Below are 57671 nucleotides of genomic sequence, written 5' to 3' on the forward strand. Positions count from 1 at the left end.
ACAGCGAGCCGCCATTTGCCGGGGACACAGATTTGACCCGTATGCGAAATAGGCATGCCGGCGGACCGGCATTCACTCGGCAACTGTCAGACAAATGAGGGCCATGTTTAGCAGGGTAATCATCACCGCGACCACCCAGCCAATAACAGTTGTAATGCGATCGTTGGTATCGTTCCCCATCACTTCGGGGTCGCTGGTGAGTCGGACCAGCGGGAGGATTGCGAATGGTATGCCGAAGGACAGCACCACCTGAGATAGCACCAGTGTGCGCGTGGGGTCGAGGTCCATCGCCAGCACTGCCACCGCGGGGCACAGTGTGATCAGGCGTCTTACTGCCATGGGGACGGACCAGTGCAGTAACCCCTGCATGATCATTGCGCCGGCGTAGGCGCCCACCGACGTGGACGCTAACCCCGACGCCAGCAATCCGATCGCGAATAGCACTGCGATCGTCGCTCCCAGGGTGTCGTGGACAGCGGCGTAGGCGCCTTCGATCGACGCGGTGCCTCCGTGTCCGCGCATATTGAGCGCGGCAACCAGCAGCATCGCGGCGTTTACGCCTCCGGCCACCACCATCGCCAGTCCGACGTCCCAGCGGGTGACCCGCAGCAGCCGGCGCCGAACCGGTCCCGCTTCTACCTGCCCATGCCGGTCGCGGGCGAGACCAGAATGCAGATACACGGCGTGCGGCATGACGGTGGCGCCCAGGATCGCGGCCGCCAGCAGGACGCTTTCGGTTCCGTGAAAGCGAGGCACCAGGCCGGTGAGGACGGCATCCGGCGGTGGCGTCGCGACGAAAAAGCTTGCCGTGAAGCCAATGGCGATCACCAGCAGCAAGCCAGTGATGACCCGTTCGAACAGGCGCTGGCCGCGACGATCCTGGATAGTCAGCAGCAGCAGCGAGATTACCCCGGTGATGATTCCACCGATCGGCAGGGGCAAGTCGAACATGATGCGTAACGCGATGGCTCCGCCGATTACTTCGGCCACATCGGTTGCCATCGCCACGATTTCGGCCTGGGCCCAGAAGGCCAGCCGGGCCGGGCGACCCATTCGTTTCCCGATCGCTTCGGGCAATGAGCGGCCGGTCACCAGTCCGAGCTTCGCCGATAGGTATTGCACCAGCCCGGCCATCACGTTGGCCGAGACGATTACCCATAGCAGTAGGTAACCGAACTGCGCACCGGAGCTGATGTTAGCCGCTACGTTGCCGGGGTCGACATACGCGATTGCGGCAACGAACGCAGGCCCGAGCAGATACCAGCTGGTTTTGCGCGACGTGTGGGTGTCCTGCGCCAACTCACCGACTTTCAATTCATTGCACCGAATAAAATACGGTGACGCTAGCTGACCGTCATCGGGGGCGGCCACGGTTTGCCCCGCTCCCGGGCAGCACCCTAACCGGATGGGTCATCCGCGAGGTCTTCGGGAACGTACAACCCCCGACCGGTGACCAGGGGCAACTCAAGGGTCGTGCGGATTCCTGGCTCGGCTGCCACCACCGCCGGGATGGCATTGACGATCCGCATCGCGGTGGCCACCAGGCCAGCGTGGTTGTGGTCGCCGCGGCGGCTGCTCAAACAGATATCCATCGCGTAGCTGGGTTCGCCGGTGACCTCAACGCGGTACGAACCTCCAGGTGCGGCAGGCTGCGGCCAATCGGGGCACAGATCCTCGCGTAGCCGAGTGACATGCTCCAAGACGACTGCGGGCCGGCCGTCGACCATTCCCAGCACCTCGAAGCGCAGCGCCGCGGCGCTGCCCTTGGGGATGTGCCCCGCGGAAATGTCGAAGGCCTCCGGTGCTGGTATACGGACGTGGTTCTGGGTGACTTCATCGAGCGAAATGCCTAGGCCCGCAGCCAGTTGTCGGACTACCGAACCCCACGCCAGGCTCAGTACGCCAGGCTGCAACAGCATGGGGACCTCGTCTATAGGCTTGCCGAAACCCATGACGTCGAACATGACGACAGCACTGTCATAGGTGGCGTAGTCGACGATCTCCATGCAGCGCAGCTGCTGGATGCTTTGGCAGGTGCCCGCCAATGCCAGCGGCAGCAGATCATTGGCGAAACCCGGGTCGATGCCGCTCACGTACAGGCTCGAATTGCCTTCGCGTGCTGCGTCTTCCAGCGGTTTGACGAGTTCCTCGGGGATCACCTGCCAGGGGTATTGCAGGAAGACCGGGCCGCTGCCGACCATATTCACGCCGGCAGCGAGGACTTTTCGATAGTCCGCTAGGGCCTCGGGAAGCCGGTTGTCGGCCATCGCGTTGTAAACCGCGCATTTCGGCCCGGTGGCCAGCACGGCGTCCAGGTCGGTGCTGGCTCGCACTCCGGTTGATTCGGTAAGTCCGGCGAGTTCCGCGGCGTCCTTGCCGGCTTTCGCCTCCGATGAAACCCATACGCCGGTGAGTTGTAACTCCGGGTTGGTGATGAGCGCTCGCAGGGAGTGAATGCCCACGTTGCCGGTGCCGAGCTGGACGACAGGTATCGCCATGGTTGGGTCCTCAATCGTTAGTTGTTCACAGATCCGGGATGGGTAGGTCGAGGTTCGGGAAGGTGAGGCCGCCGTCGACCTCAAGAGTTTTGCCGGTCAGGAAGCTGCCGGCCGGCGATGCCAAATACAGTGCGGCTGCCGCGATGTCGACGGGGTCTCCGAGGCGACGCATCGGGGTCGCCTTCTCCATCGGCGCGCGTAGCTCGTCGTTGGAGGCCACCACATCCAGGGCGGAGGTGAGAATCGAACCCGGTGCTATCGCATTGACCCGAATGCGCGGGCACAGGTCCAGTGCGGCCAGCCGAGTGTAGTGCGCCAACGCGGCCTTGGCGGTTCCGTAGGCGGCGAAGCCGCGCGCGGCCAGCCTGCCCATGGTGGAGCTGACGTTGATAACCGCGCCGCCACCGGCGTGCTCGAGCATCAATGGCGCTGCCGCAACGGTCAACGCGTGGGCGGTGCCGACATTGAAGGTAAACGCTTCCTGGAGGTCTTTGGTTGAGGTGGTCAACAGTGTGTTGGGCATGGTGCCACCGACGTTGTTGACGACGATGTCTAGTTTGCCCATGGCCTCAACCGCTTGGGACGCCAGCTGGGCCGACGTTTCCGGGTCGGCCAAGTCGGCGGCGACGGTGTGGGCTCGACGACCGATGGCGCCGACCTGTTCGGCCACCGCGTCGAGTTCGGTTTGTGTCCGCGACGCGATGACCACATCGGCGCCAGCCTCGGCGAACGCCAGGGCAATGGCTGCGCCTAGGCCGCGGCCGCCGCCGGTGATGACAGCGACTTTGTCGTCGAGACGGAACTTATCGAGGATCATTGCGGCCTCGCTTCCGTGTTGGCCGAAGCGGCAAAAATCCTCGCCGTCTCGGGTGGCGGGCTTTCTGTAACAGGTTCTACTTTAGGCACAACGGTATGACGGGCGGAACGCCCGTCGGGTTCATCGCGACCTCCGAAAGAGCAGTCGGAGTTGAAGATCTACCCCGAATACTGGCGCGATGCGAGTGGGTCGATGTCGTCGCACCGGGGCGGTCAAGGCGCCGTTGCTGGGACGTGTTGTTAATGTAGCCTCATTGATGCGAGCAACATGACTGGTTGGCCCGCCGCGGCAAATATCTGCGGCGGTTGTGTTTCATCCCTACCGTCAAAGGAACCGAATTGAAGCTCAACCGATTTGGCGCTTGGCTCAGTGTGCTGGCAACCGGTGCCCTGGTGCTGTCGGCGTGTGGTAGTGACCAGAATGTGAACGGCGAAGATACCGCGACAGGCGCGTCCTCGGGGGATGTGAGTTGCGGTGGCAAAAAGACGCTCAAGGCGAGTGGCTCGACTGCGCAGGCCAACGCGATGACCCGATTCATCAACGCGTTCGAGCAAGCATGTCCTGGTCAGACCCTGAATTACACAGCCAACGGTTCCGGTGCCGGGATTAGCGAATTCAACGGTAAGCAAACCGATTTTGGTGGCTCAGACTCGCCGCTGAGCAACGACGAGTACGAGGCTGCGCAGAATCGCTGCGGCTCCCCGGCGTGGAACCTGCCGGTGGTCTTCGGCCCGATCGCCGTCACCTTCAACATCAACGGAGTGAATTCGCTGAGTCTCGACGGTCCCACGCTGGCCAAGATCTTCAATGGCGCTATTACCAGCTGGAATGATCCTGCGATCCAGGCGCTGAACTCCGGCGAAACGTTGCCCGCGGAGCCGATTCACGTCGTGTTCCGCAGCGACGAGTCCGGAACGACAGACAACTTCCAAAAATACCTCGATGCGGCTTCCGACGGCGCTTGGGGCAAAGGCGCTGGAAAGTCGTTCGCCGGTGGTGTCGGCGAGGGCGCCAAGGGCAACGACGGCACGTCGGCGGCCATCAGCAGCACTGAAGGGTCTGTCACCTACAACGAGTGGTCGTTTGCCCAGGCGCACAACCTGAACATGGCCAAGATCATCACCACCGCCGGTCCGGAGGCGGTTGAGATCAGTCCGGAATCGGTCGGTAAGACGATCGCGGGGGCCACCATTGCGGGGCAGGGCAACGACCTCGTGCTCGACACGGTCTCGTTCTACCGGCCCACCAAGCCTGGCTCGTACCCGATCGTGCTCGCGACGTACGAAATTGTCTGCTCGAAGTATCCTGACTCCCAGGTCGGCACTGCGGTGAAGGCATTTCTGCAGAGCACTATCGGTGCTGGACAGAATGGCCTGGGGGCGAACGGATATGTCCCCATCCCGAAGGAATTCAAGTCGAGGTTGTCGACTGCGGTCAACGACATCGCGTGATTTGACGTCGTGATGGCCCGAGAACCGCTTGTCCGGCGGCCGGACCCCAGCGGGATCAGCTCCGGGCTTGTTGCCAGCGATGCGCGTGCTGCGCGGCGCGGTGACCGGTTGTTCAAGTTGGTCGCGGCCGGCTCCGGTACAACGATTGTGCTCGCGATCCTGTTGATCGCCGTATTTCTGCTCGTTCGAGCAATCCCGTCTCTGTTGGCGAACCAGGCGAACTTTTTTACCAGCGCCGAATTCAATACGGCCGACGATGAGCAGCTGGCGTTCGGTATTCGCGACCTTTTCATGGTCACGGTGTTGAGTTCGATGTGCGCGCTGGTGTTGGCCGTACCGGTCGCGATCGGTATCGCGGTGTTTCTCACCCAATACGCGCCGAAAAGGTTGTCGCGTCCGTTTGGCGGAATGGTCGATCTGCTGGCTGCAGTGCCCTCGATCATTTTCGGGTTGTGGGGGATCTTCGTGCTGGCCCCGAAGCTCGAGCCGGTCGCCACGTTCCTCAACAGCAGTCTGGGCTGGCTGTTTTTGTTCAAGCGAGGCAACGTGTCGTTGGCGGGCGGCGGCACCATTTTCACCGCGGGCATCGTGCTGTCGGTGATGATCCTGCCGATCGTCACGTCGGTATCGCGAGAGGTTTTCCGGCAGACGCCGCCTATGCAGATCGAGGCAGCCCAGGCACTTGGCGCCACCAAGTGGGAAGTGGTGCGGATGACGGTGCTGCCGTTCGGTCGTAGTGGTGTCATCGCGGCGTCAATGCTGGGTTTGGGTCGTGCTCTGGGGGAGACCGTGGCGGTGCTGATCATTTTGCGCTCTGCTGCCCGGCCAGGTAGCTGGTCGCTGTTCGACGGCGGTTACACATTTGCTTCCAAGATCGCGTCGGCCGCTTCTGAATTCAGTGAGCCGTTGCCCACGGGCGCCTACATATCCGCGGGTTTCGCGCTGTTTGTCCTCACTTTTTTGGTCAACGCGGCCGCTCGCGCGATAGCCGGCGGGAAGGTCAACGGGTGAGCTGCCGGTGGTGCCGCCCATGAGCATTGATGCCCTCGATAAGCCGGTCAAGCCGGAGGTGTTTCGTCCGCTGGGGCTCTGGCGGCGAATCAAAAACAACGTCGCGACGACTCTCTTCTTCACCTCGTTCGCGGTCGCCCTGGTCCCGTTGATTTGGCTGCTCGGGGTTGTGATCGCCCGGGGTTGGTATGCAGTCACCCGGCCGGACTGGTGGAGTCATTCGTTGCGAGGCGTGTTGCCGGAGGAATTTGCCGGCGGGGTCTACCACGCGCTATACGGAACGCTGGCGCAAGCCGGTGTGGCTGCCCTGCTGGCTGTGCCCCTCGGCTTGATGACCGCGGTGTATCTGGTGGAATACGGCGCTGGGCGCATGGCGCGCGTGACCACCTTCATGGTCGATGTGCTGGCCGGAGTCCCCTCGATCGTGGCGGCTCTGTTCATTTTCAGCTTGTGGATCGCCACGCTGGGATTTCAGCAGAGCGCTTTCGCGGTGGCGTTGGCGTTGGTGCTGCTGATGCTGCCGGTGGTGGTGCGGTCCACCGAGGAGATGCTCAGGTTGGTGCCCGACGAACTACGGGAAGCCAGCTATGCGTTGGGTGTTGCGAAGTGGAAGACAGTCGTGCGGATCGTCGCGCCCATCGCGATGCCGGGCATCGTATCGGGCATTTTGTTGTCGATCGCACGCGTCATCGGTGAGACCGCACCGGTGCTGGTGCTCGTTGGGTACAGCCGCTCCATCAATTTCGACGTCTTTGAGGGCAATATGGCCTCGCTGCCGCTGCTGATCTACACCGAATTGACCAATCCTGAGCGCGCGGGATTCCTGCGCGTGTGGGGTGCGGCGCTGACCTTGATCATCATTGTGGCCACAATCAACCTGACCGCCGCGGCGATTCGATTCGTGGCAACCCGGCGCCGCTGATTGGCGCCGGTCGCTCGTTCAGTCCTGCGCCAGCTTCAACACCCTGCCATTGCCTCGGTCGGCGACGTACACGTTCCCATCCTTGTCCACCGCTACTGAAAGCGGCGTGTTGAGTCCGGTGAACGGCAGCTTGGTCGAGGCGGTCGCCCCCGACTCCAACTTCATCACAACATTGTTGTCGTGCCCGGTGACATAGATGGTGCCGGAGGTGTCCACGGTGATTCCCCACGGGGCAGTGAGACCGGCGAACGGTAGCACCGTCTGGTTGTGTGTCCCAGCGTCTAGTTTGAGCACTCTGCTGTTGTCGGTGTCAGTGACGTACACATTGCCGTCGTCGTCTACGGCTACCCCGTCGGGGTGCTTGAGGCCATTGAATCCCAGTACCGTCTGTTTGGTCGCCCCGGGCGCGAGCTTCACCACCCGGTTGTTGCCGCGGTCTGCGACATACACGCTGCCTTGCGCGTCCACCGCCAGACCCTCGGGGTAGTCGAGCCCGGTGAACGGCAGCTCAACCTGATTGTTCGAACCGGGAGCCAACGCCACCACTCGGTTGTTGAAATCGGTGACGTAGATCTTGCCGGAAGAGTCCACGGCCACGCCTTGCGGCTCATAGAGCCCGTTGAAGGGCTTCACCGTGGGATTACGGGACCCGGCCGGCAATGTCACCACCCGGCCGTACATGCCCTGGTTGGTCACGAACACGGTGCCTGTGCGGTCGACCGCAACCCCACCCGGTGAGAGCCGGAAGTTGAGCCCGGTGAATGGCAGCACAACTTCACCTGCCGCTTCCGATGAACCCGAGTGGTGTATCACCAGATGCGTCACCAGGTAACCGGTGACACTGATGGCCGCGATGAGAAGGAACACCGCGGCGCCGGCAAGTAACTGAATCTTTCGCTTGTCACGGGGCTGGGTAGACGGTTCAGGCCCCGCTGATTCTCGGACCGCTGCCGGCGCGCCGGAATTGACCTCCTGGCCGACTGGCGACGCGATCCCAGATTGGCTGAGCCAGTTGCTTGCGGTGGGGATGGGGGCCGCTTGAGTCCACTGGTCGGCCGGGTCTAAGTCCGCTGGTTGGCTGCCAGTCGTTGCCGGCACCGGCTGCGCTACGGTCTCGTCGTGGGTGAAATAGTGCGGTGGCCCCACGGCTTGCGCAGTCGACGGTTCGGCGCTCAAGCCTGTGTAGGTGGTCCAGCCCACCGAACCGGTGTCAGCGGCGTTGGCCATCAAACTGGCATTGTCACCGTGTCGTAGGATCGTGGCTTCTTGACGCTGCTCAGGGGCAGTCAGTGCGCTGTGGGCGGCGATGGCAAGATCTCCGGCGCTGACGTAGCGCTCCTCGGGGTTTTTGGCCATGCCCTTGGCGATCACCTGGTCGAGAGCCGCCGGAATCCTGCCGGGGCGAATCTCGCTGGGTCGCGGTGCCGGATCCATGAGGTGCGCGGCGATCAGTCGCTCGACGCTGTCGGCTCGATAGGGCGGCGCCCCCGTCAAACACTCGCCCAGCACACAGGCAAGAGCGTAGATGTCGGCGCGATAGGTCACCTCGTCGCCGGTGAAGCGCTCCGGGGCCATGTAGTTGTAGGTCCCGACGGCCATACCGCTTTGGGTCAGACCAGGGTCGGAGGCGGCGCGGGCGATACCGAAATCCACCAGATAGGCGAAGTCGTTGCTGGCTACCAGGATGTTTTCTGGCTTGACGTCGCGGTGGGTCACGCTGCTCCCGTGCGCCGCATCGAGTGCGGCGGCGATTTGACGCACGATGGCAACTGCCCGTGCGGGGATCAGCGGACCGTATTGGGTAAGCATCGCGCGCAGCGAGATTCCGTCGATCAAGCGCATCTCGACATAGAACTGGCCGTCGATGTCGCCATAGTCATGCAGCGGCACGATGTGTGGTTCGGTCAGCCGTCCGGCGGTGTCGGCCTCGCGTTGCATTCGCGCTAGAAACACCTGGTTATCGGAGAATTGCGTGGAGATCAGCTTCAGTGCCACCACCCGGTGCTTGCGGGTGTCCTCGGCCTCGTAGACCTCGCCCATACCGCCGCGGCCGATCATTCGCAGCAGCTGGTATGGCCCAAAGCGCGACCCCACCCGCGAACCCGGTTCGGTGTCGCTCACCGTCGACGCTCCCTTCGTCTGGCCACTCGATCTCGCCGGCCGCAGACGGCCACCGGAGTGCCTCCGTTCTCGGCGCTGACCATTGGGCCCCGCCGAGATTGGGGGTTAACACACGGTAAATCCTCCGAGGAGCAGGCCACAACCAACTCATACACTTTTCAGTGAATTTTGAATCACGAGCGAGTAACGCAGCTTGCAAACCTCACCGCGCTATTCTGCTGCCGCGTGGGCGCAAGCCAGCAAACCAGGGGCACTCTGAAGTCGCTCGCTCCCTTCGGGATTCGTGGAGCCATTGCCGCAGCGCATGTTGGGTCGTGCCGTTGGTTGACCCGCCCGGGGCGCAACGAGTCTCGTGGCGTTGATGGGTGCCCGCGGCGGCGTGAAATCAGGCGATCGAGTTCACCACCGGGACCAACTTCGATTGGAAAGATTTTGGTAGCGGAATGTATCCGTATTCGTCCAAACCGATTTGGCCGTCACCGATTGTCGCCTGCATAAACGCTCTTACCGCAGTGCCAGTCGGGGCATCGGGGTACTTCGAGCAGACAATTTCATAGGTAACAAGCACGATCGGGTAGGCGCCGGGCTGAGTCGGCCGGTAGAAAGAAGATGTGTCCACTACCAGGTCATTGCCCTGACCACTGAATTTTGCTCCTGCGATCGTCTTACCGACCGATGCGGCAGTGATTGAAACTGGTTCGGGGCCCGCCGATGTGATGATCTGGGCCATGTTCAACTGACGGCCTACCGCGAACGACCATTCGTTGTAGGTGATCGAACCGTCGGTCTTCTTCAATGCCTGTGACGTGCCGTCGTTGCCTCGGGCTCCTTCGCCGACGCCGCCGTGGAAAGTCTGACCGGTGCCCTTGCCCCACGCCCAGTTTGATGCGGCATCGAGGTATTTCTGGAAATTGTCGGTGGTCCCGGATTGGTCGCTGCGGAAGACGACGTGAATAGGCGTAGAAGGCAGGTCGGTTCCCTTGTTGATTGCCTTGAGCGCCGGATCGTCCCACGTTGTGATGGTGCCGTTAAAGATGCTGGCCGCTGTGCGTCCGTCCAGGTGCAGCGTGCTCACGCCCTGGATGTTGAAAGTAATCGCGATCGGGCCGAACACGACTGGCAAGTCCCACGCGGGTGACCCGCAGCGCTCCGCGGCCCGGTCCGGTTCACCTTTCGATGGATTCATCGGAGAATCGGAGCCGGCTAGGTCAATCCGGTTTTCCAGGAATGCCTTCATTCCGGCGCCGGAGCCATTTGCGTTGTAGTCCAGTGTGTGGCCTGGGCACGCATGGATGTAGGCGTAGACGAATTGTTCTATAGCGTGTTTTTGCGCAGTTGAGCCGGCCGCCAAGATCTTCTTCTTGCCCCCGCAGTCCACCGGCACAATGGGGGCGGGAGATCCCGTCGACGGCGTGCTGTCGGAATTGCCGCCGCATGCTGAAAAAACCAGCATGGCGGTAGCGAGCACGCTCAAGGCAGCGACAGATCGAGTGAATCTCACAGGGCTCCTCCGAAGAATCGGGTTCGGCAGCCTGAGCTTACGTCACTTTTCGAATGAGGTGGGTGTCGAATCAGGATGGACACCGGCTGCTTCTTCGGTGGTCAGCACCGGTAGCTGGCCCGGCCCGGCGCGTGCCGGGCGCCGGATACGGCGCGCGGAGAGCGACTGGGTAGGCAATTCGGCTCAATAACGTGCTTGTCGGTCACGTGTTGCCGCGCGAATGGCCCCCGGCGCGGCCGGAACGGGCCTTCACGCTGGCCTCCAGCTTAGCGAGCAGATCGGAAACATCTTCGGTCTCGTCCAGCTCGGCTGGCTGGTTTTCGGCGGTAAACGCTTCTCCACCTTTGAGCTTCGCATCGATCAACTCCTGCAGCTGATCCTGGTAGGTGTCTCGATAACGGTCCGGATTGAACTCATCAGCCATTGATTCCACCACCTGGCCGGCCATTTTGAGCTCGGCTGGTTTGATCTCTACCTGCTTGTCTAGCACGGGAAAGTCCGCGTCGCGGATCTCGTCCGGCCATAGCAAGGTGTGCAGTACCAGCACCTCTCGTTTGCCGATTTCCTTGACGAGCAAGGCGGCTAGCCGGGTCTTGTTGCGGAGCGTGAAATGCGCAATCGCCAACCGATCCGTCTTGGCGAGCGTTGTGGCCAGCAGCACATACGATTTAGATGATTTCGCATCCGGCTCCAAAAAGTAGCTGCGATTGAACATCATCGAGTCGATTTGGTCGGCCGGTACGAATTCTAGTACCTCGATCTCGCGGCTTCGTTCCTCGGGCAAGGCCGCGATGTCGTCGTCGTTGACTACCACCAGCTGGCCTGCGTCGGATTCGTAAGCGCGAGCGAGGTCACCGTATTCGACGACCTCGCCACATGCTTCGCATACGCGCTTGTATCGGATGCGGCCGTTGTCCTTGGCGTGTACCTGATGGAACTTGATGTCGTGGTCCGCGGTGGCGCTATATACCTTGACCGGCACGTTTACCAGCCCGAAGGCGATTGAGCCTTTCCAGATGGAGCGCATGGAGTCAGTATGCCCACAACCGGGGTGGGTTGATAGCGATACGCGTCCTGTGCTTAGCCAGAAGTGGGTTTTGGCTCCGAGATGCGCAGGATGAAGGCCACTAGTGTTGTTGTGTCCGATTGGCTACGCGGCATCCATAGGGTCGTCGGGGACCGGTGGGGTCGCTCGAGTGAGCAGGTCTGGGCCGGTGTAGGCGGCTGTCGACCGGTGTTGCTTCCCGGAACAAGTTCTACGCCAAACTCTTTGCCATAGCCGCAGACCTTGCGCACCCGGCTACCAGCCCGCGTTCCATATCGACAGGTACGTTGACAGAGTGGGTGTGGCGCAGGTCTGGCCTCCGGGCGAGGTCGACGGTCCGCGGGTGAAGCTGACCAGGGCCGACAAAGTGCTGTATCCGGCGACTGGGACCACCAAAGCCGACGTCTTCGACTATTACACCCGCATCGCCGAGGTGATGGTCCCGCACGTTGCGGGTCGTCCGGCTACACGCAAGCGCTGGCCCAACGGCGTCGACCAAGCGTCATTCTTCGAAAAGCAGCTGGCTTCGTCAGCGCCGGCCTGGCTGCCGCGGGCAGGTCTTGAGCACCGGTCCGGCCGGATTGTCTATCCGATCATCGACAGCGCGACCGCACTGGCCTGGATCGCGCAACAGGCAGCACTGGAAGTGCATGTGCCGCAGTGGCGTTTGGTCGCTGACCCCCAAACCGGTGTTCTAAGAACGGGGCAGGCTACGCGGTTGGTGTTCGACTTGGACCCAGGTGACGGCGTGACGATGGTCCAGCTGGTCGAGGTAGCGCGCGCTGTGCGGGATCTGATCGTCGACATCGGGTTGACCGTTTATCCGGTGACCAGTGGTAGCAAGGGGCTGCATCTCTATTCACCGCTGGAGGAACCAGTGAGTCCGGAGGGCGCCGCACTGCTGGCTCGACGCGTCGCACAGCAACTGGAAAAGACGATGCCCGCGTTGGTCACGTCGACTATGGCCAAGAGGCTACGGGCTGGGAAGGTGTTATTGGACTGGAGCCAGAACACCAGATCGAAGACCACCGTTGCGCCATATTCGCTGCGGGGACGCGAGCATCCGACGGTCGCAGCGCCACGTACCTGGGAGGAGCTCGACGACCCTACGCTCGACCAGCTCAGCTACGGCGAGGTGCTGGCCCGAGTCGCCCGCGATGGCGATCTGCTCGCGCCGCTCGATGCCGTGGACGCCGGTGTGCCGGACCGGCTGACCAAGTATCGCAGCATGCGCGACAGGTCCAAGACGCCCGAGCCGGTACCTTCGGCTAGACCAGCAACACCAGCTGGTGGCCATGACGCTACGTTTGTCATTCAAGAGCACCATGCGCGCCGGCTGCATTACGACTTCCGGCTAGAACGCGACGGTGTGCTTGTTTCGTGGGCGGTGCCGAAGAACTTGCCGGGCACCGCATCGGTGAACCATCTGGCGGTACGCACCGAGGACCATCCACTGGAATACGCCACTTTCGAGGGCGAGATCCCCCGCGGGGAATACGGTGCCGGCACCGTGACGGTTTGGGACTCCGGAACCTACGACACCGAGAAGTTCCGCGACGACGAAATCATCGTCTACCTGCGCGGCACCCGCGTTTCCGGGCGCTATGCGTTGATTCGAACCAACCACGATCAGTGGCTGGTGCACCGCATGAAGGACCAAAAGGTCTTCGAGTTCGACACGCTGGCCCCCATGCTCGCGACACATGGTTCGGTGGCGGTTCTGAAAGCGGACAAATGGGCGTTCGAGGGCAAGTGGGACGGCTTTCGGCTGCTGGTCGAAGCAAACCGAGGGACTATGAGGCTCCGGTCGCGCAGCGGACGCGATGTCAGCGATGAATATCCGTGGCTGCAATCGCTAGCGGCTGATCTCGTTGATCATCATGTCGTGCTCGACGGCGAGGCCGTTGCGCTCGACCAGTCCGGCGTGCCTAATTTCAGCGAGATGCAGAACCGCGGTCCCAACGCCCGCCTGGATTTCTGGGCGTTCGACCTACTCTATTTGGATGGCCGTTCGCTGCTCCGGGCGAGCTACCGAGACCGCCGCGCTTTGTTGGAAACTCTCAGTCGCGCAAGCGAACTCGTCGTTCCTGGGTTGCTGGCCGGCGACGGAGAACAAGCGCTTGAGTGCTCGCGCGAACGCGGATGGGAGGGTGTGGTCGCCAAAAGACGCGACTCAACTTATCAGCCGGGTCGGCGCTCTGCGTCGTGGGTCAAAGACAAACACTGGCACACCCAGGAAGTCGTCATTGGCGGCTGGCGAGCCGGTGCGGGTAGGCGAAGCGGCGGTATCGGCGCGCTGTTGTTGGGCATCCCCGGCCCCGGCGGGTTACGTTTCGTCGGTCGGGTCGGCACTGGATTCACCGAACATGACCGAGCCAGCCTCGCGACGACACTGAACCTGTTGCGTTCCGACGAATCCCCGTTCGTTAGCTCGCTTTCCGGTCGCGACGCGGAGGGTGTGACGTTCGTGAGTCCGACGTTGGTGGGCGAAGTGCGCTACAGCGAATGGACCCCGGACAATCGACTGCGCCAACCGAGTTGGCGCGGACTGCGATCGGATAAGCAAGCTAGTGAGGTGGAGTGCGAATGAAGTGGGTGACGTATCGAAGTGTCGATTCTGGCCCGAATCAGAGCTCAGCGGGCGAACGGGTCGGAGTGCTCTCCGGTGACGTGATCCATGCGATGCCGCCGGGCGTGGTCCTCCTCGACTTGATCAATCGCGGTGCTGACGGTCTGCGCGAAGCCGGAGCGAAGGCACTGCGGTCGCCGGCCGCCGTGGTTGACCTCGAAGAGGTGTCGCTGGCGCCGCCTATCCCGCGTCCTCCATCGATCCGTGACTCATCGTGTTTTCTCGACCACATGCGCAACTGCCAGGAAGCGACGGGGGGAGGTCGGGTGCTGGTCGACACCTGGTACCGCGTCCCGGCGTTCTATTTCGCGTGTCCATCAACTGTGTTGGGCCCCTACGACGTTGCGCCAATGGCACCCGGAAGTGCTTGGCAAGATTTTGAATTGGAGGTCGCGGCCGTGATAGGTGCCGGCGACCGGGAGCTCAAGGACCTGTCGGTGGAGCAGGCTGAACAGGCGATCATCGGCTACACGATATTCAACGATTGGTCTGCCCGTGACCTGCAGCGGCTTGATGGCCAGTTGCGCATCGGCCAAGCCAAGGGCAAAGACAGTGGAGTCACGTTGGGGCCGTATCTAGTTACACCTGACGAGCTGGAGTCGTGCCGTCGTGACGGCAAGCTGTGTCTGCAGGTGACGGCGTTGGTCAACGACACCGTGATCGGTTCGGGCTCGACCGGATCGATGGATTGGAGTTTCGGCGAGGTCATCTCCTATGCATCGCGGGGAGTGACGTTGTACCCCGGCGATGTTTTCGGTTCCGGGACGGTGCCTACCTGCACCCTCATTGAGCACCTGAGGGAACCGAGTTCCTTCCCGGGGTGGTTGCAAGACGGCGACGTGGTCACCCTCAAGGTAGAGGTCCTAGGGCAGACGCGTCAGACGGTACGCGCGACCCCGCCGCCATATCCCTTAGCTCCTCGGGCTAATCCGGACGCCGCGCCTGGGGCGGCCCGGGTCAACCCGGCGCCGGCGCAGGTGCCTTACACCCGCGGACTCCACGACATCGCAGACCGGGTGTGGGCGTGGACATTGCCGGACGGTGGATACGGCTGGAGCAATGCAGGGCTGGTCGCGGGAGATGGCGCGTCGCTCCTGGTCGACACCCTGTTCGACTTAGCGCTGACCCGTGAGATGCTGGCCGCGATGCGGCCGATCACCGATCGGGCACCCATTACTGACGCGCTCATCACGCACTCCAATGGTGACCACATGTACGGCAACCAATTGCTGGATCGTTCGGTGCGGGTGATCGCGGCCCAGGGCACCGCCGATGAGATCGCCGGCGAGACTGCAGCCGACCGGCTGCGGATGATCCAGACCGTCGACCTCGGGCCAATCGCCACAAAGTTCGTCCGAGACCGTTTCGGGCACTTCGACTTCAGCGGTATCAAGCTGCGCAACGCGGATCAGGCATTTGATCGCGAACTCACCATCGATGTCGGCGGTAGGCGAGTTGATCTATTGAACCTCGGACCAGCTCACACCGCCGCTGATTCGATTGTCCATGTTCCAGACGCCGGGGTGCTATTCGCCGGGGATCTGTTGTTTATCGGTTGCACACCGATTGTCTGGGCGGGCCCGATCGCTAACTGGATCGCGGCGTGCGACACGATGATCGCATTGGATGCGCCCACAGTGGTTCCCGGTCATGGTCCGGTCACCGATCCAGATGGAATCCGTTCTGTGCGAGGCTACTTCGTTCACGTCGCCGAGCAAGCCGAGGCCGCATACCGCAAAGGTCTGTCCTTTGTGGAGGCTGCCGAGACTATCGATCTCGGTGAATACGCCACCTGGCTAGACGCCGAACGAATCGTCGTCAATGTTTATCAGCGTTATCGCGAACTCGACCCGGACATGCCGCGACCGGAGCCTATGGCGCTGTTAGTCATGCAAGCCGAATGGTTGGCGCGTCGGCAGTCTTGAAAAGAGGGCCCTCGAAGGGGCGCGCCTTGTGCAGGACTCAGACTTTCGCGATCACCTTGTTGGCGAACTTCTCGAGGTGACGAATCTTGGTGTGCAGTGGCTCAGGGTCGGATCCCATGATGTAGGGGTTTCGGAAACCTACGATCACGTCTGTAACGCCCTTTTCCTCGAGTCGCTTGATGCCATCGACGGTGTAGCTGTCCAGCGAGATCACGTGAATCTCGAATGGCTCACTTTTACCCTCTTCCTGGCGAAACTGCTGCACCCGGGTGATCAGCCGGTCAAGCTCCGCCGGGTCGCCGCCGCCGTGCATCCAGCCGTCCGCGCGCGCAGCGCGGCGCAGTGCGGCGTCGGCGTGACCACCGACCAGGATCGGAATGGGCTTAGTGGGTGCCGGGGTCATCTTCGTCTTGGCAATGTCGTAGAACTTGCCGTGGAACTCGAAGTAGTCGCCGGTTGTAAGGCCCTTCACGATCTCTATGCATTCGTCGATTCGCTTGCCGCGCTTAGCGAATGGGACACCCATTAGGTCGTAGTCCTCTGGCCATGGGCTGGTTCCCACGCCCAGGCCAACCCGGTTGCCGATCAGCGCCGCGAGTGACCCCGCCTGCTTGGCTACCAGGGCAGGCGGCCGCACGGGCAGCTTAAGGACGAAGAAGTTGAACCGCAGCGTCGTTGTCACGGCGCCCAGCGCTGCCGCCAAAATGAAAGTCTCGATGATTTCCTTATCTTCCAGGAATTCGCGGTTGCCGTCGGGTGTGTATGGGTACTTCGCGTCGGACTCGAACGGATAAGCGAGGCTGTCGGCAATTGTCATGCTGCTGTAGCCAGCCGCTTCAGCAGCCTTAGCCAGCGGGATGTAGAACGCTGGGTCGGTCATGGCCTCCGCATAGCTGAACCGCACGCTATCCCTACTTTCTTCGAAGGGGTCTTCCTTCGACACTAGAACGTGTTCTATCGGTACCGGGGACAGGGGCCCGGTGGGGCAGTGGGCGGCTTCGATGGCTCATTCCGGATGGCCGCCGCTTTAGAGCTGGTTTTCGGGCCCGATGATCGCCCAGACCGTCTTGCCGGATGAGGTGGGCGTGCTGCCCCACGCGCGCGACAACGCGGCGACGATGGCAAGTCCTGACACGTCGATCCCGTTCGGTGGGGCCGCTTCCCGCACGGCGGGGGCATTGCTGGTGTCTGACACCGAGATGGCTGCGGTCGTTCCGTCGCTCTCGATCCGCACCACCGGGTCGCTGCTCGTGTGTTTGAGAACGTTTTCCACCAGCACATTGACGATTACCAGTGCGACCGGGACAAGCCGGGGTCGTGACCAGGTGGTGAGCCACTCGCGGGTGAGTTTGCGTGCTTCACGCAGGCTGTTCAGGTTAGCGGGCAGCTGCGCGCAGGCCCGGTGGATATTGCGACGTGTGAGCCGAGCGATGGCTTTGGTCGCGCGTTTCTCACTGGCATACACCGGCATGAACCGCGTCACCCCCGCGCGGGTGATCGCAGCTCGGCTGGCCCGATTGGCGCAGATGAGCGCGATTGGAACGTTCGGCTGGATATCGGCCTGCCAGTATGCGGCTATGAAGACCGACCACGTAGCTTCCGTTGGGACCTGAAGCGCGGTGACGTCGACGACGACGGCGTACGGCTCGCCGAGTGTTGCCTTGGTGATGCTGTCACGAAATTCTGCGGAATTGCCGGTGTTGAGCACACCGTCAGCGGCCAGCACGACCGTCGAGCGTTCGACTCGGGTGGTAATCGCTAGGCTGCTTGGCGATTTCGCTAGCGCGCTCACCGGAATCAGTCCGTTCCGTCGGCGATGGATGCCCCGGCGTCGCGTTGGCGAGCACGTCCCGGCCGAAGCGCCGCCACTGCCCGCGCGGTCGCATGACGAGGCGACCGCGTGCACCGGCCGTCCAGTTCCATACCATCACCCGGTTTCATGGCCTGCTCCTCGAACTCCGGCTCGGTCAGTTGCTCGCGGATGCCGCCCGCATTGGCGGCAAATACTCCTATCGCCCGCTGGTGCTCCAGTTATGTGTACATCCCGTGGTATCTGGTATGGCCAGCAGGTGTGTGGCAACTGTTCGACCGGTCGCCGTTTCAGATGGTCGTCGCGTCAGGGGCCTAACGTTGGTGCGCATTTCGGCAGTGCTCTCGCCGGCCGCCGGACTGTGCTGTCGACGCAGCACCGAGTTGCGCCCGAAGACGTTAGCGCTCAGTACGCCGGTGATACGGTGGGGCGCCCACGCCGGCGACCGACCGTGCGCCCAACGGCGTTCGTTCGAGGATGCGAATCGGTGCGCTGCGCTCGCCGACTGTCAGTGTCGCTGTGTGTTCCCGCCGCAGCGCGTCTTCGGGTAGATGATCGAAAACGGTCCCTTGCCAGTGGTAGTTGCCGTCAATGGGGTCCAGGTGTCCGGCCAGTCGTACCCGAACACGGCGGCGGCTTCCGGCCCATATCAGCGTCGCAACGCCGTCGTAGATGTCGTCGTTGACGGTATCGGACGACAGGTCGAATGCCTCAGATACTCGAGCGACCGGATCAAACAACACCGGTTGGAGTTGGGTGCGTTCGTTGAACACGTGCTGGCTGCTGCGGCGTACCTCGATCCGGGTGGCGGCGGTGTGCTTGATCAGGTCTAAGAACTCGACGACGTATCGCGCCTGCGATCCGCTATTGGGTCCAGCGACGAAGAAGTAGTTGGGAAAGCCGTGCACGGCGAGGCCAAGGAAGGGTTCCATGCCGTTGTGCCAGGCCTGACGGATGGTCAGGCCACGGGTGCCGACGAGTGCACGGTCAGGGAGGTGATCGGGGATCGTGAAACCCGTCCCGTAGATGATGGCGTCCGCGCGGTGATTGACACCGTCGCGGGTACGGATCCCCGACGAGGTAACCGCCTCGATCGCCGACCGCACCAGCGCTGGTCGTGGTCGCTCTCGCCGAGTGCGGCGGCGCAGCCAGCGTTTGGCGCGGGTGGTTGGCAGGGGTAGCTCGGTCACCAGCCGGCGCGGCGGGTGGGCGAAGACGGCGACTGATGTCGCCTCTTCGGCCAGTCCGGCCAGCTGGTGGGCGGACGTGGCATCGCCGCCGACCACCGCGACGCGTTTGCCGGCTGGATCGAAATTGGGGTTCCAGGCCGCTGCGTGAAATGATTCTCCGCGGAAGTCGGCGCGACCGGCGACATCGGGTATCCAAGGGATGTGCGCAGGTTGGTGGGTTGCTACGACGACGTGGCTGCGGACGGTCTGTCCGTCGGTCGTGCCTAGCGCCCAGGTATCCGTGTCGTCGTCGAACACAGCGCTGACGACTTCGCAGCCCAAGCGTAGGAACCCCCCAAACTGGGGTGGGGGTGTTTTACGCGTCTTCTCCAAGATCAGCAGGTCGGTCATGTCGGCGGCCAGCAGCCTGGTCCCGGTTTCGATGCCGGCGGCACCCAGGCCGATGATGACGGCGCGGTGCCGGGCGTGCGCCCGGCCGGACGGTTTGGTCACAAAAATCTGCTGCGTTTCCAGCCGCGGCGCGCCAGCGGGCCCATGAGGCCGATTTCGGTTAGGAACGCCGCCAGTGGCGCGAATCCGGTCAGCTGCATTTCGTGTCGGTGCGTACTGGTGCGCGCGGTCTTGCGGGCCTGCTTTACGTCCAGACCCGTGCGCGCGTACGGGATCGAGTGGCTGAAAAGGTAGCGGAAGAAGTATCCACCGAGCCCATTGATGTTCGCGATGAACCATCGGTTGAAACGCGGCATCTCCGTGACTCGTTTCCGCAGGCCGTCGCGTGCGAACTGAATGTGGCGTGCCTCCTCGGTGACATGGATGCGCATGAGACGCCGGATTATCGGTTGCAATTGAGGGTCATCCATCATCTGCCGTTGCAGCGAATCGAAGATTTCCTCGCCGACCAATGCGGCCACCCATAGCATCGAACCTCGTTGGAACACCAGCGGCAGAGCATTGATGAGCATCCGCTGATACAGCTGGGGGCGGACCGGCTTGGCGCCGATACGCTCGATAGCTTTTCCGAACATGACCATGTGGCGCGTCTCATCGCCCATTTCGGTCAATGCGTAGTGGGTCGCCCGGGTTGTTGGATTGGCGTGCATCAGCGTGCGCAATAGCGATTGGTTGAGCAGGTTCTCGAACCAGATGCCCGCCGAGAGTGTGTTGACCAATTCTTGCCGGGACAGCTCGATTTGTTGCTCGCGGGTCATCGCATCCCACATTGGGCTGCCATATAACGACACCAGTTTGGGTGGCAGATAGAATTTGTCTGGGTCCAGTGGAGCATCCCAGTCGATGTCGACAATGGGCTCGTATGATTTCTTGACCGAGCCCCGCAGCAAACGCTCAGAGAACTCTTCGCGACCTGGCCCATCTGGTTTCACCGCAGTAGTCATCGTTGGTGTCCCTTCATCAGGCGCTTCGGCGGGCAGGGAGGCCGCGGGCGATATGCAATACCCATGGTATCGGGTACCTGTGGTCCTGGAGGAAATTTGAGACGTCAAATTTGGCGGTCGCGCTTGACCCTGCTTGATGTTGCGGTCGACGTGTCCGCTCGGGAGGAAGTGCGGTGAGTCGTCATATTCACGTCATCGGTATCGGTGCTGGAGATCCCGATTACCTGACTGTCCAGGCGATTGACGCACTCAATGACACCCAGGTCTTCTTCGCAATGGACAAAGGGGAGGCGAAGAGTGACTTGGTGGCGTTGCGGCGGAAGATCTGCGCTCGGTTTATCCGTGGGCGTGGCTATCGATTCGTCGAGCTGTCCGATCCGCGACGGTCGACCGACGTTGGCTGTCGGGAGGCCTACAAAGAATCGGTGTCGGAGTGGCATGCCGCACGCGCTCAGGTTTGGGCGGCGGCCATTGCCGCCGAACTCGGGCCTGATGGCGTGGGCGCCTTCCTGGCTTGGGGTGATCCGTCGTTGTATGACAGTACGCTGCGCATTCTCGATGCCGTAGCGGCTCAGGTCGATATCAGCTATGACGTTATTCCGGGTGTCACCGCGGTGCAGGCGCTGACGGCGCGGCACCGCATCCCGCTCAACGATGTGGGCGCACCTGTTCTCATCACCACGGGCAGACAGCTGCGGACGCATGGGCTAACGGGCTCGGCGGTGGTCATGCTTGACGCTGATTGCTCGTTTCTGGCCTGCCCGCCTGACACCCGGATCTGGTGGGGTGCATATCTCGGTACCGAGGATGAGCTACTGATGGCGGGCACTGTCGCTGAGGTCGGGGAGCGTATCGCGGCGTTGCGTGGCGAAGCGCGGGCACGGCACGGCTGGATTATGGATACATATCTCCTGCGCCGGTGTCATGAATAGGGCGGTGATGTGATGCGACTAAGGATTTGGTTAATAAGCCAAATTGGCTGCTAAGCCGCGATAACATTGGTAACTAGTCAATTTGTGTCGAAGCTCAACGGGTGGGTCGGGGCCGTCGCGAATTGGCCGGAGGTTCCATATGTCGTGGGTGAACGCGGCGCCCGATAATGTGGCGGCTGCGGCCAACGATTTGGCGGGTATTGGTTCGGCGATTGGTGAGGCGAACGCGGCTGCGGCGGCTCCGACGATGGGTGTGTTGCCCGCGGGTGCGGATGGGGTGTCGGCGGCGGTGGCGGCGTTGTTTGATACCCATGCTCAGGCGTATCAGGCGTTGAGTGCTCAGGCGGCATTGTTTCATCAGCAGTTTGTGCAGCTGATGAATGCGGGTGCGGGTGCTTATTCGGGCGCGGAGGCCGCGAACGCGGTGCCGATGCAACAGGTTGACGGTTTTAGCGGTGGTTCTGCGCAGGCTTTTGGTGGGGGTTCGTTGTTTGGTGGCGGCACCGGTGCGGCTGCTGGCGCTGGGGTGGGCGGTGGTGATGGTGGTTCGGGGACGGGCCTTGTTGCCGCCGATGGGTCGGCGGGGCTGTGGGGTAGCGGTGCTGTCGGTGGTGTGACTGGTGCTGCTGGCGCGGTGGGTACTGCTGGTGCGGTTGGTACTGCTGGCGCGGTTGGTGCTGTCGGTGGTGTCGGCGGTCTCGGTGGTGCCGGTGGGTTGTTGTATGGGCTCGGTGGGTTCGGCGGGCATAGCGGCAACGGCGGCAATGGTGGGGTGGCCGGCGCCAACGGCGGTGCTGGTGGTGTTGGTGGTATGGGTGGAGCCACCGGCCTGCTTTTTGGTGTCGGTGGGGTTGGTGGCCAGAGCGGTAACGGTGGTGATGCGACCGGGTCGGCTGCGGCGGGCAGTGGTCTTGGTGGGGTTGTGGGCTCTGTCGGCGGTGGTGGCCTTGGCGGCCATAGTGGGTGGTTGTATAGCAACGGGGGGGAAGCCGGTAGCGGTGGCACGTTGCTAAGCGGCGCCGGAACCGCCGCTCAAGGCGGCGACTTTGCTGCTTTGGCCGGCAATGGGGGTGAATTGGGCCTGTTCGGCAACGGCGGAACAGGACTTAACGACAATCTTGGGGCAGGCCAGCAGGGCAGCAGGACACCGGGAAGCTGACGTTTGCTGGTGTTGCGCGCGACGGTGTCGGCGGCTTCCGTAGGAACTTCGCTCGGTCTCCTGGCGCTATGGGGCCGGCATAGTACGGCGGTGCGGCATTTTCTCTCGGGTGTTCTTTAGCGGGTTGGTCTTCTCGGACGGATCTGCACGAAAGTGCCAGAAGGTACGTCGAGTCCGCGTACGCTCCGTTCATGCTCGTTGTATCGAGTAGCGGTTACCGAAGAATTTCTCCATGTCGTGGGTGAACGCGGCGCCCGATAATGTGGCGGCTGCGGCCAACGATTTGGCGGGTATTGGTTCGGCGATTGGTGAGGCGAACGCGGCTGCGGCGGCTCCGACGATGGGTGTGTTGCCCGCGGGTGCAGATGGGGTGTCGGCGGCGGTGGCGGCGTTGTTTGATACCCATGCTCAGGCGTATCAGGCGTTGAGTGCTCAGGCGGCATTGTTTCATCAGCAGTTTGTGCAGCTGATGAATGCGGGTGCGGGTGCTTATTCGGGCGCGGAGGCCGCGAACGCGGTGCCGATGCAACAGGTTGACGGTTTTAGCGGTGGTTCTGCGCAGGCTTTTGGTGGGGGTTCGTTGTTTGGTGGCGGCACCGGTGCGGCTGCTGGCGCTGGGGTGGGCGGTGGTGATGGTGGTTCGGGGACGGGCCTTGTTGCCGCCGATGGGTCGGCGGGGCTGTGGGGTAGCGGTGCTGTCGGTGGTGTGACTGGTGCTGCTGGCGCGGTGGGTACTGCTGGTGCGGTTGGTACTGCTGGCGCGGTTGGTGCTGTCGGTGGTGTCGGCGGTCTCGGTGGTGCCGGTGGGTTGTTGTATGGGCTCGGTGGGTTCGGCGGGCATAGCGGCAACGGCGGCAATGGTGGGGTGGCCGGCGCCAACGGCGGTGCTGGTGGTGTTGGTGGTATGGGTGGAGCCACCGGCCTGCTTTTTGGTGTCGGTGGGGTTGGTGGCCAGAGCGGTAACGGTGGTGATGCGACCGGGTCGGCTGCGGCGGGCAGTGGTCTTGGTGGGGTTGTGGGCTCTGTCGGCGGTGGTGGCCTTGGCGGCCATAGTGGGTGGTTGTATAGCAACGGGGGGGAAGCCGGTAGCGGTGGCACTTTGCTAAGCGGCGCCGGAACCGCCGCCGGCGCCGTCCAGGGCGAAACGGGCAGCTTCGGCGGAACCCGGCTCGACCGGGTCGGTACCGCCGGACAGGCATAGCGCGCCCTCGGCCGCAACAGGGACACTGAACGGGTGCCCGAACTCCCCGAGGTTGAAGCGCTGGTTGACCACTTGCGCCGCCACGCCGTCGGTACGACCATCGGTCGCGTCGATATCGTGGCCCTGTCGGTGCTGAAAACCTTCGACCCGCCGATCGACGCTCTGCACAGCCAGGTGGTAACGGCGGTCGAGCGGTGGGGAAAGTACCTGGGGCTGCGTGTTGGCAAACTAGTGCTGGTCGCACACCTGTCACGTGCGGGCTGGTTGCGGTGGTCTGACAGGCTGGCGGCGGCTCCATTGCGACCAGGCAAGGGCCCGATTGCGTTGCGCATTCACCTGGGCACACCGGGCAGCTCCCCGGGCTTCGACCTGACCGAAGCCGGAACCCAGAAGCGGCTGGCAGTGTGGCTGGTTGACGACCCTAAGCAAGTACCGGGAATTGGGGCGCTCGGTCCAGACGCACTCGACGTCGACGCTGAAGACCTAGCCGGGCTCCTGTCCGGCAACACTGGCCGGATCAAGACCGCGATCACTGACCAGAAGGTGATCGCTGGTATCGGCAACGCCTACAGCGATGAGATCCTGCATGCCGCCAGAATTTCGCCGTTCGCCACAGCCGGCAAGTTGTCGGACGAACAACTCACCGCTCTGCACGAGTCGATGATGTCGGTGCTGTCCGACGCGGTTAGTCGCTCGGTCGGCCAGCGGGCGGCCACGCTCAAGGGGGAGAAGCGCGCCGGATTGCGGGTGCACGCACGTACCGGGTTGCCGTGCCCGGTGTGCGCGGACATCGTGCGTGAAGTGTCGTTCGCGGACAAGTCGTTTCAATACTGCGCGACATGCCAGACCGGCGGCAAGGTGTTGGCCGACCGGCGCATGTCGCGTTTGCTCAAGTAGTCGCGCCTGGGTGTTCGATCTCCGACTCGCTGGTCGTGAAGCTGGCAGCTACGCCCAAACAACTAAACGTTGGTGGCCTGGTCGATATGCTGCCCGGGTGACTCGCCAGAAAATCCTCATCACCGGTGCCAGCTCGGGCTTGGGTGCCGGAATGGCCCGGGCTTTCGCCGCCAAGGGGCGTGACCTGGCGTTGTGCGCTCGCCGCACCGATCGGCTGAATGAACTGAAAGCCGAACTTTCGCAACAGTATCCAGCAATCGCGGTCGCGGTCGCGGCGCTTGATGTCAATGACCATGAGCAGGTCCCGAAAGTTTTCGCCGAGTTGAGTGACCAGTTGGGCGGAATCGATCGTATTGTTGTCAACGCCGGCATCGGCAAGGGCGCCCGGCTGGGCTCAGGCAAGCTATGGGCGAACAAAGCGACGATCCAGACCAACTTGGTGGCCGCACTTGTACAGATCGAGACGGCGCTGGAGATGTTCACCAATGCTGGCTCGGGTCACCTGGTGCTTATCTCCTCGGTGCTTAGCGCAAGAGGGGTACCGGGGCTCAAAGCCGCATACGCCGCGAGCAAAGCCGGATTGAGCTCGCTGGGCGAATCGCTGCGTGCTGAATACGGGAAAGGTCCCATCAAGATCTCGGTGATGGAACCGGGCTACATCGAGTCGGAGATGACTGCCAAAGCACAGAGCACGATGTTGATGGTGGACACTGATTCTGGCGTCAAGGCACTCGTGGCTGCCATTGAGCGCGAGCCCGGTCGGGCTGCGGTGCCGTGGTGGCCGTGGGCGCCGGTGGTGCAGTTAATGCGGATGCTGCCGCAGGTGGCAAAACGGTTCGCGTAGGGCTCTCACGCTGTCGGTGTACACCGTCAGCACACACGCCCCCGCTCGGTGCGGTAGCGACGTACCAGGACATCTGTCGAGCTGTCCGACTGAGACGCCGGCGAGGTGGCGCCGGTGATCACTGGAAGCAGCGCCTTAGCCTGAGTCTTGCCCAGTTCCACACCCCATTGGTCGAACGAGTCGATACCCCAGATCACGCCCTCGGTGAACACCTGGTGTTCGTAAAGGGCGATCAGTTGACCCAGCACCGAAGGTGTGAGTCGGTTTGCCAGAATTGACGTGGATGGACGATTGCCGGGCATCACTTTGTGCGGAATTACGGCGGCTGGGGTGCCCTCGGCAGCAATCTCCTCTGCTGTCTTGCCGAAGGCGAGTACCTGGGTTTGGGCAAAGAAGTTGCTCATCAATAGATCGTGCATGCTGCCGGTGCCCTCAGCGGTCGGCAGGTCGTCGAGGGGTTGGCTGAACCCGATGAAATCGGCCGGCACCAACCGGGTGCCTTGATGCAGGAGTTGATAGAACGCATGTTGGCCGTTGGTTCCCGGTTCACCCCAATAAACTTCACCGGTTTCGGTGTTAACCGCTGTGCCGTCAGCACGCACCGATTTGCCGTTGGATTCCATGGCTAGCTGCTGCAGATAGGCGGCAAAACGAGCCAGGTCGTTGGAGTACGGCAACACGGCGCGCGATTGCGCACCTAAGAAGTTGGAGTACCACACTCCGATCAGGCCGAGCACTACCGGCGCGTTTGATTCCAGCGGAGCGGTCTTGAAATGTTGATCAACGATGTGGAACCCGGCCAGGAAGTCGGCGAAGGCCTCGCGGCCGACGACGGCCATTATCGACAGCCCAATGGCTGAATCGACCGAATAGCGCCCACCGACCCAATCCCAGAAACCGAACATGTTGTCGGTGTTGATTCCGAAGTCGTCGACGAGGCGGCGATTGGTGGAGACCGCGACGAAGTGCCTAGACACGGCGGCATCGCCGAGTTGGTCGGTGAGCCAGCGCCGGGCGGCTGTGGCATTGGTCAAGGTCTCCAGCGTGGAGAACGTCTTCGACGCAACGATGAAAAGCGTTGTCGCAGGATCTAAGTCGGCCAAGGTCGCGGTAAGGTCGGCGGGGTCGACGTTGGAGACGAAGCGTGCCGAAATCCCTGCGTCGGCGTAGTGGCGCAGTGCCTGGCACGCCATCACCGGACCGAGATCTGAACCGCCGATACCGATGTTGACAACGGTACTGATCCGCTTGCCGGTGGCACCGGTCCATTCGCCGCTGCGGAGCCGGTCGGTGAAGTCGCCCATCGCGTCGAGCACGCCGTGCACTTCGGCGACAACATTGCGTCCGTCGACGATCAGTTCGACGTCGCGTGGCAGCCGCAGCGCGGTGTGCAGCACCGCGCGATCCTCCGAGGTATTGATGTGTTCGCCGGCCAACATCTGGTCGCGGCGTTGTTCAAGGTTGGCCGCCTGCGCCAGATCGATGAGCAGTCGCAGCGTTTCGCGAGTGATGCGGTGCTTGCTGTAGTCGATATAGAGGTCGCCGACCGTGACAGCGAGCTCGCCGCCGCGATCTGGGTCGTCGGCGAAGAACTGCCGTAGATGGGTTTCCCCGACCTTCTCGTGGTGGCTGCGCAGGGCGGCCCACGCCGACGTGGCGGTGATATCGGGAATGGAGTGCACGGAGGTCATGGTTCGACCCTAATCCGGCCTAGTGGACCCCGTCTGGCAGAGCGGGCTGGGCCAGCTAGACCGCACCGAGCAGGCGGAGAGATCGGGCATTATGGAGTGCGACTGCGCGCCCAATATTCCCAGGTGCGGGTGCAATGTAGCGCCGCCGCGGCGACCGCCAGCCGGTGCCGAGAGAAACCCGTTGCTTTCACATTGCCCGCCTGGGCCTTGCGGTGACTATTCGGGCGGAATTGACCGCGGCATTGCGGGAATCTGTGGTAGGCGGTGGCGGTCTTGGGCGATTAGTGACCGAGCCGGCCCCGTCCTAGTCGCAGCAGCAGCATCGCCAGATCCTTGCCGTCGGGGCCCAGCTCGCTGTAGCGCTCGATCACCTTCATCTCGCGGTTGTGCACCAGCCGAGTGCCGCCCGATGCCATTCGGACTTTGCCGATCGCCTGGGATACTTCGGTGCGGCGTTTTACCGCGGCGAGAATTTCTTTGTCTAGTCGGTCGATTTCTTTGCGCAGCTCGTCAATGTTGGTGAGCGATTGGCCATCGATCATTTCGGTCTTCATCTCTTGTGACTCCGCGTTCTCGTGATGTGGGGATTCTGGTCTCATCCGGTATCGGGCCTCACACAAGAGACGAGCCCCGAATCCAGAAGCGGACCACGGGGCTCTGCGAAAGTCGCTAGACCACGGGCACCGCTGTCGGGTACCCGTAGAAAAATCGGCTCTGCGCTTTAAGCACAAACTGAGTGTGCCACCTCGGGCCACGTCTATGCAAAGTCTGGCGCATCGTGCGAGGGGGGCGGAGAGTGGCCCGAACCGGCGCGGGCTCCCGTGCTCAACGGTTGACGCGGCGACGGTTGTGGGTACCGGCCTAGACGGTCTGGGGTCATCGCAGGCGGCGCCGACTTGGGCGATGGTGCCACCAGGCGAGTTCGCAGCCGCGCAAAGTGCCGTAGTAGCAGGCAACGGCGAATACGGTGACACAGCCGGTGGGGTCGTCGCCGAGCGGCGGTAGGTTTGGACGGAAATGAGTGTGCACACGACCGACGCAAAGCCCGAAGCCGATCGACTGCTGGATGGGCTTAACCCGCAACAGCGCCGTGCGGTGGTTCACGAGGGCTCGCCGCTGCTGATCGTCGCGGGCGCGGGCTCGGGTAAGACGGCGGTGTTGACGCGGCGGATCGCGCATCTGATTGCCGGCCGTGGGGCCGGCGTTGGTCAGATCTTGGCGATCACCTTCACCAACAAGGCCGCTGCTGAAATGCGTGAGCGGGTGGTGCGGCTGGTCGGGACTCGCGCTCGCCACATGTGGGTGTCGACGTTTCACTCCAGCTGCGTGCGCATCCTGCGGAACCAGGCAACGTTGATCGATGGGCTCAACTCCAACTTCTCAATCTACGACGCCGACGATTCGCGACGTCTGTTGCAGATGATCGGTCGGGACATGGGTCTGGATATCAAACGGTATTCGCCCCGGTTGCTGGCCAACGCGATCTCCAACCTCAAGAACGAGTTGATTGACCCGCAACGCGCATTGGCTGACCTTTCCGATGATGCAGACGACCTGGCGCGCACCGTTGCATCGGTTTATGGCGAATATCAGCGGCGGTTGCGTGCCGCAAATGCGCTGGACTTCGATGATCTCATCGGGGAGACCGTGGCGGTGTTGCAGGCATTCCCGGAGATCGCCCAATACTATCGGCGGCGGTTCCGGCACGTCCTGGTCGATGAATACCAAGACACCAATCACGCCCAGTACGTACTGGTGCGGGAACTGGTCGGCCGTGGCGCGCGAGATTCGCAAGCTTCGCCAGACGACGTGCAGCCGGCAGACCTGTGCGTGGTCGGCGATGCCGACCAGTCGATCTACGCTTTCCGCGGCGCCACCATTCGCAATATCGAAGACTTCGAACGCGATTATCCGGACGCCACAACAATTTTGCTGGAACAGAACTACCGCTCGACCCAGAACATTCTGTCGGCTGCGAATTCTGTAATCGCGCGCAATTCCGGACGCCGCGAGAAGCGCTTATGGACCGACGCAGGTGAGGGTGAGCGGATTGTCGGCTACGTCGCCGACAACGAGCACGACGAGGCTCGGTTCGTAGCCGAAGAGATCGATGCACTCGCGGTGCGCGGCGACATCAGCTACAACGATGTGGCGGTCTTCTACCGCACCAACAACTCGTCGCGGTCGCTGGAAGAAGTGTTCATACGCGCCGGCATTCCGTACAAGGTTGTTGGGGGAGTCCGTTTCTACGAGCGCAAAGAGATCCGCGACATCGTCGCCTACTTGCGGGTGTTGGACAATCCAGGCGACGCGGTCAGCATGCGGCGCATTCTCAACACCCCACGTCGTGGCATCGGTGACCGGGCTGAGGCCACCGTGTCGGTGTATGCGGAGAATACTGGCGCCAGCTTCGCCGATGCGCTTGCGGCCGCGGCGGCAGGCAAAGTGCCGACGCTGAACAGCCGCGCGCAAAACGCTATCGCGGGCTTCGTCGAGTTGCTTGATCAGCTGCGTAGTTGCCGCGACGGCGACCTCGGTGAGCTGATTGAGGCGGTGCTGGAGCGCAGCAGATACCGCAGCGAGCTGGAGTCGTCCACCGATCCGCAGGAACTGGCTCGACTGGATAATCTCAACGAACTGGTCAGTGTTGCACACGAATTCAGTATCGATCGCGATAATGCCGTCGCCGAAGCGCTGGACAGTCAGGGTATTCCGGAGGATGAGGACGCGCCGGATACCAGCACGCTGGCCGCATTCCTGGAACGGGTCTCTCTAGTCGCTGATGCCGACGAGATCCCCGAGGACGGTTCCGGCTTGGTCACAATGATGACGTTGCACACCGCCAAGGGTTTGGAATTCCCAGTGGTATTCGTGACCGGTTGGGAGGACGGCATGTTCCCGCATATGCGAGCGCTGGACGATCCTACCGAGCTTTCCGAGGAGCGGCGGCTGGCTTACGTGGGTATCACCCGGGCCCGGCAACGGCTCTACGTGAGCAGGGCCATCGTTCGGTCTTCTTGGGGCCAGCCGATGCTCAATCCGGAATCCCGTTTTCTGCGGGAAATTCCCCAGGAGCTCATCGACTGGCGGCGCACAGCGCCCGCGCCGTCATTCAGCGCGCCGGTGAGTGCCGGCCGCTTTGGTACGTCGCGCCCATCGCCGACGAGATCGGGAGCGGGCAAGCGTCCGCCGTTGGTGTTGCAGGCCGGAGACCGGGTGACACACGACAAGTACGGCCTGGGGCGTGTTGAAGAAGTCTCCGGAGTCGGAGAATCGGCGATGTCGCTGATCGACTTCGGTAGTTCTGGGCGAGTGAAGCTGATGCACAACCACGCTCCGATCGCGAAGCTGTAGCACGTTGAGCGCGAGCAGGGCGGCTACGGCACCGACCACGCGGTAGCGCGGAGTGGGCCTACCGAGATGCGGGTGGTCGCAGAATAGACGTCGCGGGTTACGGGCGTCGTTCTGTGTTGGCCGTTCGTCAACCGCAGTAGTCGCCGACTTCCAAGCCTCGTTTGGCGAGCCACGGCACCGGGTCGATCCTCTTTGTGCCGCCCAACAGCACCTCAAAATGCAGATGAGGGCCAGTAGAGAAGCCGCGGTTACCCATGGTGGCTATCTGGTCACCGGCCATCACCCGTTCCCCGACGTCGACCAAAGCGGAGTTGATGTGGCCGTAGAGAGTTACGGTGCCGTCGGCGTGGCGCAGCTTGACCCACATGCCGTAGCCGGCGGTCGGGCCCGCGGCTATTACCAAGCCATCGGACACCGCACGAATAGGAGTTCCCATCGAGTTGGCGATGTCGATGCCCGCGTGCAGTGCACCCCAGCGATACCCGAAGTTGGAGGTGAAGATCCCTTTGGTCGGCATGACATAGAGCGGTTGCTGCAGCCGGGCCTCGCGTTGTGCACGCTCCTCGGCGAACGCCATTCCGCGGGCGAACTCGGCGTTGTGGACTGCGACGTTTGCTGCCGGCTGGGCGGCGATGACCTGGGCGCCCCGGGGCGTGTGGGTGCTCGACTCTCCGATTAGCGTCGACGACTGAGCCGTTAAAACGGTGTCGATGCCGTGGGTATCGGTCCCACTGGTGGCGGCATGTGCAGCCGCTGCTGCCGCGCCGGCGGCCATTGCCGAAACCAGCACCCGTCCACGCACCGCACTGGTCGGCTGCTTGCGATGTTGCCCTCCGCGCCGATGCGCTGCGCGGGACTCGGTGGTCGCCGAACCTATGACTTCGGTGGCGTCGTCACGCCATCTGGGTGCACCGCTGGCGGATTTGGCGCGGGCCCGGAGTTCGGCAGGCGACGGCAGCCGCGCTTCGTCGTCGAAGTTCAGGCCTTCGCCGAAGTCTGAGTAATCAAGGTCGTCGAAGTTGTCGAAGTCGTCCAACGGCAAGATTTCGGTAACTTCGTTTTCCTCGCGGCGGGCTTGCGGCCAACCATCGAGGGTTGGGCGAGCCGCCGCTGAGGAAGAACTGCGGGCAAAACGATGCTGGGGCAAGTTGAACTGTCCTCGTATCGTGACCGTAACGTTATCCGGACCTTGAGACCGTATCTACAAAGGGATGGACTGGCAACTGTGTCACACCGTGTCAGATTGTGACCTGTCTCACGAATCGAATCGACCTCCGTTGGGTGACCTGAACCACATGGGTAGATGCGCGCGTGAACCGCATTTTGCGTGTCGATACAGTTCGTCCGGACGTGTTGCCGAATGCGGCACCGCCACCCTGCAGGCCTAGTAACAAGCCAAGCGAAGACAGTGAGCCCATGGACCTTTTCGAGTATCAAGCGAAAGAACTGTTCGCCAAACACAATGTGCCCAGCACGGTAGGACGAGTTACCGACAGCGCCGAAGGCGCTCGGGCCATCGCAGCGGAGATCGGTCTCCCGGTGATGGTCAAAGCTCAGGTCAAAGCCGGTGGCCGTGGCAAGGCGGGCGGAGTGAAGTACGCGGCCGACGCCAACGAGGCCTACGAACACGCCAAGAACATTCTGGGCCTCGATATCAAGGGTCACATCGTCAAGAAGTTGTTGGTTGCCGAAGCAAGCGAGATCGCCGAGGAGTACTACTGCTCCTTCCTGCTGGACCGGGCCAACCGGACCTACCTGGCGATGTGTTCGGTCGAAGGCGGGATGGAGATCGAAGAGGTAGCGGCTACCAAGCCCGACAGGCTCGCCAAGATCGCAGTAGATGCGGTTAAGGGAGTTGACTTGGCATTCGCGCGCTCGATCGCGGAACAAGGCCATCTGCCGGTCGAAGTGCTCGACGCCGCTGCCGTCACTATCGCCAAGTTGTGGGAGCTCTTCGTCTCCGAGGACGCCACCCTGGTCGAGGTCAATCCGCTGGTGCGTACGCCGTCCAGCGGGGCGGGCGACCCGGGCAAGATCCTGGCGCTAGACGGCAAGGTGACCCTCGACGCCAACGCCGACTTCCGTCAGCCCGGCCACGCTGAGTTCGAGGATCGCGCGGCCACAGACCCGCTTGAGTTGAAGGCAAAAGAGCATGACCTCAACTACGTGAAACTGAGCGGCCAGGTGGGCATTATCGGCAATGGCGCCGGCCTGGTGATGTCTACGCTCGACGTCGTCGCGTACGCCGGCGAGAAGCACAACGGAGTGAAGCCAGCCAATTTTCTGGATATCGGCGGCGGCGCTTCAGCGGAGGTCATGGCTGCCGGCCTGGACGTGGTGTTGGGCGACGACGAGGTCAAGAGCGTCTTTGTCAATGTGTTCGGTGGCATCACCGCCTGCGACGCCGTAGCGACCGGGATCGTCAAAGCATTGGAAATCCTGGGCGACGAGGCCAACAAGCCACTGGTGGTCCGGTTGGACGGCAACAACGTCGACGAGGGCCGGCGCATCCTGGCCGAAGCCAACCACCCGCTGGTCACGTTGGTGCCGACGATGGACGAGGCCGCAGACAAAGCGGCTCAGCTGGCGAGCGCCTGAGAGGACTTCGATATGTCGATCTTTCTGAATAAGAACAACAAGGTCATCGTCCAGGGCATCACCGGTAGCGAGGCCACAGTTCACACCGCGCGCATGCTCAAAGCGGGTACCCAGATCGTTGGCGGTGTGAACGCGCGCAAGGCGGGCACCACCGTCACCCATGAGGACAAGGGCGGCAGACTGATCAAGCTGCCGGTGTTTGGCAGCGTCGCCGAAGCGATGGAAAAAACCGGTGCCGATGTCTCGATCATCTTCGTGCCGCCGAAGTTCGCCAAGGACGCGATGATCGAGGCCATTGATGCTGGAATACCGCTACTTGTCGTCATCACCGAGGGCATCCCGGTGCAGGACAGCGCATATGCGTGGGCCTACAACCAAGAAAAGGGCGGCAGCACCGGCCCCGCTACCCGCATGATCGGGCCCAATTGCCCGGGCATCATCACCCCGGGCGAGGCGTTGGTGGGTATCACTCCGGCCAATATCACGGGAACCGGCCCGGTCGGCTTGGTGTCCAAGTCGGGCACGCTGACCTATCAGATGATGTTCGAGCTGCGCGATTTTGGGTTCTCCACCTCAATTGGTATCGGTGGTGACCCGGTGATCGGCACCACTCACATCGATGCCATTGAAGCCTTCGAGAAGGATCCCGATACCAAGCTCATCGTGATGATCGGTGAGATCGGGGGTGACGCGGAGGAGCGCGCGGCCGACTTTATCAAGGCCAATGTGTCCAAGCCGGTTGTTGGCTATGTCGCCGGGTTTACCGCTCCGGAAGGCAAGACGATGGGCCACGCTGGCGCGATTGTGTCCGGCTCGTCGGGCACCGCGGCCGCCAAGAAGGAGGCTCTTGAGGCGGCCGGGGTCAAGGTTGGCAAGACGCCGTCGGAAACGGCTGCGCTGGCCCGGGAGATCCTGCAAAGCCTGTAAGACTGCAGGACGGCCGATACCGACCACGTCCGTGCGGAGCCCCGCTAGATGTTCCGCGACACCTCGACGACGCACACGACACGCCGTGCGCGGTCGCAGCCTGTGAGGTTTCACAACCGCTAAAGCAGCATGCGCGGGTGGTTCACGCCAAATTGGCGAGTTTGCCGGCCAGCCGTTCGACGTAGGCGCCAATTTCGCTCTCGGATCGGTCGGGCAGGCCGAAGAGCACCTCGGTCACGCCGAGTTCAGCCCATCGTGCCAGCTTCTCGGGCACGGGTTTGAAGTCCAGTGCCACGATTTGAGGTGCCCCCGCGCGGTCGGCGGCCGCCCAGGTGTCTTGTAGCAACTTGACTGGCTCATCGATGTCGAAGTCGCGCGGAGTAGTGATCCAGCCGTCGGCGCTGCGGGCGATCCACTTGAAGTTCTTTTCGGTGCCGGCCGCGCCCACCAATACCGGAACGTGTGACTGAACGGGCTTGGGCCATGCCCAGCTGGGTCCGAAGTTGACGAATTCGCCGCTGTACGAGGCTTCCTCCTGGGTCCACAAGGCGCGCATCGCCTCCAGGTATTCGCGCAACATGGTCCGACGCCGCCCGGGCGGTACGCCATGGTTGGTGAGCTCGTCGGTGTTCCAGCCGAAGCCAACACCCAGGCTGACCCGCCCACCGGACAAATGGTCCAGGGTGGCAATGCTTTTCGCCAACGTGATCGGGTCATGCTCCACCGGCAACGCTACCGCCGTGGACAACCGCACTCGCGACGTGACCGCGCAGGCCGCACCCAGACTCACCCAGGGGTCCAGGGTGCGCATGTAGCGATCGTCGGGTAGCGATGTGTCGCCCGTCGTCGGGTGGGCCGCCTCACGTTTGATCGGGATGTGGGTATGTTCGGGGACGTAGAAGGTGTGAAAACCGTGGTTGTCGGCGAGCTTGGCGGCTGCCGCCGGGGAGATGCCGCGGTCGCTGGTGAAAAGCACGAGCCCGTAGTCCATGCCCAGAATTAGAACGTGTTACACCTATGCCGAGCAAGCTGCCATGGTGGCGCGATAGCGGCGAAATCAGTGGCACCCTGACCGACGTCGGTGGCGCTGCAAAGCAGTCGCGCCGGCAAGGCGCCGGGTCCGTGCGCTAGCGTGGTTGGTCGGATCGCATCGCAACGTCGGCGCCGCCAGGGTGCCACTGGGTACGGCGCGGTGCGCCAGGTAGCGCAACGTCGCACTGCAACCGTGGCGCCGCGACGGTTTGGAAGCAACAGGAGGAGCAATGACCTACTCTCCCGGCAGCCCCGGATATCCCCCCGCTCAGCCGGGCAGCTCCCCAGGGGGACCCACACCGTCGTTCGCCAAGGACGACAACGCGTCAAGCAAGCTCGTCTTGTACTTGGCCGTTGCGGTGACCGCATTCGGCGTCGCGGCGTACCTGGCGAGTTTTGGTCCGATGTTCACCCTGAGCTCCGAACTCGGCGGGGGCGCTGGTGAACACATCGGTGACAGCGGAATAGCCGTCGCCCTCACCCTCCTGGCGGGTCTGCTTGCCGGTCTGAGTTTGTTGCCCAAGGCGAAGAATCATGTGGCGGTGGTGGCAGCGATTGCGGTGCTGGGTTCCCTGCTTGTGATCGCTGAGACGATCAACGTGCCCAGCGGTTTCTCGATCGCCTGGGGATTGTGGTTCCTGTTGGTCTTCAGTGTGTTCCAGGCAGTTGCTGCCGTCGTCGCGGTCTTGTTGGACGCGGGCGTTATCGCTGCGCCGGCAGCACGCCCCAAATTCGACCCGTACGGCCAGTACGGCCAGTACGGCCCGTACGGCCAGTACGGGACCGCGCCAAGCGGCTACTACGGCCAGCCGGCTGCACAGCAGCCCGCGAGCCACCAGTCACACAGCGCGCAGCACGCGTCGCAGCCTGCTGGGTACGGGTCGCAGTACGGCGGCTATTCGTCGAGCCCGAGCGCCGGTCCGTCGGCCGGTGGATTCGGTGGTCAGCCCGCCCCGCCATCGGCGCCCCAGCAAATGCAGCAGGGGCCCTCGACCCCGCCCACCGGATTCCCAAGCTTCAGCCCACCACCGCCGGTCAACGCCGGGTCAGGATCTGAAGCTGGTTCAGCGCCGGTCAGCTTCGCAGACCCGGGCGCAGGCCAGCACACCCATGGTCACGGTCAGCAGTCGCCGTCATCGGGACCGGCGCCGGCCTAATCGGGCGATCTCCGCCTCGTTGGGCGCCTGCGCGAAGAAGTGATGCGAGTGGAGGAGAATCGGGCCGCAGGGGCGCGTCAGGCGCGTGACCTCGTAAGGGTCGCGTTTGGCCCCGCAGGGATGGCGTTGGTCATAATCGCCGCCGTCATATTGCTTCAGTTGCTGATCGCCAATAGCGACATGACCGGCGCTTTAGGTGCAATCGCCAGCATGTGGCTCGGCGTGCACCGAGTTCCCATCTCTATTGGGGGCCGCGAACTAGGCGTGATGCCGCTGTTGCCCATCCTTTTGATGGTGTGGGGGACCGCGCGCAGCACCGCACGTGCCACAGCCCCACACTCATCATGGCTGGTGGTTCGCTGGGTCGTCGCGTCGGCGGTGGGTGGGCCGTTATTGATGGCGGCGATTGCGCTGGCCGTCATCCACGACGCCTCCTCGGTGATCACCGAGCTGCAAACCCCCAGTGCGCTGCGCGCGTTCACCAGCGTGCTCATGGTGCATGCCGCTGGGGCCGCGTTTGGAGTGGGTTCCCGAGTGGGGCGACGGGCGCTGGCCGCCTCGTCGGTGCCCGACTGGGTGGAAGATTCGGTGCGGGCGGCGGCCGCCGGCGTGTTGGCGTTGCTCGGGCTTTCCGGCCTGGTGACTGCGGCGTCGTTGGTTGTGCATTGGGCGACGATGCAAGAGCTGTATGGGATCACCGGTTCGATATTCGGTCAGTTCAGTCTCACCGTGCTGTCGGTGCTCTATGTGCCCAATGTCATTGTCGGCACCGCCGCCATCGCGGTCGGTTCCAGCGCGCACATTGGTTTTGCGACGTTTAGTTCGTTCACGGTTTTCGGTGGCGATATCCCGGCACTGCCGGTCCTTGCCGCGGCTCCGACGCCGCCGCTGGGGCCGGTGTGGGTTGCGTTGCTGATCGTCGGTGCTTCGTCCGGTGTGGCAGTGGGGCAGCAGTGCGCTCGGCGCGCACTGCCGTTTCTTCCCGCGATGGCCAAACTGCTGGTTGCGGCGGTTGTCGGGGCAATAATGATGGTGCTGCTCGGATACGGCGCCGGCGGCAGCCTGGGTAACTTCGGCGACGTCGGTGTCGACAAGAGCGCCTTGGCCGGTGGCGTCTTCTTCTGGTTTATTGCTGTCGGTTGGGTCACGGTGATGATGGCCGGCGGTATCAACCGGCGTCCGAAACGGCCCAAGCCCGCGTCGACCGGGCCAGTCGATGTGGACGCCGATCAGCCCACTGTGCCGGTGGAGTCTGATGCCGGGGCCGGTGGCGAGCTGTCTGACGATAGTTCCGCAGCCGATGACGTCCCGCGTGGCGGAGAAGAGGTCGGTGTCGGCAGCGAGGCCTGTGACGACACCGACGACGACCCGCAGCCCCAAGGGGCGGTCGAAGAAGAAACTGCCGACGAAACCTCGGAAGAAATTTCGGGAGAGTCCGTGGGAAACGAGCCGCCGGGCCAGACGTGACTCGGTGTTGTTAGCTGCCCACCACCGCCCACTCATCTGTCCGGTGTCGCCGCCCGACTAGGCTCGCGATGTGCAGGAACGGCTCTATGTACCCCCAAGTGCGCCGGCGCGACTGGTAGTGCTGGCGTCGGGCACAGGTTCGCTGCTCAGCACGCTGATCGATGCAGCCACAGGCGACTACCCGGCGCGGGTTGTCGCGGTCGGCGTCGATCGCCAATGCCGTGCTGCCGAGATCGCCGAGTCGGCAGCGGTGCCGGCCTTTACTGTCCGGCCAGCCGATCACTCGAGTCGCGATGCTTGGGACGCCGCGATTGCTAGCGCCACCGCCGCCTATTCACCCGATCTAATTATTTCTGCGGGTTTCATGAGAATCCTCGGGCAACAGTTTCTTTCACGATTCGACGGACGAATTTTGAATACTCATCCGGCGCTGTTGCCGGCCTTCCCGGGCGCGCATGGAGTGGCGGATGCGCTTGCCTACGGTGTGAAGGTCGCCGGCTGTACGGTGCATTTGGTGGATGCCGGCACCGACACCGGGCCGATATTGGCGCAGCGCGCCGTTGCCGTACGCGACGGCGACGACGAAGAGACGTTGCACGAACGCATCAAGGTAGCCGAGAGGCAGCTGTTGGTGGAAGTGGTGCGCGCCGTTGCGACCGGCGGGGTGACCTTGGTCGGGCGAAAGACGACGATCGGACGAGAGGCAGCCATAGGATGACCACCGATGACTCAAGAAGGCCGATCCGCCGGGCGTTGATCAGCGTCTACGACAAGACCGGACTGATCGACCTCGCCCAGGGCTTAAGCGCTGCCGGGATCGAGATCGTGTCGACCGGATCAACAGCGAAGACTATTGCCGGCGAAGGGATTCCGGTAACACCAGTGGAGGAGTTGACCGGATTTCCCGAGGTGCTTGATGGCCGGGTCAAGACACTGCACCCGAGGGTGCACGCGGGATTGCTGGCTGACATGCGCAATCCGGGCCATGTCGAGTCTCTTGGTCAGCTCGGGATAGCCGCGTTCGAACTTGTCGTGGTCAACTTGTACCCGTTCAGTGAGACCGTCGAGTCCGGCGCCGGAGTCGACGAGTGCGTCGAACAGATCGATATCGGCGGGCCTTCTATGGTCCGGGCTGCTGCCAAGAACCATCCCAGCGTTGCGGTGGTCACCGACCCGCTTGGATATGACGGAGTGCAAGCTGCGGTGCGCACTGGTGGATTCACCCTTGCAGAGCGGAAAAGGCTTGCTTCGTTAGCATTTCAGCACACCGCGGAGTACGACATCGCTGTGGCCACCTGGATGCAGGAAACACTGGCGCCTGAGCAGCCGAAGGCGGCCTTTCCGCAGTGGTTTGGCAGCAACTGGCGGCGCTCGACAACCCTGCGCTACGGCGAGAACCCGCATCAAAGCGCGGCGCTCTACTGCGACTCTGGCGCCTGGCCGGGGCTGGCGCAGGCCGAACAGCTGCATGGAAAAGCAATGTCCTACAACAACTTCACAGATGCCGATGCGGCGTGGCGGGCCGCGTTCGACCACGAACAGACGTGTGTGGCGATCATCAAGCACGCCAATCCGTGCGGTATCGCAATTTCGTCGGTTTCGGTCGCCGACGCGCACCGTAAGGCCCACGAGTGCGATTCGTTGAGTGCCTACGGCGGAGTGATCGCTGCCAACACTGAGGTCAGCACTGAGATGGCCGAGTGTGTAAGCACGATCTTCACCGAAGTGATCGTGGCCCCCGCCTACGCTCCGGGCGCCCTTGATCTGCTCATGCGAAAGAAAAATATCCGAGTGCTGGTTGCCTCCGAACCGCCCCGCGGTGGCGCCGAACTGCGTCCCATCAGTGGCGGACTCTTGATGCAGCAGCGGGACCAGCTCGACGCTCCCGGTGACAACCCGGCGAACTGGACTTTGGCCGCCGGAGCGTCCGCCGACCCCGCGACATTGACCGATCTGGTTTTCGCGTGGCGCACCTGCCGCGCGGTCAAGTCGAATGCCATCGTTATTGTCGCCGACGGCGCCACCGTGGGTGTCGGCATGGGGCAAGTCAATCGGGTTGACGCCGCGCGGCTAGCTGTCGAGCGCGGCGGTGATCGGGTTCGTGGTGCGGTGGCGGTCTCCGATGCATTTTTCCCGTTTCCCGATGGCCTGGAAACGCTCACCGCTGCCGGAGTCAAGGCGGTCGTTCATCCCGGAGGCTCGGTACGCGACGACGAGGTGACTGCGGCAGCGGCCAGAGCGGGCATCACCTTGTACCTCACCGGAGCGCGTCACTTCGCCCACTAGCCGCCGGTGCTGCCGCAGCGGCGGGCGCACTAGGGACAGGGGTGCGGAGATCGGACTTTCGCTGACGACATGACGACTGCAGGCAGCGCGTCGTAGCTTGGAGTGGTGACGTCACACAACAACCTGCCTCGAACTGTCGGTGAACTGCGTGCATCGGGTCATCGTGAACGCGGAGTTAAGCAGGAGATACGCGAAAATCTGCTGACTGCCTTGGCCGACGGCGACGATGTCTGGCCGGGCATCCTGGGCTTCGACGACACCGTGGTCCCGCAGCTGGAGCGTGCGTTGATCGCAGGTCACGACTTCGTCCTGCTCGGCGAGCGCGGTCAGGGTAAAACTCGGCTGCTCCGGGCGCTGGCCGGATTGCTCGACGAATGGACGCCGGTAATCTGCGGGGCCGAACTTGGTGAGCATCCCTATACGCCGATCACGCCAGAGTCGATGCGTCGGGCCGAGCAGCTCGGCGACGATCTGCCAGTGGCGTGGAAGCACCGCAGCGACCGCTACACCGAGAAGCTGGCCACCCCCGATACCAGCGTCGCGGACCTGGTAGGCGACATTGACCCGATCAAGGTCGCGGAAGGCCGCAGCCTCGGGGACCCGGAGACCATTGCTTACGGGCTTATCCCGCGGGCACACCGCGGCGTTGTTGCGGTCAACGAATTGCCCGACCTTGCCGAGCGCATCCAGGTGTCGATGCTCAACGTGATGGAGGAGCGTGACATCCAGGTACGCGGCCACACGCTGCGGCTGCCACTGGACGTATTGGTGGTTGCCAGCGCCAACCCGGAGGATTACACCAACCGCGGTCGCATCATTACTCCGCTGAAAGATCGATTCGGCGCGGAGATCCGCACCCACTATCCGCTGGAGCTAGAAGCTGAGATGGGTGTCATCGGACAAGAAGCGAACCTGAGCGCGCAGCTGCCGGAATATCTAATGCAGGTTTTGGCGCGATTCGCCCGCTACCTGCGGGAATCCCAATCGATCGATCAGCGCTCCGGTGTGTCGGCCCGGTTCGCGATCGCAGCTGCGGAAACAGTCGCGGCCTCGGCCAGGCATCGAGGTGCGGTCCTGGGCGAGACTGATCCCGTGGCCCGGGTCGTTGATCTGGGCACGGTGGTCGACGTTCTGCGTGGCAAGCTGGAGTTCGAGTCCGGCGAAGAAGGTCGCGAACAGGCTGTGCTTGAGCACCTGTTGCGCCGAGCGACCGCCGATACCGCGGCAAAGGTCCTGGGGGGCGTCGACGTGGGCTCGTTGGTGGCTGCGGTCGAAGGTGGTTCCGCGGTCACGACGGGCGAGCGAGTGTCGGCCAAGGATGTGCTGGCCGCAGTCCCCGGGTTGCCGGTGGTCGAAACTATCGCCGACAAGCTCGGCGCCGAATCAGAAGGGGAGCGCGCCGCGGCATTGGAACTTGCCCTGGAAGCGTTGTACTTGGCGAAGCGGGTGGACAAAGTGTCGGGGGAGGGCCAAACCGTTTATGGCTAAATCGCCCAGGGGGCACTCGCAGCGCTACTCGGCCTACACCGGTGGAGCAGACCCGCTGGCTCCGCCGGTTGATCTGCGCGAGGCGCTTGAACAGATAGGGCAAGACGTCATGGCGGGCACCTCGCCACGGCGGGCACTGTCCGAGCTGTTGCGGCGAGGCACCGCCAATATGCCTGGGGCAGACAGCTTGGCGGCTCAGGTTAACCAGCGCCGGCGGGAGTTGTTGCGCCGCAACAACCTCGACGGCACCTTGCAGGAGATCAAGAGGCTGCTCGACGAGGCGGTGCTGGCCGAGCGCAAGGAACTGGCCCGGGCACTCGACGACGACGCCCGGTTCGGTGAGTTGCGATTAGATGCGCTTCCGCAGTCGCCGGCCAAAGCCGTCCAAGAGTTATCTGAATACGACTGGCGCAGCGGTGAGGCTCGCGAATCCTATGAGCAGATCAAGGATCTACTCGGCCGCGAGATGCTCGACCAACGGTTCGCCGGTATGAAGCAGGCTCTTCAAGGTGCCACTGACGAGGATCGTCAACGCGTCAACGAAATGTTGGACGACCTCAACGAGCTGTTGGACAAACACGCGCGGGGCCAGGATTCCCCGCGGGATTTTCGCGACTTCATGAACAAGCACGGCGATTTTTTCCCGGAGAATCCACGCAATGTAGAAGAGCTGCTGGACTCACTTGCGAAGCGGGCGGCCGCCGCGCAACGTTTCCGAAACAGCCTGAGCGACGAGCAGCGCGACGAACTGGATGCCCTGGCGCAGCAAGCGTTTGGTTCGCCAGCACTCATGCAAGCGTTGGATCGGCTCGATGCGCATCTTCAGGTCGCGCGCCCTGGCGAGGATTGGGCCGGCTCCGAGCAGTTCTCCGGTGAGAATCCGTTGGGTATGGGGGAGGGCGCACAAGCGCTGGCCGATATCGGTGAGCTGGAGCAGCTGGCCGACCAGCTGTCGCAGAGTTACCCCGGCGCCACCATGGACGATGTCGATCTCGACGCGTTGGCACGCCAGCTTGGTGACCAGGCGGCCATTGATACCCGAACACTCACCGAATTGGAACGCGCTCTTGTCAACCAGGGTTTCCTCGACCGTGGCTCGGACGGCCAGTGGCGACTCTCGCCGCAGGCTATGCGCAGGCTAGGTGAGACGGCATTGCGCGATGTGGTGCAACAGCTTTCCGGTCGTCGCGGCGAGCGTGATCACCGCCGGGCTGGGGCCGCGGGCGAGCTGACCGGTGCGACGCGACCCTGGCAGTTCGGCGACACCGAGCCGTGGCACATTGGTCGTACGATGACCAACGCCGTACTAAGACAGGCGGGAACATCGGTCGCGAACGCTTCGGCAGTCCGGGCTGTTCCGATTCACATAACCATCGACGATGTCGAGGTGTCGGAGACTGAAACTCGCAGCCAGGCTGCGGTTGCGCTGTTGGTTGACACGTCCTTTTCGATGGTGATGGAGAATCGTTGGCTGCCGATGAAGCGAACGGCGCTGGCTCTTAACCACCTGGTGCGCACGCGTTTTCGGTCGGATGCGTTGCAAATCATCGCGTTTGGCCGATATGCCCGCACAATGACAGCCGCTGAGTTGACGGGATTGGAGGGCGTCTACGAGCAAGGCACGAACCTGCACCACGCCCTCGCGCTGGCGGCGCGTCACCTACGTCGGCATCCGAGCGCGCAGCCGGTGGTGCTCGTGGTGACCGATGGCGAGCCGACTGCTCACCTCGAGGACATCAATGGCGAAGGCTCGGCTGTCTTCTTCGACTACCCGCCGCACCCACGCACCATTGCACATACTGTGCGCGGGCTCGACGATGTGGCGCGGCTGGGTGCGCAAATAACGATTTTCCGGCTGGGCAGTGACCCCGGGCTGGCTCGATTCATCGACCAGGTTGCGCGACGCGTGGAAGGCCGTGTCGTGGTGCCTGACCTCGACGGGCTGGGTGCGGCCGTGGTAGGCGACTATCTGCGGTCGCGGCGGCGCCGCTAACGCATCACTGGGCGTCACTCGCATGGTGCGATTGTCCGTGCTGAAGACGATTGATTGCGCTGGCAGCGGGCCGGCTAGCCGTCAACTCGACTTTGGGTTGCTCGGATTGCGATTGAACACCGGTGTGCGCTTCTCTAGGAACGCGAGGATGCCCTCTTGTGCGTCATCGGAACCCAATGTTGCGTGGACGGCTCGCCGCTCCGCGGCGAGCAGCTCGGGCAGGGGGCGATGCTGGCAATCGTGCAGAGCGTTGAGTACGCCTCGTACGGCGAGTGCGGGTTGTCTTGCCAGCTCCAGAGCGAGATCGGTTGCCCGGTCCTTTAGCTCGTTGAGGGGCCAGACCTCGTCGACGAGACCGATTGCGTGAGCTTCGGGTCCGCTTAGCGTCTTGGCGCGCAGAATCATGTCGAGCGCGTGCTGTCGCCCGACGGTCTTGGCCAACCGCGCTGACCCGCCCCAGGCGGGGGTGGCACCGAGGTGCATTTCGGGCAGACCGATCGATGCGCCCTCGGCGGCGGCGAGCCGGAAGGTGCAGCCCAGCGGAAGCTCGAGGCCGCCGCCGAGGCTGTGGCCGAAGAGGGTAGCCACCGATGGCTTAGCCATCGTCTCGATGCGCTGGATGAGTTCGAGGCGTCGGTCGAAGAACTTGTCGACGCTGCCTGCCGCCTGGATGCCTGCAGGCAGCTCTTTGAGGTTCATGCCGACCGAAAAGTTCTCCAGTCCTTCGGCCGTGATGACAAAGGCCCGAATCGTTGGGTCGCCGGCGATGTCCTCGACGACCTCGCTGAGGCGTTCGATGTAGGCGAGACTCATCCGGTTCAGCGGCGCATCCAAGTTGGTGACGATCGCGACACCGCCGTCGAGCTTCTCGTACCGAAGTGATTCATCCATGGCCGCCGCCGAGTGTACGCGCATCCGAGCGCGCCTGGCAGGTGTCTTGGCGGCGGCTGGTGAATACGTCTGACCTGGGACTAAGTCAGTTACTTGCGGGACTTGCGCGGCTTGCGTTTGATGCCCACGCCGCCCCACAACGAGAAGCCGTGAATCTTCACCCGCGGTGCGCCTCGGGCGCCCTCGCCGCCGATCTCACGGTCGAAGCCACCCATCACACCGTGGCCGTCAATCTCGACGTTGACTTCCGGTGGCAACACGATCGTTTGCATGCCCATTATCGAGTACGCGTGGATTTCGACTTCGGGAGAAGTGAAATCGGCATAGCGCAGATCCACCACGCCGCTACCCCAGAAGGCCAAGGTGGTCAGCTTTTTTGGCACGTTCCATCGGCCGCGCCGCTCGAACCCACTCATCAGGGCGAGTAGCAGCGTAGACGGTGCCGGATTGCATTTGCCGCCGCGGCGCGGGCTCACCGCCGAACCCGGTAGGTCAGCCCGAAGCTGGTCGAGCTCCTTGTAGGTGGTTGCCGCGTAGGCCTTGGCAAGTCGGTCTTCGTACTCGTTTAGCGGCAGGCGACCTTCTTCAGCCGCGTAAGCCAGCAACTGCGCGATCTGGATGCGGTCGGTGTCCGCCGCGCGTGACGGTTCGTCGCCCGCACCCTTGGCGTCACGTTGCGCTGTGTTGCTCATCACCCTTGAGCCTACGACGTCTGGGTTTTGCTGCAAGGGGTGTTGGCTAAACTGCAATCATTCTCCAACCGTTGAGCGGTCGCTGTCTCACCCGCTGACCCAGCTGGGTGGGCGTTTCTGCAGGAAAGCGAGCATTCCTTCGCGCGCCTCGTCGGAGGCGAACAGCCGGGCGGATTCGGCGGCAAGTCGTTCGGCGTCGCGGTCGAAACCGTCGAGCACGGCTGTTGTGGTCAGTGCCTTCGACGCCGCAAGGCCCTGCGGTGAACCGCGGCCCACATCGGTGACCAAAGCGTCGACCGCGCCGTCCACGTCGTCGGCCGCTAATGTCACCAAGCCGATCTGCGCGGCTTCGTTGGCACCAAACTTCTCGCCGGTCAGGTAGTAGCGGGCGGCAGCGCGAGCCGACAGCTTCGGCAGCAGCGTCAGCGAGATGATCGCCGGGGCGACCCCGATCCGGGCCTCGGTCAGCGCAAAAGTGCTGCGCGGCCCAGCGACGACGATGTCGCACGCACCGATCAGGCCCAATCCGCCGGCCCGGACGTGCCCATTGACGGCGCCGATCACCGGCAGCGGCGATTCGACGATGGTCCGAAGCAACGCGGTCATTTCCCTCGCTCGCGTCACCGCGGGGTCTTGCGGGTTGGCGTCGTCGGCCGCAGACGACTCGGAGAGATCGGCCCCGGCGCAGAAGGTGCCCCCGGTGTGTCCGAGCACCACTACTCGCACCGCAGGATCCGCCGTGGCATCGCGCAGTCCCTGGCGAAGCTGGCTGACGAGGGCGCTGGAGAGCGCATTGCGGTTACGCGGAGAATTCAGTGTCAGCCGGGCGAGCGGGCCTCCGCAGGCGGCCGGCCCGGCGTAGTCGACGACCGTTTCCATCAGTACGACCGGGGCAGGCCCAGCGATGTTTGGGCCACAAAGTTCAGCACCATCTCGCGACTGATCGGCGCGATCCGCGCCAGGCGAGACGAGGTCATCAAAGCGGCGACGCCATACTCCTTGGTGAGTCCGTTGCCGCCCATCGATTGCACAGCTTGGTCGACGGCGCGTGTCGCTGCTTCGGCCGCAGCGTATTTGGCCATGTTGGCTGCCTCGGCAGCACCCATGTCGTCGCCGTGGTCATAAAGTGTTGCGGCTTTCTGCATCATCAATTTGGCAAGTTCGACCTCGATGTGGCACTGCGCGAGAGGATGGGCCAGGCCCTGGTGTGCGCCGATCGGGGTGGACCAGACTTTGCGGGTTTTTACGTAGTCGACGGCCTGGCCCAGCGCAAACCTTCCCATGCCCACCGCGCTGGCCGCACCCATAATGCGTTCTGGGTTAAGCCCCGCGAATAGCTGCGCGATCGCTGCGTCCTCGGCGCCGACCAGTGCATCGGAGGGCAACCTCACGTCGTCAAGGAACACCTGAAACTGGCGCTCGGGGCTAACCAGCTCCATCTCGATCGGGGTGTAGGTGAAACCGGGAGCGTCGGTGGGCACCACGAACAATGCCGGACGCAGCTTGCCGGTCTTGGTTTCCTCTGTGCGCGCCACTACCAGCACCGCTTGCGCCTGATCGACGCCGGAGATGTAGACCTTCTGACCATTGATGATCCAGTCGCTGCCGTCGCGACGGCCGGTCGTGGTGATGTTGTGCGAATTGGAACCGGCGTCGGGCTCGGTGATCGCGAACGCCATCGTCAACGAACCGTTGGCGAGACCCGGCAGCCAGCGCTGCTTCTGTTCTTCGGTGCCGAACTTGCTGATTATGGTGCCGTTGATAGCCGGCGAGACCACCATCAGCAATAGCGAGCAACCTGCGGCTGCCATCTCCTCCATGATCAGTGCCAGCTCATACATTCCCGCACCGCCGCCGCCGTACTCTTCGGGGAGGTTCACGCCGAGAAAGCCCAGTTTGCCTGCTTCGGACCACAACTCGTGGGTGTGTTCGTGGGCCCGCGCCTTGGTTGTGTAGTACTCGTTGCCGTAGTTGGACACCAGGGCTGCTACTGCTTTGCGTAGTGCCTGGCGTTCCTCGTTCTCGATGAAGCTGGTATCCGAGCCGGTTTGGGTCATTTTGTTTCTCCTTGGGCACCTGGGGATTCGGGTGCTTCTACTCTTGCCAAGACGGCTCCTACTTCGACTTGCTCGCCGGCCCGCACGTTGAGGTGTGTGAGCACGCCGTCAGTTGGAGCGGTGACGGTGTGCTCCATCTTCATTGCCTCCAACCAGATCAGCGGTTGGCCCGCAGCGACGGTGTCGCCGATCTGTGCGCCCAGCCGCAGGACATTGCCCGGCATGGGCGCCACTAGCGACCCCTGCTCGATAGCTGAGCCTGCATCGGGGAAACGGGGCAGCGCGATCAGATGAACGGGACCGAGTGTCGAATCGACATAGATATCGTGCCCGTGGCGTGCAACCGCAAAGCTGCGGTCCACGCCGTCGGCCTTACCGCCGTACGTCAGCACCACCTCGTCTGCGGTGGCTGAGACAAGTAGCACGGATGTGTCCGCCGGAAGCTCCAATAGGCCTCTGGTGAAGCGGTATTCGATACGGTGCTCGTTGTCGAAGTCGTCGCGGTAAGTCTTGACTTGATAGGCGGACGCCAGGTTGCGCCAGCCGCTGGGAATGGAGCCGAACACCGGCGCGACAGCCCGGTTGTGCGCGGCGTCGGCCAGCGCGGCGGCGATGGCCGACAACCGGATGGCTACCGGGCTGGCCAGCGGTGCCGAAAGTTCCACCAGGCCGTGCGTGTCGAAAAATGCGGTGTCGGTGGCGCCGTCGAGGAATGCGTGATGGCGCAGCACGTTCACCAACAGCTCGCGGTTGGTGCGGATGCCGTGCAGGCGCGCGCGGGCTAGCGCGCTCGCAAGCACCCGTGCTGATTGCTGGCGTGTCGGAGCGTAGGAGATCAGCTTGGCAAGCATCGGGTCGTAGTGGATCGACACCATCGATCCGTCGACAATCCCGGAATCCAGCCGAACCCCGGTCTGTTGCTGCAGCGAGCGGAATTGCGCGTTAACCGCGGGGACGTCGACGGTGTGCATTCGGCCGGCCTGCGGCTGCCAGTCGTGCGCCGGATCTTCCGCGTAAAGTCGGGCCTCGATCGAATGTCCCCGCGTTGCGGGCGGCTCGCTGTCGATCCGACTACCTTCGGCAACCGCCAGCTGCAGTTCGACGAGATCCAGCCCGGTCGTCTCCTCGGTGACCGGGTGTTCAACCTGCAGTCGGGTGTTCATCTCCAGAAAGTAGAACTCTCCGTCGTCATCGGCGAGGAACTCCACGGTGCCGGCCCCGTGGTAGCCGATCGCGCCAGCAGCCAGCCGGGCGGCGTCGAAAAGCTTGGCGCGCATCCCCGGGGTGCGTTCCACCAAGGGCGACGGGGCCTCTTCGATGATCTTTTGGTGCCGGCGTTGAATCGAGCATTCTCGTTCTCCGACCGCCCAGATGGTGCCGTGCGTGTCGGCGAGGATTTGAACCTCAACATGGTGGCCGGTGGGTAGGTAGCGCTCACAGAACACGGTCGGGTCGCCGAACGCCGACTGCGCTTCCCGTCGGGCTGCGGCGACCTCGCTGGCAAGGGCGGATAACTCGCGGACAACCCGCATTCCGCGACCGCCGCCACCCGCGGAAGCTTTGACCAGCACTGGCAGCTGCGCAGCGGTGACCGTGTCCGGGTCGAGTTCTTCGAGTACCGGTACCCCGGCGGCGGCCATGAGTTTCTTGGACTCGATCTTCGATCCCATCGCACGTACTGCGGCTACCGGTGGACCGACCCAGGTGAGCCCTGCTTCCAGGATTGCGGCTGCGAACTCTGCGTTCTCCGAAAGGAAGCCGTAGCCGGGGTGCACCGCGTCGGCATTTGCCGAGCGCGCGGCCGCGATGATGGCCTCGGAGTTCAGATAGTCGTTGACGCGCCGCAGCTGTACTCGAGCGTCGGCTTCGCAGACGTGTGGTGCCTCGGCATCGGGTTCGGTATATACGGCAACTGTGTCCAACCCCAGGCGCCGGCACGTGGCGAACACTCGTCGAGCGATCTCACCTCGGTTGGCAACGAGGACTCGCGTGATAGGCATTGGCATCACATCCGGAAGACGCCGAAGTTCGACGTCCCTTTGATAGGGCCATTAGCAATGGCGGACAGGCACATTCCCAGCACAGTTCGAGTGTCGCGTGGGTCGATCACCCCGTCGTCATAAAGTCGCCCGGACAGGAACATCGGCAGCGACTCCGCTTCGATCTGCGCTTCGATGGCGGCCCTCAGTGATGCGTCGGCGGCTTCGTCGACTTCTTGGCCGCGGGCTTGGGCGGCAGCCCTGCTGACGATGGATATCACGCCTGCCAGCTGGGTGCCTCCCATCACCGCGGCTTTCGCTGAGGGCCAGGCGAACAAGAATCTGGGGTCGTAGGCTCGGCCGCACATGCCGTAGTGCCCGGCGCCGTACGAAGCGCCGATGAGCAGTGAAATGTGGGGGACAGTGGAGTTGGACACGGCGTTGATCATCATCGACCCGTGCTTGATCATGCCCCCTTCCTCGTAGTCCTTGCCGACCATGTAGCCGGTGGTGTTGTGCAAGAACAGCAGGGGCGTGTCGACACGGTTGGCCAGCTGGATGAATTGGGTGGCTTTCTGGGACTCTTCACTGAACAGGACACCGCGGGCGTTGGCAAGGACACCCACTGGATAGCCGTGCACACGGGCCCAGCCGGTAACCAGCGAGGAGCCGTACATCGGCTTGAATTCGTCGAATTCGGACCCGTCGACGGTGCGGGCGATCACTTCCCTCGGGTCGAAGGGGACACGCAGATCTGAGGGCACGATGCCGATCAGTTCCTCGGGATCGTAGAGCGGTTCGGTCACCGGCCCGGGTGCCGGTCCCTGTTTGACCCAGTTCAGCCGCGCGACGATGCGCCGGCCGATCCGTGTCGCGTCGAGTTCGTCGACGGCGAAGTAGTCGGCCAAACCCGATATTCGGGCATGCATTTCAGCGCCGCCTAGGGACTCGTCGTCGGACTCCTCGCCGGTCGCCATCTTGACCAGTGGCGGGCCGGCCAGAAAGACTTTCGAGCGTTCTTTGATCATCACCACGTGATCGGACATCCCCGGGACATAGGCACCGCCGGCGGTCGAGTTGCCGAATACTAGTGCGATAGTCGGGATTCCGGCCGCGGAAAGCCGGGTGAGGTCTCTGAACATTCTGCCGCCGGGGATGAAGACTTCCTTCTGGGTGGGCAGGTCTGCCCCTCCGGATTCCACCAACGAAACGACCGGCAACCGGTTCTCTAGGGCGATCTGGTTGGCCCGCAATATTTTTCGCAGCGTCCAGGGATTGCTGGTGCCGCCTTTGACGGTTGGGTCGTTGGCGACGATCATGCACTCCACGCCTGAGACGGCACCGATGCCGGTAACGAGGCTGGCGCCGACCTGGAATTCGCTGCCCCAGGCCGCCAACGGGCACAGCTCGAGGAACGGCGAGTCGGGATCGACGAGCAACTCAATGCGTTCCCGAGGGGTCAGCTTGCCCCGGGAGTGGTGGCGGTCGACGTACTTGGGACCGCCACCGGCGAGCGCGTGAGCCAGTTCGTTGTCGATCTCGTTGAGCTTTGTGGTTGTTGCCGACACCGCGTCGGCGTAGGCCGGAGCGTTCGGGTCCAGCGTGGACTTCAATACGGTCATGACGACCGCCGATGGCGCAGAGCAAAGCGATGAAGAGTTGGTGCGATCATGATCGATACCCCAGCGTCTTGGCGGCTAGCGCGGTCAGGATTTCCGTGGTGCCCCCGCCGATTCCCAGGATGCGCATATCCCGGTATTGGCGTTCGACTTCGGACTCGGCCATGTAGCCCATACCGCCGAACAGCTGGACGGCTTGGTGGGCAACCCACTCCCCGGCCTCTACTGCGGTGTTCTTGGCGAAACACACTTCGGTGATGAGGTTGGTTTCGCCGGCGAGCTGACGCTCAACAACATTGCGGGAATACACACGGGCGACGTCGATGCGGCGCGCCATCTCGGTGAGGGTGTTCTGCACCGTCTGTCGCGAGATCAGTGGGCGGCCGAACGTCTCCCGGTCGCGGCACCACTGCACTGAAATGTCCAGACATCGCTGCGCACTGGAATAGGCCTGTACGGCCATGCTGATGCGTTCGGCGACAAAGGCCTGCGCGATCTGGGCGAATCCAGTGTTCTCGTCGCCGACCAGGTTGGCCGCCGGCACTCGCACGTCGGTGTAGGACAACTCGGCGGTGTCCGAGGATCGCCACCCCATTTTTTCCAGCTTACGGTTGACTTCGAAGCCGGGTGTGCCCTTCTCGACCACCATCAGCGAAACCCCGGCTGCGCCGGGCCCTCCGGTGCGCACCGCGGTGACGACATAATCGGCGCGAACTCCAGAAGTGATGTAGGTCTTTGCGCCGTTTATGACGTAGTCGTCGCCGTCTCGCACAGCGGCGGTTCGCAAGTGTCCGACGTCTGATCCGCCGCCGGGTTCGGTGATGGCCAGTGCGCCGATTTGGTCGCCGGCCAAGGTGGGCCGTACAAACGTGTCGATGAGCCGCGCGTCTCCCGACGCGATCATGTGCGGTACTGAGATACCGCAAGTGAACAGCGATGCGAAGACCCCGCCCGGGGTGCCGGCCTGGTGGATCTCCTCGCAGATGATCGCCGCGTCCGCGCCGTCTCCTCCGCCGCCGCCAACCGCTTCGGGTAGGCCGGCGCCCAGCAGGCCAGCGGCCCCAGCGCGCCGGTGCAGGTCGCGTGGTAGCTCGCCGATTCGCTCCCACTCGTCGATGTGCGGCAGGATTTCCCGTTCGGCGAAAGCGCGCACGGTTGTTCGCAGCTGTTCACGCTCCGGTGTGGTCCAGATGGTCACAGCACCCTTTCCGGGATGTCGACATATCGGCTACGCAGCCATTCGCCGAGCCCCTTGGCTTGCGGATCGAAACGTGCCTGGTAGGCCACGCCTTGACCGAGGATGCCCTCGATGACGAAGTTCACCGCCCGCAGGTTGGGCAGGACGTGGCGGACGACTTCGAGGCCGGCCGTCTCGGGAAGCAGCTCCTTGAGCAGCTCGACGGTCAGTGTGTTGGCAAGCCAGCGCCATTGCTCGTCGGTGCGGACCCACACGCCGACGTTGGCCGATCCGCCTTTGTCGCCGCTGCGCGCGCCGGCGATCAGTCCCAGCGGCGCGCGCCGGGTTGGGCCGGCTGGCAGCGGGTCCGGTAGCGGCGGAGGGGCGGCTGGTGCAAGTTCGCCGGTGTCGGTGGCGCAGGGGATCTCGGTGCGGGTGCCGTCGGAATGTACGGCGATGTGTGGCACCTGGTTGGCGTCGACGTAGCCGGCTGTGAAGACGCCGTACACCTGTCCCTCGCCGGGGGGAGCCGTGACGGTGAAGCCTGGATAGCTGGCGAGCGCTAGTTCGACCGCTGCCGAGGAGAACTTGCGCCCTACCTTGGCTGGGTCGGGATCTCGCACGACACAACGAAGTACCGCGCTGGCTGTCTCTTCGGTGTCGGCGTCACGATGGTCGGTGCGGGCCAGATTCCACTGAAGTTCTGCGGGTTTGACAGGCAGTGCGGCCTCGAGCTGGTGTCGGACCAAGTCGGCTTTCGCTTCGATGTCCAGCCCGGTGAGCACGAACGTGATGGTGTTGCGGAAGCCACCGATGCTGTTCAGCGACACCTTGTAGGTGGGTGGAGGTGGCTCGCCGGTCACGCCGCTGATGCGCACCCGGTCGGGGCCGTCGGTAGACAGTTCGATGCTGTCCATCCGTGCCGTCACGTCTGGGTTGGCGTATCGGGCGCCGCTGATCTCATAGAGCAGCTGGGCGGTAACGGTGTCCACGTTGACCAGGCCCCCGGTGCCGGGGTGTTTGGTGATCACGGCGGTCCCATCTGCGTTGACCTCGGCCAGCGGGAAGCCGGGGTGGAGCAGGTTTGGGATTGCTGGGACCTCGGTGAAAAACGCGAAATTGCCGCCGGTGGCCTGAACCCCGCATTCGATGACGTGGCCGGCGACCACGGCACCGGCAAGTCGGTTGTAGTCGGTAGCGCCCCAGCCGAAATGCGCGGCAGCGGCCCCGACGATTACCGAAGCGTCGGTGACCCGTCCGGTGACGACGACATCGGCGCCGGAATTGAGGCAGTCGACGATTCCCCAAGCGCCCAGGTAGGCGTTCGCAGTCAACGGCGTTCCGAGGCCGAGCTCTGCCGCCCGGGGTGCCAGGTCGTCGCCTTCGACGTGAGCGATCCGGGCGGGGATTCCCAGGCGTTCGGCTAGCGTGCGGATTGCGGCGGCTAGTCCAGCGGGATTCAGACCGCCGGCGTTGGCCACGATGCGAATCCCCCGGTCACGAGCCAGTCCCAGGCAGTCCTCGAGTTGGGTGAGGAAGGTCTTGGCGTAGCCCCGGTCGGGGTTCTTCATCTTGTCGCGGCCGAGGATCAGCATGGTCAGTTCGGCCAGATAGTCGCCGGTAACGAAGTCCACCGGGTTGTCCGGGGCGCCATCGGTGAGCATTTCGCGCATAGCGCTCAACCGGTCGCCGTAGAAGCCCGAGCAGTTCGCGATACGCACGGCGCCAGGGTGTGGAGCCAAGCGCGTCCTCCCTTCAGTGGTGCGAGCGGCGCAGACAGCCAACCAACCGGTAGGTTAGCGGGTGTTGCTGGTGTCACGTCAAGAATGCCTAGTGCGAGTCGATTGCGGGGGTCTCTTGTCGGCGCATTTCGCGAGTCGTGTGAGTGGGCGCCGTGATATGCGTCAGCCAGTCGGCGAATTTTGGCTAGGGGCAGGTCAGCGGCTATCGTTGAGATCAAATGTCGCCGCCCGGCCGATCAACCAGGCTGCGTGGCGCACCCGCCCGGATACCCCAATCGAGGAGTAAGGCCCGATCATGGCCACACCCAAGCGCCGGATGTCGCGCGCGAATACCCATAGCCGGCGCTCGCAGTGGAAGGCCGCTCGGACCGAGCTGGTCAGTGTGACGGTGGCAGGACAGCCGCACAAGGTGCCCCGTAGGCTGCTCAAGGCGGCTCGCCTGGGGCTCATCGATTTGGATCGACGCAAGTAACAGCGGCGCGCTTCTCAGGCCGCTCTCAGGCGCTAGTACGAAACTGGTATCTGTGCGGATACTTGTCGTTGATGACGATCGCGCTGTGCGCGAGTCGCTGCGCAGGTCGCTTTCCTTTAACGGCTACACAGTCGAGCTTGCTCACGACGGAGTTGAGGCCCTTGAACTGATTGCCGGTGACCGGCCCGACGCACTTGTTCTCGATGTCATGATGCCGCGTCTGGACGGTCTGGAGGTGTGTCGTCAGCTCCGTAGCACCGGCGATGACCTGCCGATCCTGGTTTTGACGGCACGCGATTCCGTTTCTGAGCGAGTCGCCGGTCTAGACGCCGGAGCCGACGACTATTTGCCGAAACCGTTCGCCCTCGAAGAGCTGTTGGCCCGCATGCGCGCATTGCTGCGCCGAACCAAGCCCGACGACGAGGCCGAGTCGGTGGCTATGACGTTTTCGGATCTGGCTTTGGACCCGGTAACCCGCGAGGTCGCGCGCGGAGAACGCCGGATCAGCCTGACCCGAACCGAATTCGCCTTGCTGGAGATGTTGATCGCCAATCCGCGGCGGGTATTGACCCGCAGTCGCATCCTTGAGGAGGTGTGGGGATTCGACTTTCCTACCTCCGGTAACGCGCTGGAAGTCTATGTTGGGTATTTGCGCCGTAAAACAGAGGCCGATGGTGAGCCGCGGCTGATCCACACCGTACGGGGAGTGGGTTACGTGCTTCGCGAAACGCCGCCCTGATGCTCGGGTTCCGCCGGTCCGTGCGAGTGGGCCGCGCACCGCTACGAGCTCCCAGCTCGTTGTCGTTGCGTTGGCGGGTAATGCTGCTGGCAATGTCAATGGTGGCCATGGTGGTCGTGCTGATGGCATTCGCCGTCTATGCGGTGATCTCGGCAGCGCTCTACAGTGACATTGATAACCAGCTGCAGAGCCGAGCCCAGCTGCTCATCGCCAGTGGTTCGTTGGCCGCCGATCCAGGCAAGGCTATCGAGGGCACCGCCTACTCGGACGTCAACGCGATGTTGGTGAACCCCGGCCGGTCGATCTACACCGCTAACCAGCCTGGTCAGGTGCTGCCGGTTGGAACGCCGGAGAAGGCAGTCATCCGCGGCGAGTTGTTCATGTCGCGGCGTACCGCCGCGGATCAACGGATACTGGCCATCCACCTTCGCAATGGCAGTTCGTTGCTGATTTCCAAGAGCCTGGTCCCGACCGAAGCAGTCATGACCAAACTCCGCCTGGTGCTGCTGATCGTCGGCGGCGTTGGTGTGGCGGTGGCTGCGGTGGCTGGGGGGATGGTTACTCGTGCCGGGCTGCGGCCGGTAGCTCGGCTCACCGAAGCGGCTGAGCGCGTTGCGCGTACTGATGATCTTCGGCCCATCCCCGTGTTCGGCAGTGACGAGTTGGCAAGGCTGACCGAGGCATTCAACCTGATGTTGCGGGCCTTGGCTGAGTCTCGTGAACGGCAGGCGCGGCTGGTCACCGACGCTGGACATGAGTTGCGCACCCCACTGACGTCGCTGCGCACCAATGTCGAGCTGCTCATGGCCTCACTGGCTCCGGGAGCGCCGAGGCTGCCCGAGCAAGAGATGGTGGATTTGCGCGCCGACGTCGTGGCGCAGATCGAGGAACTTTCAACCTTGGTAGGCGATTTGGTGGACTTGACTCGAGGTGATAAGGGCGAAGTGGTCCACGAGCCGGTCGACATGGCCGAAGTTGTTGACCGCAGTCTGGAGCGAGTTAGGCGGCGGCGCAACGATATTCACTTCAACGTCGAGGTGATTCCCTGGCAGGTCTACGGTGATTTTGCCGGGCTGTCGCGGGCGGTGCTCAATCTGATGGACAACGCGGCCAAATGGAGCCCGCAAGGCGGCAATGTCGGGGTATGGCTCAGGCAGCTCGACCCGTCACACGCCGAGCTGGTGGTTTCTGACCACGGTCCCGGTATTTCCGCGCACGAGCGCGGTTTGGTGTTTGAACGGTTCTACCGGTCGACTTCGGCGCGTGCATTGCCCGGTTCGGGTCTGGGGTTGGCAATCGTCAAACAAGTCGTGCTCAACCATGGTGGATCGCTGCGGGTTGGCGATACCCATCCCGGCGGTCAGCCCCCGGGGACATCAATCTTCGTGCTGCTGCCCGGTCGCCCGATGCCCACTTCGGAGTACCCGGGTTCTGCGGTTGGCGCCGGTGCGGCTCCCGGGGCCAAATCTGCGGGAGGACGCGCTGGAGATAACGAGAACTTTCCGGGTTCGTCGAACGTTGTCTCAGTGGAATCTCAGTCCGCACAGGCAAGGTAGTGGTGCAGCTAGTGTTGGGGGGCCAGTTAAACCAAAGTCAAGCCCGGCACGGCCAAGTAGGTTTTCGAGTAAGCCCAAGCAAAGGAAGAGCGACTTAGCGACATGACGAATCACCCGAGGTATTCGCCACCGCCGCAGCAGCCGGGTTATGGTGCCGGGCTCAATCAGCCGGTGCCGCCCGCCTATGCCCAGGGGCAGCAGCAAACATACGACCGGCAGTTCGACTGGCGCTATCAGCAGGGGCGATCGTCTCAGCCGCAGTACCGTCAGCCCTATGAATCGGTCGGTAGTGGTGGGCCCGTTGCTGGGTCGGGTGTGGTACCCGGGATGCTTCCGCCGATGCCTGCTCCTCCTGGGGTAGTGCGTGAAAGACGCCCTCGCGCAGGCATGTTGGCTATCGGCGCGTTGGCCATCGCAGTGGTATCTGCCGGCATCGGCGGCGCGGCGGCATCGGTCATTGAGCTTGGTCGGCAACCGGCAACCGGCAGTGACACGGTTGCGGCGGGATCGGCTCCCAGTATTCCAGCGGCAAACATGCCGGTAGGCTCGGTGGAGCAGGTAGCCGCCAAGGTGGTGCCCAGTGTCGTCATGCTGGAGACCGATTTAGGTCGCCAGTCGGAGGAGGGCTCTGGCATAGTCCTGTCGGCCGATGGGCTGATCATGACCAACAACCATGTCGTCGCGGCTGCCGCCAAACCTGCCGGTCGCAAGGGGCCACAGCCTAAAACGACGGTGACTTTCTCGGACGGCCGTACCGCTTCGTTCACTGTGGTGGGGGCCGATCCCACCAGCGATATCGCTGTTGTCCGTGTTCGAGGTGTGTCAGGGCTTACCCCCATTTCGATCGGTTCCTCGTCGGACCTGCGGGTCGGCCAGCCGGTCTTGGCGATCGGATCGCCGTTGGGTTTGGAGGGCACCGTTACCACGGGGATCGTCAGTGCACTCAACCGGCCGGTATCGACGACCGGCGAAGCCGGCAACCAGAACACGGTGTTGGACGCGATTCAGACCGACGCAGCGATTAACCCCGGTAATTCGGGTGGGGCGCTGGTGAATATGAACGCTCAGCTTGTCGGCGTCAACTCCGCTATTGCCACCTTGGGTGTGGAATCAGGGGACGCCCAGAGCGGCTCAATCGGGCTTGGTTTTGCGATTCCGGTCGACCAGGCCAAACGCATCGCGGATGAGTTGATCAGCACCGGTACGGCGTCTCATGCGTCATTGGGTGTACAGGTCACCAATGACAAGGACGTCCCGGGCGCAAAGGTTGTGGAAGTAGTTGCGGGCGGTGCCGCCGCAGATGCTGGCGTACCCAAGGGCGTCGTGGTCACCAAGGTCGATGACCGGCCGATCAACAGCGCTGACGCCTTAGTGGCGGCCGTGCGGTCCAAGGCGCCGGGCGACAAG

45 protein-coding genes and 2 pseudogenes (2 of these 47 running past the window's edge) are annotated in these 57671 nt (G+C 63.2%); 24 read left to right on the plus strand and 23 right to left on the minus strand.

Annotated features, from left to right (window positions below):
- From ACO07W_RS15020 to ACO07W_RS15035, 4 genes and pseudogenes are all read right to left on the minus strand, one after another.
- Positions 1-72 (minus strand): annotated as a pseudogene (locus ACO07W_RS15020) (gamma-glutamylcyclotransferase); its annotated part reaches 633 nt to the left of the window's first position; the annotation flags it as partial.
- The gene (locus ACO07W_RS15025; RefSeq protein ID WP_421844342.1) at positions 73-1314 is read right to left on the minus strand and encodes an Nramp family divalent metal transporter; all 1242 of its coding nucleotides are present in this window, start codon (positions 1312-1314) and stop codon (positions 73-75) included. It abuts the pseudogene before it with no gap.
- Between the two features lie 83 nt (positions 1315-1397).
- Positions 1398-2498 (minus strand): diacylglycerol kinase, encoded by a 1101-nt coding sequence (locus ACO07W_RS15030; protein WP_421844344.1) that lies wholly within the window; start codon positions 2496-2498, stop codon positions 1398-1400.
- A gap of 25 nt (positions 2499-2523) precedes the next feature.
- Positions 2524-3315: an SDR family oxidoreductase gene (locus ACO07W_RS15035; RefSeq protein ID WP_421844346.1), complete on the minus strand. Its 792-nt coding sequence runs from the start codon at positions 3313-3315 to the stop codon at positions 2524-2526.
- A 338-nt stretch (positions 3316-3653) separates the two neighbouring features.
- On the opposite strand from ACO07W_RS15035, the gene pstS (ACO07W_RS15040) reads away from it, so the two are divergent.
- Genes pstS (ACO07W_RS15040) through pstA form a run of 3 tightly spaced genes read left to right on the plus strand, consistent with a single transcriptional unit; the run spans position 3654 to position 6699 of the window.
- Positions 3654-4766: a phosphate ABC transporter substrate-binding protein PstS gene (gene pstS / locus ACO07W_RS15040; protein WP_421846026.1), complete on the plus strand. Its 1113-nt coding sequence runs from the start codon at positions 3654-3656 to the stop codon at positions 4764-4766.
- A gap of 12 nt (positions 4767-4778) precedes the next feature.
- Entirely contained in the window at positions 4779-5777 is a 999-nt protein-coding gene (gene pstC / locus ACO07W_RS15045; protein WP_421844348.1) for a phosphate ABC transporter permease subunit PstC, read from the plus strand.
- A gap of 7 nt (positions 5778-5784) precedes the next feature.
- Positions 5785-6699, plus strand: coding sequence for a phosphate ABC transporter permease PstA (pstA, locus tag ACO07W_RS15050; protein WP_421844350.1), 915 nt, complete (start codon positions 5785-5787; stop codon positions 6697-6699).
- A gap of 18 nt (positions 6700-6717) precedes the next feature.
- Here the strand turns inward: pstA and ACO07W_RS15055 are convergent, their stop codons facing one another.
- From ACO07W_RS15055 to ACO07W_RS15065, 3 genes are all read right to left on the minus strand, one after another.
- Positions 6718-8820 carry a serine/threonine-protein kinase PknD gene (locus ACO07W_RS15055; protein ID WP_421844352.1) on the minus strand — a complete coding sequence of 701 codons (2103 nt, stop codon included), beginning with the start codon at positions 8818-8820 and terminating at the stop codon, positions 6718-6720.
- A gap of 385 nt (positions 8821-9205) precedes the next feature.
- A complete protein-coding gene (gene pstS / locus ACO07W_RS15060) occupies positions 9206-10321 on the minus strand; it encodes a phosphate ABC transporter substrate-binding protein PstS (protein WP_421844354.1) in 1116 nt (371 codons plus the stop codon).
- 202 nt (positions 10322-10523) lie between these two features.
- Positions 10524-11348 (minus strand): Ku protein, encoded by an 825-nt coding sequence (locus tag ACO07W_RS15065; RefSeq protein ID WP_421844356.1) that lies wholly within the window; start codon positions 11346-11348, stop codon positions 10524-10526.
- A 313-nt stretch (positions 11349-11661) separates the two neighbouring features.
- Between ACO07W_RS15065 and ACO07W_RS15070 the strand changes: the two genes are divergently transcribed.
- Complete coding sequence (locus tag ACO07W_RS15070; RefSeq protein WP_421844358.1) at positions 11662-13956, plus strand: ATP-dependent DNA ligase; 2295 nt, start codon at positions 11662-11664, stop codon at positions 13954-13956.
- Positions 13953-15920 (plus strand): fumarylacetoacetate hydrolase family protein, encoded by a 1968-nt coding sequence (locus tag ACO07W_RS15075; protein ID WP_421844360.1) that lies wholly within the window; start codon positions 13953-13955, stop codon positions 15918-15920. Before ACO07W_RS15070 ends, ACO07W_RS15075 begins: the two co-directional genes overlap by 4 nt.
- A gap of 37 nt (positions 15921-15957) precedes the next feature.
- Here the strand turns inward: ACO07W_RS15075 and ACO07W_RS15080 are convergent, their stop codons facing one another.
- The 4 genes from ACO07W_RS15080 to ACO07W_RS15095 all read right to left on the minus strand — a co-directional run bounded on the left by ACO07W_RS15080 (position 15958) and on the right by ACO07W_RS15095 (position 20314).
- Positions 15958-16824 (minus strand): LLM class flavin-dependent oxidoreductase, encoded by an 867-nt coding sequence (locus ACO07W_RS15080; protein WP_421846027.1) that lies wholly within the window; start codon positions 16822-16824, stop codon positions 15958-15960.
- A 123-nt stretch (positions 16825-16947) separates the two neighbouring features.
- Positions 16948-17712, minus strand: a complete 765-nt coding sequence (locus ACO07W_RS15085) for an STAS domain-containing protein (protein WP_421844362.1) — start codon at positions 17710-17712, stop codon at positions 16948-16950.
- Positions 17713-18128: 416 nt separating this feature from the next.
- Positions 18129-19412 carry a DUF4873 domain-containing protein gene (locus ACO07W_RS15090; RefSeq protein WP_421844364.1) on the minus strand — a complete coding sequence of 428 codons (1284 nt, stop codon included), beginning with the start codon at positions 19410-19412 and terminating at the stop codon, positions 18129-18131.
- Complete coding sequence (locus ACO07W_RS15095; RefSeq protein ID WP_421844366.1) at positions 19409-20314, minus strand: AurF N-oxygenase family protein; 906 nt, start codon at positions 20312-20314, stop codon at positions 19409-19411. The genes ACO07W_RS15090 and ACO07W_RS15095 overlap by 4 nt, the downstream gene beginning before the upstream one ends.
- Positions 20315-20487: 173 nt before the next feature.
- On the opposite strand from ACO07W_RS15095, the gene cobF reads away from it, so the two are divergent.
- From cobF to ACO07W_RS15125, 6 genes and pseudogenes are all read left to right on the plus strand, one after another.
- The gene (gene cobF / locus ACO07W_RS15100; protein ID WP_421844368.1) at positions 20488-21246 is read left to right on the plus strand and encodes a precorrin-6A synthase (deacetylating); all 759 of its coding nucleotides are present in this window, start codon (positions 20488-20490) and stop codon (positions 21244-21246) included.
- Positions 21247-21385: 139 nt separating this feature from the next.
- The gene (locus tag ACO07W_RS15105) at positions 21386-22405 is read left to right on the plus strand and encodes a PE family protein (RefSeq protein ID WP_421844370.1); all 1020 of its coding nucleotides are present in this window, start codon (positions 21386-21388) and stop codon (positions 22403-22405) included.
- A gap of 232 nt (positions 22406-22637) precedes the next feature.
- A complete protein-coding gene (locus tag ACO07W_RS15110; protein ID WP_421844372.1) occupies positions 22638-23606 on the plus strand; it encodes a PE family protein in 969 nt (322 codons plus the stop codon).
- Positions 23607-23639: 33 nt separating this feature from the next.
- A pseudogene (locus tag ACO07W_RS15115) lies at positions 23640-23882 on the plus strand (DNA-formamidopyrimidine glycosylase family protein); the annotation flags it as partial.
- Positions 23883-24044: 162 nt separating this feature from the next.
- The gene (locus tag ACO07W_RS15120; protein WP_421846028.1) at positions 24045-24503 is read left to right on the plus strand and encodes a zinc finger domain-containing protein; all 459 of its coding nucleotides are present in this window, start codon (positions 24045-24047) and stop codon (positions 24501-24503) included.
- Positions 24504-24600: 97 nt separating this feature from the next.
- Positions 24601-25347 carry an SDR family oxidoreductase gene (locus ACO07W_RS15125; protein ID WP_421844374.1) on the plus strand — a complete coding sequence of 249 codons (747 nt, stop codon included), beginning with the start codon at positions 24601-24603 and terminating at the stop codon, positions 25345-25347.
- A 26-nt stretch (positions 25348-25373) separates the two neighbouring features.
- On the opposite strand, the gene pgi is transcribed toward ACO07W_RS15125, so the two are convergent.
- Positions 25374-27038, minus strand: a complete 1665-nt coding sequence (pgi, locus tag ACO07W_RS15130; protein ID WP_421844376.1) for a glucose-6-phosphate isomerase — start codon at positions 27036-27038, stop codon at positions 25374-25376.
- A 281-nt stretch (positions 27039-27319) separates the two neighbouring features.
- Positions 27320-27637: a chorismate mutase gene (locus ACO07W_RS15135; protein WP_421844378.1), complete on the minus strand. Its 318-nt coding sequence runs from the start codon at positions 27635-27637 to the stop codon at positions 27320-27322.
- A 418-nt stretch (positions 27638-28055) separates the two neighbouring features.
- On the opposite strand from ACO07W_RS15135, the gene pcrA reads away from it, so the two are divergent.
- Entirely contained in the window at positions 28056-30392 is a 2337-nt protein-coding gene (pcrA, locus tag ACO07W_RS15140) for a DNA helicase PcrA (RefSeq protein ID WP_421844380.1), read from the plus strand.
- 127 nt (positions 30393-30519) lie between these two features.
- Here pcrA and ACO07W_RS15145 read toward each other — a convergent pair whose 3' ends face one another.
- Positions 30520-31539 carry a M23 family metallopeptidase gene (locus tag ACO07W_RS15145; RefSeq protein ID WP_421844382.1) on the minus strand — a complete coding sequence of 340 codons (1020 nt, stop codon included), beginning with the start codon at positions 31537-31539 and terminating at the stop codon, positions 30520-30522.
- A 269-nt stretch (positions 31540-31808) separates the two neighbouring features.
- Between ACO07W_RS15145 and sucC the strand changes: the two genes are divergently transcribed.
- Together sucC and sucD are read left to right on the plus strand one after the other, a co-directional pair.
- A complete protein-coding gene (gene sucC / locus ACO07W_RS15150) occupies positions 31809-32990 on the plus strand; it encodes an ADP-forming succinate--CoA ligase subunit beta (protein WP_421844384.1) in 1182 nt (393 codons plus the stop codon).
- Positions 32991-33002: 12 nt separating this feature from the next.
- Positions 33003-33917, plus strand: coding sequence for a succinate--CoA ligase subunit alpha (sucD, locus tag ACO07W_RS15155; protein ID WP_421844386.1), 915 nt, complete (start codon positions 33003-33005; stop codon positions 33915-33917).
- 142 nt (positions 33918-34059) lie between these two features.
- Here the strand turns inward: sucD and ACO07W_RS15160 are convergent, their stop codons facing one another.
- Entirely contained in the window at positions 34060-34908 is an 849-nt protein-coding gene (locus ACO07W_RS15160) for an LLM class F420-dependent oxidoreductase (protein ID WP_421844388.1), read from the minus strand.
- Between the two features lie 271 nt (positions 34909-35179).
- On the opposite strand from ACO07W_RS15160, the gene ACO07W_RS15165 reads away from it, so the two are divergent.
- The 6 genes from ACO07W_RS15165 (at position 35180) to ACO07W_RS15190 (ending at position 43340) form a co-directional block, all read left to right on the plus strand.
- Complete coding sequence (locus ACO07W_RS15165) at positions 35180-36106, plus strand: DUF5336 domain-containing protein (RefSeq protein ID WP_421844390.1); 927 nt, start codon at positions 35180-35182, stop codon at positions 36104-36106.
- Positions 36107-36148: 42 nt separating this feature from the next.
- Positions 36149-37573, plus strand: coding sequence for a DUF6350 family protein (locus tag ACO07W_RS15170; RefSeq protein ID WP_421844392.1), 1425 nt, complete (start codon positions 36149-36151; stop codon positions 37571-37573).
- A gap of 70 nt (positions 37574-37643) precedes the next feature.
- On the plus strand, positions 37644-38291 hold the full coding sequence (purN, locus tag ACO07W_RS15175; protein WP_421844394.1) for a phosphoribosylglycinamide formyltransferase: 648 nt from the start codon (positions 37644-37646) through the stop codon (positions 38289-38291).
- A complete protein-coding gene (purH, locus tag ACO07W_RS15180) occupies positions 38288-39859 on the plus strand; it encodes a bifunctional phosphoribosylaminoimidazolecarboxamide formyltransferase/IMP cyclohydrolase (protein WP_421844396.1) in 1572 nt (523 codons plus the stop codon). Before purN ends, purH begins: the two co-directional genes overlap by 4 nt.
- Before the next feature lie 102 nt (positions 39860-39961).
- The gene (locus ACO07W_RS15185) at positions 39962-41347 is read left to right on the plus strand and encodes a sigma 54-interacting transcriptional regulator (protein WP_421844398.1); all 1386 of its coding nucleotides are present in this window, start codon (positions 39962-39964) and stop codon (positions 41345-41347) included.
- On the plus strand, positions 41340-43340 hold the full coding sequence (locus ACO07W_RS15190; RefSeq protein WP_421844400.1) for a VWA domain-containing protein: 2001 nt from the start codon (positions 41340-41342) through the stop codon (positions 43338-43340). The genes ACO07W_RS15185 and ACO07W_RS15190 overlap by 8 nt, the downstream gene beginning before the upstream one ends.
- Before the next feature lie 81 nt (positions 43341-43421).
- Here ACO07W_RS15190 and ACO07W_RS15195 read toward each other — a convergent pair whose 3' ends face one another.
- The 8 genes from ACO07W_RS15195 to ACO07W_RS15230 all read right to left on the minus strand — a co-directional run bounded on the left by ACO07W_RS15195 (position 43422) and on the right by ACO07W_RS15230 (position 53476).
- Positions 43422-44231, minus strand: a complete 810-nt coding sequence (locus ACO07W_RS15195) for an enoyl-CoA hydratase/isomerase family protein (RefSeq protein WP_421844402.1) — start codon at positions 44229-44231, stop codon at positions 43422-43424.
- A gap of 89 nt (positions 44232-44320) precedes the next feature.
- Positions 44321-44923: a DUF1707 SHOCT-like domain-containing protein gene (locus tag ACO07W_RS15200; RefSeq protein WP_421844404.1), complete on the minus strand. Its 603-nt coding sequence runs from the start codon at positions 44921-44923 to the stop codon at positions 44321-44323.
- An 87-nt stretch (positions 44924-45010) separates the two neighbouring features.
- Positions 45011-45802 (minus strand): enoyl-CoA hydratase family protein, encoded by a 792-nt coding sequence (locus ACO07W_RS15205; protein ID WP_421844406.1) that lies wholly within the window; start codon positions 45800-45802, stop codon positions 45011-45013.
- Positions 45802-46980: an acyl-CoA dehydrogenase family protein gene (locus tag ACO07W_RS15210; RefSeq protein WP_421844408.1), complete on the minus strand. Its 1179-nt coding sequence runs from the start codon at positions 46978-46980 to the stop codon at positions 45802-45804. The genes ACO07W_RS15205 and ACO07W_RS15210 overlap by 1 nt, the downstream gene beginning before the upstream one ends.
- Positions 46977-48980, minus strand: coding sequence for a biotin carboxylase N-terminal domain-containing protein (locus tag ACO07W_RS15215; RefSeq protein ID WP_421844410.1), 2004 nt, complete (start codon positions 48978-48980; stop codon positions 46977-46979). The genes ACO07W_RS15210 and ACO07W_RS15215 overlap by 4 nt, the downstream gene beginning before the upstream one ends.
- A 5-nt stretch (positions 48981-48985) precedes the next feature.
- Positions 48986-50581: an acyl-CoA carboxylase subunit beta gene (locus tag ACO07W_RS15220; protein ID WP_421844412.1), complete on the minus strand. Its 1596-nt coding sequence runs from the start codon at positions 50579-50581 to the stop codon at positions 48986-48988.
- 46 nt (positions 50582-50627) lie between these two features.
- Positions 50628-51776 carry an acyl-CoA dehydrogenase family protein gene (locus ACO07W_RS15225; RefSeq protein WP_421844414.1) on the minus strand — a complete coding sequence of 383 codons (1149 nt, stop codon included), beginning with the start codon at positions 51774-51776 and terminating at the stop codon, positions 50628-50630.
- A complete protein-coding gene (locus tag ACO07W_RS15230; RefSeq protein WP_421844416.1) occupies positions 51773-53476 on the minus strand; it encodes an acyclic terpene utilization AtuA family protein in 1704 nt (567 codons plus the stop codon). Before ACO07W_RS15230 ends, ACO07W_RS15225 begins: the two co-directional genes overlap by 4 nt.
- A 316-nt stretch (positions 53477-53792) precedes the next feature.
- On the opposite strand from ACO07W_RS15230, the gene rpmF reads away from it, so the two are divergent.
- The 4 genes from rpmF to ACO07W_RS15250 form a co-directional block, all read left to right on the plus strand.
- The gene (rpmF, locus tag ACO07W_RS15235; RefSeq protein WP_421844418.1) at positions 53793-53969 is read left to right on the plus strand and encodes a 50S ribosomal protein L32; all 177 of its coding nucleotides are present in this window, start codon (positions 53793-53795) and stop codon (positions 53967-53969) included.
- Positions 53970-54021: 52 nt separating this feature from the next.
- Entirely contained in the window at positions 54022-54708 is a 687-nt protein-coding gene (gene mprA, locus ACO07W_RS15240; RefSeq protein ID WP_421844420.1) for a two-component system response regulator MprA, read from the plus strand.
- The gene (locus ACO07W_RS15245) at positions 54708-56264 is read left to right on the plus strand and encodes an ATP-binding protein (protein WP_421844422.1); all 1557 of its coding nucleotides are present in this window, start codon (positions 54708-54710) and stop codon (positions 56262-56264) included. Before mprA ends, ACO07W_RS15245 begins: the two co-directional genes overlap by 1 nt.
- A gap of 102 nt (positions 56265-56366) precedes the next feature.
- On the plus strand, positions 56367-57671 hold the 5' portion of the coding sequence (locus tag ACO07W_RS15250) for a trypsin-like peptidase domain-containing protein (protein ID WP_421844424.1). Its footprint extends 75 nt past the window's final position; the window shows 1305 of its 1380 coding nt (coding positions 1-1305); the start codon lies at positions 56367-56369; its stop codon lies off the right edge, out of view.

It is taken from the genome of Mycobacterium sp. (assembly GCF_965230835.1).
Taxonomy (GTDB): domain Bacteria; phylum Actinomycetota; class Actinomycetes; order Mycobacteriales; family Mycobacteriaceae; genus Mycobacterium.

What these genes read in the sequence shown, in the direction of transcription:
- sucD (WP_421844386.1), top strand. Translation starts at nt 33,003, where the DNA reads ATGTCGATCTTTCTGAATAAGAACAACAAGGTCATCGTCCAGGGCATC.
- ACO07W_RS15170 (WP_421844392.1), top strand. Translation starts at nt 36,149, where the DNA reads ATGCGAGTGGAGGAGAATCGGGCCGCAGGGGCGCGTCAGGCGCGTGAC.
- ACO07W_RS15105 (WP_421844370.1), top strand. Translation starts at nt 21,386, where the DNA reads ATGTCGTGGGTGAACGCGGCGCCCGATAATGTGGCGGCTGCGGCCAAC.
- rpmF (WP_421844418.1), top strand. Translation starts at nt 53,793, where the DNA reads ATGGCCACACCCAAGCGCCGGATGTCGCGCGCGAATACCCATAGCCGG.
- ACO07W_RS15030 (WP_421844344.1), bottom strand. Translation starts at nt 2,498, where the DNA reads ATGGCGATACCTGTCGTCCAGCTCGGCACCGGCAACGTGGGCATTCAC.
- ACO07W_RS15160 (WP_421844388.1), bottom strand. Translation starts at nt 34,908, where the DNA reads ATGGACTACGGGCTCGTGCTTTTCACCAGCGACCGCGGCATCTCCCCG.
- ACO07W_RS15135 (WP_421844378.1), bottom strand. Translation starts at nt 27,637, where the DNA reads ATGAGACCAGAATCCCCACATCACGAGAACGCGGAGTCACAAGAGATG.
- ACO07W_RS15035 (WP_421844346.1), bottom strand. Translation starts at nt 3,315, where the DNA reads ATGATCCTCGATAAGTTCCGTCTCGACGACAAAGTCGCTGTCATCACC.
- ACO07W_RS15065 (WP_421844356.1), bottom strand. Translation starts at nt 11,348, where the DNA reads ATGCGCTCCATCTGGAAAGGCTCAATCGCCTTCGGGCTGGTAAACGTG.
- ACO07W_RS15165 (WP_421844390.1), top strand. Translation starts at nt 35,180, where the DNA reads ATGACCTACTCTCCCGGCAGCCCCGGATATCCCCCCGCTCAGCCGGGC.
- ACO07W_RS15190 (WP_421844400.1), top strand. Translation starts at nt 41,340, where the DNA reads ATGGCTAAATCGCCCAGGGGGCACTCGCAGCGCTACTCGGCCTACACC.
- ACO07W_RS15220 (WP_421844412.1), bottom strand. Translation starts at nt 50,581, where the DNA reads ATGACCGTATTGAAGTCCACGCTGGACCCGAACGCTCCGGCCTACGCC.
- ACO07W_RS15095 (WP_421844366.1), bottom strand. Translation starts at nt 20,314, where the DNA reads ATGACTACTGCGGTGAAACCAGATGGGCCAGGTCGCGAAGAGTTCTCT.
- ACO07W_RS15205 (WP_421844406.1), bottom strand. Translation starts at nt 45,802, where the DNA reads ATGGAAACGGTCGTCGACTACGCCGGGCCGGCCGCCTGCGGAGGCCCG.
- ACO07W_RS15245 (WP_421844422.1), top strand. Translation starts at nt 54,708, where the DNA reads ATGCTCGGGTTCCGCCGGTCCGTGCGAGTGGGCCGCGCACCGCTACGA.
- pgi (WP_421844376.1), bottom strand. Translation starts at nt 27,038, where the DNA reads ATGACCTCCGTGCACTCCATTCCCGATATCACCGCCACGTCGGCGTGG.
- ACO07W_RS15195 (WP_421844402.1), bottom strand. Translation starts at nt 44,231, where the DNA reads ATGGATGAATCACTTCGGTACGAGAAGCTCGACGGCGGTGTCGCGATC.
- purH (WP_421844396.1), top strand. Translation starts at nt 38,288, where the DNA reads ATGACCACCGATGACTCAAGAAGGCCGATCCGCCGGGCGTTGATCAGC.
- sucC (WP_421844384.1), top strand. Translation starts at nt 31,809, where the DNA reads ATGGACCTTTTCGAGTATCAAGCGAAAGAACTGTTCGCCAAACACAAT.
- ACO07W_RS15200 (WP_421844404.1), bottom strand. Translation starts at nt 44,923, where the DNA reads ATGAGCAACACAGCGCAACGTGACGCCAAGGGTGCGGGCGACGAACCG.
- pstC (WP_421844348.1), top strand. Translation starts at nt 4,779, where the DNA reads ATGGCCCGAGAACCGCTTGTCCGGCGGCCGGACCCCAGCGGGATCAGC.
- ACO07W_RS15210 (WP_421844408.1), bottom strand. Translation starts at nt 46,980, where the DNA reads ATGACCCAAACCGGCTCGGATACCAGCTTCATCGAGAACGAGGAACGC.
- pcrA (WP_421844380.1), top strand. Translation starts at nt 28,056, where the DNA reads ATGAGTGTGCACACGACCGACGCAAAGCCCGAAGCCGATCGACTGCTG.
- ACO07W_RS15215 (WP_421844410.1), bottom strand. Translation starts at nt 48,980, where the DNA reads ATGCCTATCACGCGAGTCCTCGTTGCCAACCGAGGTGAGATCGCTCGA.
- ACO07W_RS15110 (WP_421844372.1), top strand. Translation starts at nt 22,638, where the DNA reads ATGTCGTGGGTGAACGCGGCGCCCGATAATGTGGCGGCTGCGGCCAAC.
- ACO07W_RS15075 (WP_421844360.1), top strand. Translation starts at nt 13,953, where the DNA reads ATGAAGTGGGTGACGTATCGAAGTGTCGATTCTGGCCCGAATCAGAGC.